Annotated in this window: 56 protein-coding genes, 1 pseudogene and 1 riboswitch (1 of these 58 running past the window's edge); of the genes and pseudogenes, 27 read left to right on the top strand and 30 right to left on the bottom strand. The window is 39.7% G+C overall.

The genetic code is table 11. From position 1 onward, the window contains the following. The 3 genes in view from AC25Y5_RS00285 to AC25Y5_RS00275 are tightly spaced (each overlapping or abutting the next) and all read right to left on the bottom strand, a layout consistent with a single transcriptional unit that may run on beyond the window. On the bottom strand, positions 1 to 235 hold the 5' end (the start) of the coding sequence (locus tag AC25Y5_RS00285; protein WP_488138574.1) for a Ger(x)C family spore germination protein. The gene continues 890 nt to the left of window position 1, outside the view; only the first 235 of its 1,125 coding nucleotides appear in the window; it begins with the start codon at positions 233 to 235; its stop codon lies off the left edge, out of view. Further along, positions 232 to 1,344 (bottom strand): GerAB/ArcD/ProY family transporter, encoded by a 1,113-nt coding sequence (locus AC25Y5_RS00280; RefSeq protein WP_488138573.1) that lies wholly within the window; start codon positions 1,342 to 1,344, stop codon positions 232 to 234. Before AC25Y5_RS00280 ends, AC25Y5_RS00285 begins: the two co-directional genes overlap by 4 nt. Then, the gene (locus AC25Y5_RS00275) at positions 1,345 to 2,901 is read right to left on the bottom strand and encodes a spore germination protein (RefSeq protein WP_488138903.1); all 1,557 of its coding nucleotides are present in this window, start codon (positions 2,899 to 2,901) and stop codon (positions 1,345 to 1,347) included. 171 nt (positions 2,902 to 3,072) lie between these two features. Here AC25Y5_RS00275 and AC25Y5_RS00270 point away from each other — a divergent pair, with 171 nt between their 5' ends. From AC25Y5_RS00270 to AC25Y5_RS00260, 3 genes are all read left to right on the top strand, one after another. Next, positions 3,073 to 3,372, top strand: a complete 300-nt coding sequence (locus AC25Y5_RS00270; RefSeq protein ID WP_488138572.1) for a DUF3219 family protein — start codon at positions 3,073 to 3,075, stop codon at positions 3,370 to 3,372. 123 nt (positions 3,373 to 3,495) lie between these two features. Then, entirely contained in the window at positions 3,496 to 3,978 is a 483-nt protein-coding gene (locus tag AC25Y5_RS00265) for a DUF948 domain-containing protein (RefSeq protein ID WP_488138571.1), read from the top strand. Positions 3,979 to 4,001: 23 nt separating this feature from the next. Continuing rightward, complete coding sequence (locus AC25Y5_RS00260; RefSeq protein WP_488138570.1) at positions 4,002 to 4,451, top strand: DUF948 domain-containing protein; 450 nt, start codon at positions 4,002 to 4,004, stop codon at positions 4,449 to 4,451. A gap of 53 nt (positions 4,452 to 4,504) precedes the next feature. Here the strand turns inward: AC25Y5_RS00260 and AC25Y5_RS00255 are convergent, their stop codons facing one another. The 4 genes from AC25Y5_RS00255 to AC25Y5_RS00240 form a co-directional block, all read right to left on the bottom strand. Next, positions 4,505 to 5,059 (bottom strand): DUF948 domain-containing protein, encoded by a 555-nt coding sequence (locus AC25Y5_RS00255; RefSeq protein WP_488138569.1) that lies wholly within the window; start codon positions 5,057 to 5,059, stop codon positions 4,505 to 4,507. A 14-nt stretch (positions 5,060 to 5,073) separates the two neighbouring features. Continuing rightward, the gene (locus AC25Y5_RS00250; protein WP_488138568.1) at positions 5,074 to 5,505 is read right to left on the bottom strand and encodes a DUF948 domain-containing protein; all 432 of its coding nucleotides are present in this window, start codon (positions 5,503 to 5,505) and stop codon (positions 5,074 to 5,076) included. 137 nt (positions 5,506 to 5,642) lie between these two features. Continuing rightward, a complete protein-coding gene (locus tag AC25Y5_RS00245) occupies positions 5,643 to 6,044 on the bottom strand; it encodes a VOC family protein (RefSeq protein WP_488138567.1) in 402 nt (133 codons plus the stop codon). 17 nt (positions 6,045 to 6,061) lie between these two features. Continuing rightward, positions 6,062 to 6,484, bottom strand: coding sequence for a DUF1801 domain-containing protein (locus AC25Y5_RS00240; RefSeq protein WP_488138566.1), 423 nt, complete (start codon positions 6,482 to 6,484; stop codon positions 6,062 to 6,064). Between the two features lie 157 nt (positions 6,485 to 6,641). Here AC25Y5_RS00240 and AC25Y5_RS00235 point away from each other — a divergent pair, with 157 nt between their 5' ends. Further along, positions 6,642 to 7,037 (top strand): SRPBCC family protein, encoded by a 396-nt coding sequence (locus AC25Y5_RS00235; protein WP_488138565.1) that lies wholly within the window; start codon positions 6,642 to 6,644, stop codon positions 7,035 to 7,037. Between the two features lie 79 nt (positions 7,038 to 7,116). On the opposite strand, the gene AC25Y5_RS00230 is transcribed toward AC25Y5_RS00235, so the two are convergent. Continuing rightward, positions 7,117 to 7,662: a hypothetical protein gene (locus AC25Y5_RS00230; RefSeq protein ID WP_488138564.1), complete on the bottom strand. Its 546-nt coding sequence runs from the start codon at positions 7,660 to 7,662 to the stop codon at positions 7,117 to 7,119. 52 nt (positions 7,663 to 7,714) lie between these two features. Continuing rightward, on the bottom strand, positions 7,715 to 8,470 hold the full coding sequence (locus AC25Y5_RS00225) for an NRDE family protein (protein ID WP_488138563.1): 756 nt from the start codon (positions 8,468 to 8,470) through the stop codon (positions 7,715 to 7,717). A 239-nt stretch (positions 8,471 to 8,709) separates the two neighbouring features. On the opposite strand from AC25Y5_RS00225, the gene AC25Y5_RS00220 reads away from it, so the two are divergent. The 4 genes from AC25Y5_RS00220 (at position 8,710) to AC25Y5_RS00205 (ending at position 12,008) form a co-directional block, all read left to right on the top strand. Next, positions 8,710 to 9,528: an EcsC family protein gene (locus tag AC25Y5_RS00220; protein ID WP_488138562.1), complete on the top strand. Its 819-nt coding sequence runs from the start codon at positions 8,710 to 8,712 to the stop codon at positions 9,526 to 9,528. A 191-nt stretch (positions 9,529 to 9,719) separates the two neighbouring features. Then, positions 9,720 to 10,148 (top strand): Rrf2 family transcriptional regulator, encoded by a 429-nt coding sequence (locus AC25Y5_RS00215; RefSeq protein ID WP_482100026.1) that lies wholly within the window; start codon positions 9,720 to 9,722, stop codon positions 10,146 to 10,148. 130 nt (positions 10,149 to 10,278) lie between these two features. Beyond that, complete coding sequence (locus AC25Y5_RS00210) at positions 10,279 to 10,920, top strand: NAD(P)-dependent oxidoreductase (protein WP_488138561.1); 642 nt, start codon at positions 10,279 to 10,281, stop codon at positions 10,918 to 10,920. 23 nt (positions 10,921 to 10,943) lie between these two features. Further along, positions 10,944 to 12,008, top strand: coding sequence for an LLM class flavin-dependent oxidoreductase (locus AC25Y5_RS00205; protein ID WP_488138560.1), 1,065 nt, complete (start codon positions 10,944 to 10,946; stop codon positions 12,006 to 12,008). 117 nt (positions 12,009 to 12,125) lie between these two features. On the opposite strand, the gene AC25Y5_RS00200 is transcribed toward AC25Y5_RS00205, so the two are convergent. Together AC25Y5_RS00200 and AC25Y5_RS00195 are read right to left on the bottom strand one after the other, a co-directional pair. Then, positions 12,126 to 13,403 carry an acetylornithine deacetylase gene (locus AC25Y5_RS00200; protein WP_488138559.1) on the bottom strand — a complete coding sequence of 426 codons (1,278 nt, stop codon included), beginning with the start codon at positions 13,401 to 13,403 and terminating at the stop codon, positions 12,126 to 12,128. A 207-nt stretch (positions 13,404 to 13,610) separates the two neighbouring features. Then, a riboswitch (TPP riboswitch) is annotated at positions 13,611 to 13,713 on the bottom strand. 43 nt (positions 13,714 to 13,756) lie between these two features. Next, on the bottom strand, positions 13,757 to 14,077 hold the full coding sequence (locus AC25Y5_RS00195) for a hypothetical protein (RefSeq protein ID WP_488138558.1): 321 nt from the start codon (positions 14,075 to 14,077) through the stop codon (positions 13,757 to 13,759). A gap of 264 nt (positions 14,078 to 14,341) precedes the next feature. Between AC25Y5_RS00195 and AC25Y5_RS00190 the strand changes: the two genes are divergently transcribed. Then, positions 14,342 to 15,370, top strand: coding sequence for an NADP-dependent oxidoreductase (locus AC25Y5_RS00190; protein ID WP_488138557.1), 1,029 nt, complete (start codon positions 14,342 to 14,344; stop codon positions 15,368 to 15,370). 462 nt (positions 15,371 to 15,832) lie between these two features. Continuing rightward, a pseudogene (locus AC25Y5_RS00185) lies at positions 15,833 to 15,988 on the top strand (IS3 family transposase); the annotation flags it as partial. A 336-nt stretch (positions 15,989 to 16,324) separates the two neighbouring features. Here AC25Y5_RS00185 and AC25Y5_RS00180 read toward each other — a convergent pair. Beyond that, positions 16,325 to 16,702 (bottom strand): PH domain-containing protein, encoded by a 378-nt coding sequence (locus AC25Y5_RS00180; RefSeq protein WP_488138556.1) that lies wholly within the window; start codon positions 16,700 to 16,702, stop codon positions 16,325 to 16,327. 183 nt (positions 16,703 to 16,885) lie between these two features. On the opposite strand from AC25Y5_RS00180, the gene AC25Y5_RS00175 reads away from it, so the two are divergent. From AC25Y5_RS00175 to AC25Y5_RS00155, 5 genes are all read left to right on the top strand, one after another. After that, complete coding sequence (locus tag AC25Y5_RS00175) at positions 16,886 to 17,395, top strand: ferritin (protein ID WP_488138555.1); 510 nt, start codon at positions 16,886 to 16,888, stop codon at positions 17,393 to 17,395. Positions 17,396 to 17,891: 496 nt separating this feature from the next. Next, positions 17,892 to 18,224 (top strand): DUF485 domain-containing protein, encoded by a 333-nt coding sequence (locus AC25Y5_RS00170; RefSeq protein WP_488138554.1) that lies wholly within the window; start codon positions 17,892 to 17,894, stop codon positions 18,222 to 18,224. A gap of 15 nt (positions 18,225 to 18,239) precedes the next feature. Then, complete coding sequence (locus AC25Y5_RS00165; protein ID WP_488138553.1) at positions 18,240 to 19,790, top strand: solute symporter family protein; 1,551 nt, start codon at positions 18,240 to 18,242, stop codon at positions 19,788 to 19,790. An 81-nt stretch (positions 19,791 to 19,871) separates the two neighbouring features. After that, positions 19,872 to 21,797, top strand: a complete 1,926-nt coding sequence (locus AC25Y5_RS00160) for a DUF294 nucleotidyltransferase-like domain-containing protein (RefSeq protein WP_488138552.1) — start codon at positions 19,872 to 19,874, stop codon at positions 21,795 to 21,797. A gap of 32 nt (positions 21,798 to 21,829) precedes the next feature. Next, positions 21,830 to 22,495: a 3'-5' exonuclease gene (locus AC25Y5_RS00155; protein WP_488138551.1), complete on the top strand. Its 666-nt coding sequence runs from the start codon at positions 21,830 to 21,832 to the stop codon at positions 22,493 to 22,495. A 697-nt stretch (positions 22,496 to 23,192) separates the two neighbouring features. Here AC25Y5_RS00155 and AC25Y5_RS00150 read toward each other — a convergent pair. The 6 genes from AC25Y5_RS00150 to argC all read right to left on the bottom strand — a co-directional run bounded on the left by AC25Y5_RS00150 (position 23,193) and on the right by argC (position 30,112). Continuing rightward, positions 23,193 to 24,737: an S-layer homology domain-containing protein gene (locus AC25Y5_RS00150; RefSeq protein ID WP_488138550.1), complete on the bottom strand. Its 1,545-nt coding sequence runs from the start codon at positions 24,735 to 24,737 to the stop codon at positions 23,193 to 23,195. A gap of 317 nt (positions 24,738 to 25,054) precedes the next feature. After that, the gene (locus AC25Y5_RS00145; RefSeq protein ID WP_488138549.1) at positions 25,055 to 25,702 is read right to left on the bottom strand and encodes a hypothetical protein; all 648 of its coding nucleotides are present in this window, start codon (positions 25,700 to 25,702) and stop codon (positions 25,055 to 25,057) included. Positions 25,703 to 25,942: 240 nt separating this feature from the next. Continuing rightward, positions 25,943 to 27,097, bottom strand: coding sequence for an acetylornithine transaminase (argD, locus tag AC25Y5_RS00140; RefSeq protein WP_488138548.1), 1,155 nt, complete (start codon positions 27,095 to 27,097; stop codon positions 25,943 to 25,945). Continuing rightward, a complete protein-coding gene (argB, locus tag AC25Y5_RS00135; protein WP_488138547.1) occupies positions 27,094 to 27,873 on the bottom strand; it encodes an acetylglutamate kinase in 780 nt (259 codons plus the stop codon). The genes argD and argB overlap by 4 nt, the downstream gene beginning before the upstream one ends. Then, complete coding sequence (argJ, locus tag AC25Y5_RS00130) at positions 27,836 to 29,062, bottom strand: bifunctional glutamate N-acetyltransferase/amino-acid acetyltransferase ArgJ (RefSeq protein ID WP_488138546.1); 1,227 nt, start codon at positions 29,060 to 29,062, stop codon at positions 27,836 to 27,838. Before argJ ends, argB begins: the two co-directional genes overlap by 38 nt. A gap of 15 nt (positions 29,063 to 29,077) precedes the next feature. Further along, a complete protein-coding gene (argC, locus tag AC25Y5_RS00125; protein WP_488138545.1) occupies positions 29,078 to 30,112 on the bottom strand; it encodes an N-acetyl-gamma-glutamyl-phosphate reductase in 1,035 nt (344 codons plus the stop codon). A 214-nt stretch (positions 30,113 to 30,326) separates the two neighbouring features. On the opposite strand from argC, the gene AC25Y5_RS00120 reads away from it, so the two are divergent. Next, a complete protein-coding gene (locus AC25Y5_RS00120; protein WP_488138544.1) occupies positions 30,327 to 31,106 on the top strand; it encodes an enoyl-ACP reductase FabI in 780 nt (259 codons plus the stop codon). Between the two features lie 785 nt (positions 31,107 to 31,891). Here AC25Y5_RS00120 and argH read toward each other — a convergent pair. From argH to AC25Y5_RS00100, 4 genes are all read right to left on the bottom strand, one after another. After that, positions 31,892 to 33,220: an argininosuccinate lyase gene (gene argH / locus AC25Y5_RS00115; protein ID WP_488138543.1), complete on the bottom strand. Its 1,329-nt coding sequence runs from the start codon at positions 33,218 to 33,220 to the stop codon at positions 31,892 to 31,894. 233 nt (positions 33,221 to 33,453) lie between these two features. Continuing rightward, entirely contained in the window at positions 33,454 to 34,557 is a 1,104-nt protein-coding gene (locus AC25Y5_RS00110) for a Ger(x)C family spore germination protein (RefSeq protein ID WP_488138542.1), read from the bottom strand. Further along, entirely contained in the window at positions 34,554 to 35,636 is a 1,083-nt protein-coding gene (locus AC25Y5_RS00105; protein ID WP_488138541.1) for a GerAB/ArcD/ProY family transporter, read from the bottom strand. Before AC25Y5_RS00105 ends, AC25Y5_RS00110 begins: the two co-directional genes overlap by 4 nt. A gap of 3 nt (positions 35,637 to 35,639) precedes the next feature. After that, the gene (locus AC25Y5_RS00100) at positions 35,640 to 37,118 is read right to left on the bottom strand and encodes a spore germination protein (protein ID WP_488138540.1); all 1,479 of its coding nucleotides are present in this window, start codon (positions 37,116 to 37,118) and stop codon (positions 35,640 to 35,642) included. Between the two features lie 186 nt (positions 37,119 to 37,304). On the opposite strand from AC25Y5_RS00100, the gene AC25Y5_RS00095 reads away from it, so the two are divergent. The 3 genes from AC25Y5_RS00095 to AC25Y5_RS00085 are packed head-to-tail and all read left to right on the top strand — an operon-like array spanning position 37,305 to position 40,420. Then, the gene (locus AC25Y5_RS00095; RefSeq protein ID WP_488138539.1) at positions 37,305 to 38,210 is read left to right on the top strand and encodes a DoxX-like family protein; all 906 of its coding nucleotides are present in this window, start codon (positions 37,305 to 37,307) and stop codon (positions 38,208 to 38,210) included. 10 nt (positions 38,211 to 38,220) lie between these two features. Continuing rightward, a complete protein-coding gene (locus AC25Y5_RS00090) occupies positions 38,221 to 38,835 on the top strand; it encodes a DUF4166 domain-containing protein (protein ID WP_488138538.1) in 615 nt (204 codons plus the stop codon). Next, positions 38,822 to 40,420, top strand: coding sequence for a YndJ family protein (locus AC25Y5_RS00085; protein ID WP_488138537.1), 1,599 nt, complete (start codon positions 38,822 to 38,824; stop codon positions 40,418 to 40,420). The genes AC25Y5_RS00090 and AC25Y5_RS00085 overlap by 14 nt, the downstream gene beginning before the upstream one ends. Before the next feature lie 129 nt (positions 40,421 to 40,549). Here the strand turns inward: AC25Y5_RS00085 and AC25Y5_RS00080 are convergent, their stop codons facing one another. Beyond that, positions 40,550 to 41,416 carry an LCP family protein gene (locus tag AC25Y5_RS00080; protein ID WP_488138902.1) on the bottom strand — a complete coding sequence of 289 codons (867 nt, stop codon included), beginning with the start codon at positions 41,414 to 41,416 and terminating at the stop codon, positions 40,550 to 40,552. A gap of 703 nt (positions 41,417 to 42,119) precedes the next feature. Between AC25Y5_RS00080 and AC25Y5_RS00075 the strand changes: the two genes are divergently transcribed. Both AC25Y5_RS00075 and AC25Y5_RS00070 read left to right on the top strand, forming a co-directional pair. Then, a complete protein-coding gene (locus tag AC25Y5_RS00075; RefSeq protein ID WP_488138536.1) occupies positions 42,120 to 42,701 on the top strand; it encodes a branched-chain amino acid aminotransferase in 582 nt (193 codons plus the stop codon). A 14-nt stretch (positions 42,702 to 42,715) separates the two neighbouring features. Further along, positions 42,716 to 43,660 (top strand): TRM11 family SAM-dependent methyltransferase, encoded by a 945-nt coding sequence (locus AC25Y5_RS00070; protein WP_488138535.1) that lies wholly within the window; start codon positions 42,716 to 42,718, stop codon positions 43,658 to 43,660. A 38-nt stretch (positions 43,661 to 43,698) separates the two neighbouring features. Here the strand turns inward: AC25Y5_RS00070 and AC25Y5_RS00065 are convergent, their stop codons facing one another. Further along, positions 43,699 to 45,084: a leucyl aminopeptidase family protein gene (locus AC25Y5_RS00065; protein ID WP_488138534.1), complete on the bottom strand. Its 1,386-nt coding sequence runs from the start codon at positions 45,082 to 45,084 to the stop codon at positions 43,699 to 43,701. A gap of 330 nt (positions 45,085 to 45,414) precedes the next feature. Between AC25Y5_RS00065 and AC25Y5_RS00060 the strand changes: the two genes are divergently transcribed. Beyond that, positions 45,415 to 46,080 (top strand): DNA alkylation repair protein, encoded by a 666-nt coding sequence (locus tag AC25Y5_RS00060; protein ID WP_488138901.1) that lies wholly within the window; start codon positions 45,415 to 45,417, stop codon positions 46,078 to 46,080. Positions 46,081 to 46,529: 449 nt separating this feature from the next. Here AC25Y5_RS00060 and AC25Y5_RS00055 read toward each other — a convergent pair whose 3' ends face one another. Both AC25Y5_RS00055 and AC25Y5_RS00050 read right to left on the bottom strand, forming a co-directional pair. After that, on the bottom strand, positions 46,530 to 47,033 hold the full coding sequence (locus AC25Y5_RS00055; RefSeq protein ID WP_488138533.1) for a DinB family protein: 504 nt from the start codon (positions 47,031 to 47,033) through the stop codon (positions 46,530 to 46,532). A gap of 97 nt (positions 47,034 to 47,130) precedes the next feature. Then, positions 47,131 to 47,370, bottom strand: coding sequence for a hypothetical protein (locus AC25Y5_RS00050; RefSeq protein WP_488138532.1), 240 nt, complete (start codon positions 47,368 to 47,370; stop codon positions 47,131 to 47,133). 108 nt (positions 47,371 to 47,478) lie between these two features. Between AC25Y5_RS00050 and AC25Y5_RS00045 the strand changes: the two genes are divergently transcribed. Further along, entirely contained in the window at positions 47,479 to 48,804 is a 1,326-nt protein-coding gene (locus AC25Y5_RS00045; RefSeq protein WP_488138531.1) for a M28 family peptidase, read from the top strand. Positions 48,805 to 48,864: 60 nt separating this feature from the next. Further along, positions 48,865 to 49,311 (top strand): YaiI/YqxD family protein, encoded by a 447-nt coding sequence (locus tag AC25Y5_RS00040; protein ID WP_482106366.1) that lies wholly within the window; start codon positions 48,865 to 48,867, stop codon positions 49,309 to 49,311. Positions 49,312 to 49,540: 229 nt separating this feature from the next. Here AC25Y5_RS00040 and AC25Y5_RS00035 read toward each other — a convergent pair whose 3' ends face one another. Continuing rightward, complete coding sequence (locus AC25Y5_RS00035; protein ID WP_488138530.1) at positions 49,541 to 50,545, bottom strand: LLM class flavin-dependent oxidoreductase; 1,005 nt, start codon at positions 50,543 to 50,545, stop codon at positions 49,541 to 49,543. 132 nt (positions 50,546 to 50,677) lie between these two features. On the opposite strand from AC25Y5_RS00035, the gene AC25Y5_RS00030 reads away from it, so the two are divergent. Together AC25Y5_RS00030 and AC25Y5_RS00025 are read left to right on the top strand one after the other, a co-directional pair. Beyond that, the gene (locus AC25Y5_RS00030; protein ID WP_488138529.1) at positions 50,678 to 51,757 is read left to right on the top strand and encodes a type III polyketide synthase; all 1,080 of its coding nucleotides are present in this window, start codon (positions 50,678 to 50,680) and stop codon (positions 51,755 to 51,757) included. Between the two features lie 12 nt (positions 51,758 to 51,769). Continuing rightward, a complete protein-coding gene (locus tag AC25Y5_RS00025) occupies positions 51,770 to 52,303 on the top strand; it encodes an isoprenylcysteine carboxyl methyltransferase family protein (protein ID WP_488138900.1) in 534 nt (177 codons plus the stop codon). A 94-nt stretch (positions 52,304 to 52,397) separates the two neighbouring features. On the opposite strand, the gene AC25Y5_RS00020 is transcribed toward AC25Y5_RS00025, so the two are convergent. After that, on the bottom strand, positions 52,398 to 53,693 hold the full coding sequence (locus AC25Y5_RS00020) for a hemolysin family protein (protein WP_488138528.1): 1,296 nt from the start codon (positions 53,691 to 53,693) through the stop codon (positions 52,398 to 52,400). A gap of 951 nt (positions 53,694 to 54,644) precedes the next feature. Here AC25Y5_RS00020 and AC25Y5_RS00015 point away from each other — a divergent pair. Beyond that, a complete protein-coding gene (locus tag AC25Y5_RS00015; RefSeq protein WP_482100067.1) occupies positions 54,645 to 54,851 on the top strand; it encodes a hypothetical protein in 207 nt (68 codons plus the stop codon). Between the two features lie 115 nt (positions 54,852 to 54,966). Here AC25Y5_RS00015 and nhaC read toward each other — a convergent pair whose 3' ends face one another. Beyond that, positions 54,967 to 56,355, bottom strand: coding sequence for a Na+/H+ antiporter NhaC (gene nhaC, locus AC25Y5_RS00010; RefSeq protein WP_488138527.1), 1,389 nt, complete (start codon positions 56,353 to 56,355; stop codon positions 54,967 to 54,969). Positions 56,356 to 56,740: 385 nt separating this feature from the next. Continuing rightward, on the bottom strand, positions 56,741 to 57,469 hold the full coding sequence (locus AC25Y5_RS00005) for a thermonuclease family protein (protein ID WP_488138526.1): 729 nt from the start codon (positions 57,467 to 57,469) through the stop codon (positions 56,741 to 56,743). Positions 57,470 to 57,671: the final 202 nt, after the last annotated feature.

Genomic DNA, 57,671 nt, shown 5'->3' with positions numbered 1-57,671 from the left:
TTTCTACACGTGTCCCTTGACTCGTTTCGTTTTCAGCTGTAATAATGGTCACTTTACTTTGTAATTCCGTACTCACATGGCGAACAACCGCTGTAGTCTCCACTTCTTTCTCTTTACCAAAATCATAGCCAATTAATGTGGTTAAACCAATCCTCTCAAGGAGTTTCGTTTCTGCGCATCCGACCAATCCAGTGCACAGAAATAGCAGTAGTAAAAGAAAACAAAACTTTTTCAATCTGTTTCCTCCTTACGTGGTTTAAATTTATTTTTAGCCGCCGCAAATACATACAAAATAATCGGATAAACAAAAACAATATAAAACGCTATCTGTCCATAGTAGTCATTAAATGTATTTATTTGGGTCCGGCTTTTAAAACTTATACTTACAAGTAAGATGATGAATGAAAATATCCAGACAAACTTATTTGCACTTACCTTTATCAGTCGTCTAGTCCCGCGAAAAGCAGCCCATAAAAACAGACAAAGGTTAGGCAACATAATCAACATCCAAAAACAAACTGCTATATATTCAAATCGTTCAATGAACGGAAATTTAACAACACTGAATAAAGACAACGTCGCCCAAATCGTTTTCGATAATTGCTCACCGCTATAGTAAGTCAGCGAAACCAGCATGACCGCGGAGTAAATCAAGGTCGTCACTAACAAACCAAGATGAATATACTTTTTCGCATTCTTTTTATCCTTAACAAAAGGATAGATCACATATAATATTTCAAATCCTACAATCGTAAAGGTCATGGACTGTACACCTTTTAGTATCCCGCTTATATTGCTCTCCAATATGGGAAGAAGGCTTCTCGGCTCCATAAACTTCGCCGGATAAACCAACATCGGGATTAGCCAAATAGAAAGTACAAAACTAAAAAAAGAAACGCCAACGATTACACGTAGACCACCCGTAAACGAGTAAATCACGACCAACAACAAGGAAGCCGCAAGAAACCAAGTCTGCAAATCGGAAAAAACCCATGTTTGAACGACTTCAATATAGTTCCTAAAAACGGCGAAAAATGCAGCTGTAGAATACGTAATATAAATAATATTAAAAAGGTTCCCTATCCATTTGCCGAATACATCTTGGTGAATACCATACAAATCATTTGAACCGTATAGTTCCAATGTTTTAAGCATAAAAATTGCGATAATATGTGTGGCGAGACCTGCAAGTAGTACAGCTATCCATGCATCTTGTTTTGCATCCTGATAGATGATCCGCTGAAATCCATGTATCCCGACCCCGATTTGCGCGGTATGAATGATGAAAAAAAGTAGAAAAGCATTAAATGTATCAGCTTGACCAATTTGCATCGAATTTTTCACTTATTTCACCTTCTGTTCATTTTTCTCAGGATTTATGGGTTCCGGTACATATTTGTCTTCATCCTCCGGTCTTGTATTTGAAAGTCTCTTAAATATAAATGGCAAAGGCAATCTGACAAGGCTATCCCGCCAATCAATCAGTCTAGGTGGGTAAAAAGGGGCTGTATACGGCGAACCCAAACTTGATTGACGCAACAGGTGTATTAGGATAAAACAAAGCCCCAGCATAATGCCGTAAAAGCCCCAAAGTCCTGCTAATACTATTAATGGAAACCGAATGACCCTGATGACATTCCCCATCATATAACTTGGTGTCGTGAAGGATGCCAACGCCCCCAAGGCGACAATAATAATTAAAATATTACTTGTGACTCCTGCTTGCACAGCTGCTGTCCCGATGACGATACCACCAACAATACCGATGGTTTGACCAACTTTCGTCGGTAATCTGGCTCCTGCTTCTCTAAGCAGTTCAATAATAAATTCTAAAAGTAGGGCTTCCAATAATGGAGGAAAAGGAACCAACGCCCTTGATTCACTCAGCGGGACTAAGAGCGCTTGGGGAATGACTTCGTAATGAAATGTTAATGTCGCTACATATAAAGGAGATAAAAAAACAGAAAGGACGATTGCACTAAATCTTAGTAAACGGGCAAATGTAGCAATCGGCCATCGTAGATTCTGATCTTCCTGACTTTGGAAAAACTCAAGAAATGAGTGTGGGCAAACGATTGCATGGGAACTACCATCCACGATGATCCCCAATTTCCCATTCAAAAGTTCAGCACTAAGCTTGTCCGGTCTTTCTGTTAGTAGCATTTTGGGAAAAATCGATAGCGAATTGTCGTCTATCAATTGTTCAAGAATCGAGCTATCCATTACAGCATCAACCTTAAGGTCGGTGATCCTTTGTCGTAGCGTATTTACCATTTCATCGGAAGCAACGCCTTTAATGTATAACATTGCGATCGCTGTCTTCGATTGTTTTCCAATTTCTAATTTTTCATTGCACAGGTTTGGATTTTTTATATACCTCCGAATCAAGGAAACATTCGTTGACAGTCTTTCATTAAAACCGACCTGGGAACCGATAACTTGGGATTCATTTTCCGGCGTTGATAAAGCCCGCGCTTCATTTGTGGGGATATTGGCCAATACGACTTGTGAGTATCCCTCCACATGAATAAGTACAGTCCCATCCATCATCGCAATAACGGCTTTCTCGAGTTCATCCGCCAATTTCACCTGAGGTATTGTAAGGATGGATGTAATGATTTCAGGTGTGACAAGTGTATACTTCAATAGATCTTGAAGAATATGATTATTTAACGTCGGGATATCCACTAGATTATCTATATAGATGATCGTGAGATTCGAAGGTAACGATTTAGTGATTAAGTCAGATGTATTGTGAGTGGCTTCTTTTATCGACTGGATGAAAATATCACCTGAGGTTGAAATCATTGTTTGTTTTTCTTCTGTGCTTTCTTCACTCACAACCGTTGCCTGTTTTTTTCCGGAAGATTGTTTAGACTTTTTGTTAAACAGTAGTCTCACCTCGTTTGTATCTTTGTTCCTAGAATTGGCTTTAAAGGGAGGATCTATACCCCCGAATACAGTCAGCGATAAAGTGCCGGACAAGTCTTCGAACAAGGCATTTCACCTATAGTACAGAACTAATGAGTGTATAATAAAGCGTAGATTTAAATCCGCAGCGAGGTGAAAAGCATGATTGATAATGTAGTCTTGAATGAAGTGTCTATTGCTATAACTAATTACCATGAGGAACTTACTTTTGATACAACTGTTAATAAAGAACTGAGGAAAATCGGGTTTGATTTTAAAGTTACAAGTACCGACTATCATAAGATCACCACATTGCTGTACGAGATGGAGTTCCAAGTGAAAGTGCCAGGAAAAGATCTTGTATTTCCAGCAATGATTCATTCCTATTCGACTTCAATTACGAATTTATATAAGGAAAATGAAGTGGGCGATTTTAAGTTGGTTTTACTAGAGAAAGTTTGATATCACTCATCGAACACATACACTAGTTGGTTTTCCATCTGTTGTATGTGTTTAGTTATGCCTGTATAGTGGTACAAAATAGATAAAGACAATTTACTAGTTTGGATTGGGGATGAAATGTGAATGGAAATACTTTTATACGCAAGCGCTATTATTGCGGCCTTATCCTTGCTGCTCATTGCAGTTTTTGTTGTCATTACTTTGAAAAGCGCAAAACAGACGATAGGAGAAGTTTCAGAGACTCTGAAACGGGTCGAGACGAAACTTGGCGGAATTACCGAAAAGTCTGAGCAGTTGATGGAAAAGACGAATCGAATTGCTGAAGACGCGGAAAACAAACTACAAACCTTGAACAGCTTGTCACTTTCCGCGAAAAACCTCGGAGAGTCCACTGAGCATATGAACAAATCGATTCGTGCCATTTCAGATGAAGTCGCAGCACCTCCTGAAAAGTATCAAGACTTCATGGAAAAAGCGTCTATACTGACTGAAACTGCAGCACGTGTCTATTACCGCTTCCAGCGTGAAAAACAGAATACCGAATCGGGTGAGGTTGAGGCTAGACCAAAACGTTTGCCGATGCCGCAACAAAAGAATAAGTCATAAACTTAAAAACGGGGTGAGTGAATATGGATTGGTTAGGTATTGGTGTACTCATTATCGGAATCGCATTTGCTGTACTGGTCATTTTTCTCTTGAAACCGATTAATAAGTTGTCGGATGTGCTTGCAAGTCTCCAACAGACGACAGATCGTTTGCCCGAGGTGCTCGACGATGTGACACATCAAGCTTCGGATATCCTTCAAACAAGTAATGCGACACTCAGTAATGTCAACGAACAAGTGAATGAAATAAGCCCACTTTTCCATATCGTTGGTGATGCAGGGGAAGCGTCAAGAAAACTCACAACAGCCGCCCTTGCTAAAACAAACTTATTAAAACAACAGACCGGCGGTGCAAAAGAGTTTGTTAGACGCGAAAAGTATGAAGGTATCTATGGGCTTCTATCATTTTTATTTTTTCTATCACAGAGGCGAAAAGAGATTAAAGAAACAATGCCCATTACAAAATCAAGGTAAACAATAAAAAATCGTGTGGAAGGAATTCTTTCCTTCCACACGATTTTTATTTTTTATGTTGCATCTTCACTGATGAATTTTCCACTTCTTGCAGCTTCTCTCGCTTCGGCCTTCATTCTATCAATATCAAAAGTACGTTTCTCACCTTCCGTATACAAATTCCTTGCATGCCTCGCACCTGTTCCTTTTTTAGCATCCTTGCTTTTTCGCATGGCATAAAATCCAAGAGCAGCCGTACCGTATAATCCACCTAATCGCTTATCCTGTTGACCAAGGTCAGCTCCGCCCATCTTATCTTTTGCAGAAGCCGTCAAATCGACAAGTGATGATGACAGTATTCTTGTAGACTCACCTACATCTCCAACGATATGGAACAATGGCGTCAGCGTTCCCAGTTTTTCATTGACATCGGCAAGTGTATTGTTACTATTATGGATCAAATTCCCCGTCTCATGTAAAATACTATCCAATTGATTCGGAAGTTGTTCAATTGTTTTATCAACTCCACTTAGTATAGATGAAAAATTATTCAATACGCGTGCTACAAAAATTGCCAACACCAATAATGCGATACCTATCAGCAATACGCCGATTCCTGTTAAATCCATGTTCATCCCTCATTTCAAAATTGTTTTGATGAAGCACTCTTTCCGCGCTTCCAGGAGTTGAATAGGCCTGATGCAAATTCAGAAAACTGAATGATTCGTACGAAAGGTTTCGTGCCTGGTAAGGATGTGTCTTCGGAATAACGTTTTGTTCTTCCAGCTAATTCATCACTCATGAGCGACGTTGAATCGCCTACATGTTTGGCTGTGTAGAAAATACTATTTAATGCTAGTGATTTTGCTTCGATGTCTGTTGCTGTTAGATTTGTTTCTGTAATCGTTTGTTCCAATTCACTGATTGTCTTGTCTAGTTTTGATTCCATATTACTGATTGTTTGTCCGACGGAACCAATGACGCCCGATACGCTCATAAGCAATTTAGCAATGAATACTGCAACGATTGCAAATGCGACCGCCATGAGAAATACGCCAATATGTATGAAAGTCATTTACCAACAACTCCTCCCTACTCGTCTTATACCACTAAAACATAGTCTGTGAAACATGAATACGCCCAACTAAAAATTCTTTGTTGCGATCCATTAGATTATTCTTTTACAATGAAGAAATGTCTTAATTATAAATACTACTCATTTGAATTAAAACAAACTATCTCCCAAGTATGTCCATCCAGGTCTTGAAAATGTCCAGTATAGCCCCAATCAAATTTCGTTGGCTGATTAGGTAGAAGTGTTCCACCTGCTGTTATAGCCCTTTTTAAGATTGAATCTACTTCTTCTTCACTATTAGCTGCAATGCTAAGGATAAATTCCGAAGACTTTTTGTAAGTGTTCGTTTGATTTGCTAACACCTCTAGCTTTGAACGCGAATAAAGTACCAATGATAAATTGTCTTGCATTTCAAACAGAATATGGTCTTCTCCATCATCTATCCCTTGCGTCGGCAAACCCAATACATCCTTATAAAAGGATACAGACTTCACTAAATCATCCACGGCAAGTGTAATTATATTAATTTTCGGTCTCATCTAATCCCCTCCTACATTTACTGATTTGGATAGGTTTCTTTGGTAATCCGTAGTGATTCTTTGATTAACATCTTTAATATATCAACTTTAATATCAGCTACTTTATTGATGTAGACACATGATTTTCCTGTTGTATGTTTACCAAAATCCTTCAATAAATCTACTCGTTTTGGGAATTCTGGTTCAAAGTACAAACTAATTTTGGCTTTTCGAGGAGAAAAACCGGCTAACGGCGCATCTCCTTCATGACCAGATTCATATTTATAGTGATAGGAACCAAATCCAATAATACTAGGGCCATACATCTTTGGTTTGAAACCTGTTGTTTCAGTAAATATATCTAACAATCTATATGCATCTTCACGTTTTTTAAGGTTTTCGATATTTTCTATGAACTCAATAACACTATTGTCATTTTCTTTTGTTTTTAGTTCGTACATAATGCTAATCACTCCTGTTCTAAATGAAATTTCAATTAGCTCGACAAATCTTGTTCAGTTCCATATGTTCAGATTAAATACGAATGCATCGTAACACGTTTGTTTTTTCTTCTTTAAGTTCCTATACTTAAAGAGCACGTATAGGAGGTTGTTAACATTGAGTAATGGCTGTTCATCAATAGTTGTTAAGAAGAATATAAATACAGTTTGGAATGCGATTGCTAACGACAAGGAATTTTCAATCTGGTACGCTCCAGGATCCAATTGGGTTATTCCAATTTTGACAGCTGGAGAACAAGCGGTTTTCACATTAATGCCGAGCTTATATAACGACCTTAAAGAAGGGGAAAGCATGCCCATGACCTTCACAATAAAAGAAGTCATCCCAAATCAAAAATTTTCTTATTACTGGGATTCAAATCAAATACTGTTTACCATTGAGTTAATCACTGAACTGGACGGAACGCGTGTACAATTCAATCAAGAAGGATTCAATGACTCATTGGAAAACCTAAATGCATATTTAGAAGGTAGAGAACTTCCCTATTCTTGATTTGCAATATGCCGCCCGCCATGTGTTTAGGTACTAGTTCTAGTGTGAACTCAGCTAACAGTTCCTCACACTAGACTCTTCATTTCCACACAGTCATATATTTCTTACGGTATTTGATATCTTCTTCTGTTTCTATCAAATCCATTGCTATTTTTTTAATTTCTTCATCTTTTAATTCATCATATAAATTTTTCAACCCTTGAATGATATCAAACCGAATCAAGGTGTAATGTTTTTCATCCGCACCGTTTTGAAAGCGATCGACTAAATGATGCATCAACAGCTCTTTTTGTTCCATTCCAGCCAAGCCCACTTTCCATATCGATTGCAGGCTATGTCGAGCTGTAACAAATTTTGGATCCTGTGTCACTTCCCACAGTGCTGGAAAGTCGCTTAGTATGCGTTTTTCAGGATCACTTTTCGCTAGACCCGCTAGGAACTGTGCTGCCCTAGATCTTCGATGATTATCGGAATCCGTCAACCAATCCCTTAATTGATCCCAAACCTCATAAGCCCACTCCACTTCTTCTTTAATAACTGCAATAATTGTAGTAAATGCTTCATATTGTACCTCTTTATCCTTTGCTTCCAGGTTTGCAAAGTAGGTTCGGATTGCACTGTCCACTTTCTACAACTCCCTCTATATAAAATAAGTAGTAAGGGTAACACTATATAAATCATAATTCGAATTCTTTAACCCCATTTAAAGCCCCATTGACATATGTTCGCTCGATGAAAGTAATACTATGATCATGACCTATGAGTAAGACTGAGGAAGAACGGGTTCCATAGTTTAGTGTTTTGATGAACAGTGGTGACAGTTGCCGTTCAAGGTCCAAGCCTACCCCGGTATTCGGCAGTAGTGCATCTGGCGCGACGTCAGCATCAGATATGATATCGAAAAGAACATCTGTGTTAACGATTTCATGTGCCAATACATAATCCCGAAGCTTAGTCCTCCCTTTCACCACTTTCGGCCACGCCGTATTCAGAAACTGATTGCTCAAACCATGTGTTCCTTCAGATATTTTCGTGGTTTCTGCTTGCTTATTGGAAAAGTAGTATAAAGAATCAAAATCGCCGACGAGAATATTAAATCCTGCATAATCGTCTTTCTTCCTCTTCAATGTTTCAAGGTATTCTTCAGGCGACACTGTTTCTGCTAAGAAGTTAGCGACGATATCGCCTCGAGATTGTTTGTCAATACTGACTTCCAGTGGGTCTCGGTAATTCGTCAATGCAGCAAATCGCCCTGATTTCGTTACACCAAGCCAAGTTCCCCCGTGCAACAAATCACGTCCTGCCAATATATCAGGTTTGTCTGTCCAGAAATCTGCCGAGGCAGTCGGACGCTCATAAAACTCATCCCGGTTCGCGGCGACAATCAATTTGTAAGTCGGATGTTCATTGTAATGAAAATTAATCAGACACACTTTTTCTACACCCCTTTCCTTCCATTATACGCGTAACCAAGTACATACAGTAATTCGCAACACCTATTTGTAAGACTATTCCTTTAGTTGACCAGATGACAATTAAAAATGGGTGTATTTCGTTTGAATCTATAACGGAATACATCCAGCCATACCTAATAATAAGCAGAAAAGTTATTAATGGAACTTTTCACATGGAATAACGTACAATTAATATCAAAGAAAGAGGCGAAACGAAAGTGGCAGATTCTAAGGAATGGTTAACAGAAGAATTAAATAAGGTTGAGGTTTGGGAAAAAGATCAGAGCGATTTATGGTTTTGGGAAAAGCTTGGGCGTTTGCCATTTAAAATCATCGATAAATTCACTCCTGCTTTTATTCAAAAGAAAATCGGCTTACTATTAGATGAAATTGGTCAATATGTACAAACGGGCGGTAGTTATTTAAGTTCGGCCGCTAAAATTCCTGCTTATTATCCTGGCTTAGTTGTCAATACATTGGAAGATGTAGAAAAGCTTGATATTTCAACAATGGACACAGCTGTAGAAAAAATCACTGGCAACAGAAAAAAGATTGCGACGGTTCAAGGTGCTAGTACTGGTATTGGTGGTATTTTCACGTTAACAATCGACATTCCTCTACTTCTTAGTTTACAGCTAAAAACATTACAGGATATTGCGATTTGTTATGGTTATGATCCAAAAGTAAAAGAGGAACGTTTATTTATCATAAAATGCATGCAATTTGTATCTGCTGACATTGTAGGTAAACAAACCATTCTTACACAATTGTCTCAATTTGATAATCCCGATGACTCCACAAAACGCGAAGTCCTTTCTGAACTGCAAGGCTGGCGCGAGGTCGTTTTTTCTTTCCGGGATCAATTCGGTTGGAAAAAGCTGTTTCAAATGGTACCTATCGCAGGGCTGGTGTTCGGTGCGTTCATCAATCGTTCTGCAGTGAGTGATATTGCTGAAGCTGGTAAAATGCTTTACCGAAAGAGAAGAATTATTGAAAGACTTAGGAATGATGTTAGTTCTAAAAGCCAAACTACCTAACTCTTCAATATGTACAAATGCATCATTCGCATTAAATTTGTGACCCGCTGATATCATTCAACCATACTTTTTTACGGCAATAAAACAGGGATTTCAACTTGATTCACACGATTCCCCCTTCACTTAAATTATAAAGATTGACAATCATTATCTGATGTAACTATAATGATTACATCGGGAGGTTACTTGCAATGAAAATCAGTAGTCGTTTTACAGTTGCAGTTCATATTCTATCCCTCGTAGCAATCGAAAGAAACGAGCTTTGCACTTCTGAATGGATTGCGGAAAGTGTGAATACAAATCCTGTAGTCATACGAAGAGTAATTGGTAAACTAAGAAACGCAGGACTTATTCAAGTTCGGCGAGGTCTTGGAGGAGCTACACTTCAAAAATCTTTAAAAGATATTACCCTGCTCGATGTGTACAGGGCAGTTGAAGTCGTAGAAGAAGGCGAGCTTTTTCAATTTCATGAAAAACCAAATCCAAATTGCCCTGTTGGTGCCAATATTGAGGCTGTTCTTGAACTGATTTTACTACGGGCTCAAGATGCGATGGAATCTGTTTTACATGAAATTTCGATGGAAGAGTTAATATCGGTATTAACACAAAAAATTGGATAGTTTATTCGATTTTTTGGTTACCGTTGTAACTGTAACCATTACAGTTACATTCTAAATTAATATCATGAATAGCTACAAATCATTAGGAGCATATTAGTAAATATGTGCCAAAAAAACTGGAGGAATTATTATGAACATTGGAATTATCGGAGCAACAGGAAAAGCAGGAAGTCTTATTGTAAAAGAAGCGATTGACCGAGGACACGAAGTTACAGCTATCGTTAGAAACGCAGCAAAAATGTCTGGGGAAAAAACGAACATTCTCGAAAAAGATATATTTGACCTGCAAGCTGAAGACATTCAGCAATTTGATGTTGTCGTAAATGCATTCGGCGCTCCTGCAGGAAAAGAACACCTCCATGTAGATGCTGGAAAAGCATTAATAGAAGTGTTTAAAGCCGCTCCCAAAACAAGATTAATTGTTATAGGTGGTGCAGGTAGCTTGTTTGTAGATGAAGCTAAAACCATCCGCCTAATTGACACACCCGAATTCCCTAAAGAATACTTTGCAACTGCTTCCAATCAAGGACAGAACTTACTAGATCTGCAAAAGACGAGTGGAGTTAAATGGACATTCATTAGCCCAGCAGCATTCTTCAATCCTGAAGGAAAAAGAACGGGTTCGTATCAAAAAGGAAAAGACAATTTAATGGTAAATTCAAAAGGTGATAGCTACGTAAGTTATGCAGATTACGCAGTCGCAGTTCTTGATGAAATCGAGAATCCTCAACATATAAATGAACGTTTTACTCTTGTTTCTGAAGCAGAATAACTAGGTTTTGGGAGATGAGTACTATGCCAAAAGAAACCAAGAAATCTGGAATTGAGATTGGAATATATACCTTCGGGGATCTTGGTCCAGATCCTCAAACTGGAAACACAATAAGTATTCAACAGCGCCTTCATGAAGTAATGGCGATTGGAAAGTTGACTGAAGAAGTCGGACTTGATATTTTTGGTGTCGGTGAGCATCATCGCTTGGATTATGCAATATCGGCTCCGCCAGTTGTTCTTGCAGCAGTGGCACAAAACACAAAGCGTATTAAATTGACGAGTGCAACGACTGTTTTGAGTACGGTCGACCCCGTTCGTCTATTCGAGGATTTTGCAACACTGGATTTGATTTCGAATGGCCGTGCTGAGATTATTACAGGTCGTGGTGCATTCGTAGAATCCTTTCCGTTATTCGGCCATGAATTAAACAATTATGACGAGCTCTTCGATGAAAATATTCGACTTCTCCAACAATTGAATGCGAATGAAATCGTCAGTTGGAATGGGTCATTCCGTTCGCCTCTAACTAATTCTATGATTGCCCCCCGGCCTGTTCAAGATAAACTGCCGATTTGGGTTGGTGTCGGTGGCACACCTGAAAGTGCAATACGAGCAGGCAAACTTGGAACTGGTTTAGCATTAGCCATACTTGGCGGCGACCCAATTCGTTTTAAGCCACTTGTTGATTTGTATCGTCAAGCAGGCAAAGATGCAGGGCATCTTGAAGAGGATCTAAAAATAGCTGTAACAGGACACACGTATATAGCAAAGACTTCACAACAAGCAAAAGACGATTTCTATCCCTACTATGCAAATTACTGGGGGTACGTGAACAAACAACGTGGAATGAGTACGAGAATTTCTCGTTCTGATTTCGACCATATGGCCAGTCCCGAAACCGGACTATTTGTTGGCAGCCCTCAGCAAATAGTCGAGAAGATTCTTCATCAACACGAATTATTTGGACACCAACGCTTCATTGCACAAATGGATATCGGAGGCTTGCCGTTTTCTTCAGTCGCAGCAAGTATTGAAATGTTAGCAACAGAAGTAGCTCCCATCGTTCGACGGGAAACCACTAGGTAAGGTTATCCTTTGATCATCTACCTCTTGAAACATACCAATCATTTGATGACGCATAAGAAATGACTTCACTTATTAAGCAACATATAATAGCATAATAGTATTAGATGAATGGGGAGACTACTTGCTCTCCATTCTTTTCAAATTGCACCACTTATTTATAAATATCATAAGCGTTTTTGTAAAAGCCATTAGTTCTTCAATGTTTATTTTTTCATCAACTGTATGGGCCTCTTCCAACTTCCCAGGACCATAAATAACTGTGGGAATCCCTGCTTCGCCTATCCATCCTGCATCTGTTACTGTTCTTGACATGCCGATGATTACGGGACTTTTTTCGGTGTGTTCATGACAGTATGCTAGAAGTTGAACGGCCGCATGCCCCTCATTCATTTCAAGTGCAGGGAATATTTCCCCGCGTTCTTCAATCATCGATTTTCCACCCCAGCGATAGTGAATGGGATTTTCTCTTAACCATGGATCAGCTTTTGCTACATGGTTCAAATGTTCCTCGATTTCATTTATCACAGATTGATAGGTTTCATTCGGATAAAAATGAACGGTGATCCAAAGCCGGCATTCATCCGCTACAAAAGCCGCGTGTCTTCCGCCTTCTATAACTGCAGGATTGATGGTGTTGCTACCAGGTACAAAACCTGGATATTGTTTTGTCACGGCCCAGTGACGCTCTAAGTCTTGTAGTCCGGCAATTACTTTCATCATCTTCTCAATAGCACTGGCCCCATTAACGTTTCCGCCCGCATTAAGCATACTCATCCTCATTGCATCATGGTAAACTTCCTTACTTTTAATCGTTATCCAGCCGGTTATTACTCCACCCTGGCCATGAATTTGACTATCGCTACTATCGACGACGATTGCAAAGTCTGCTGTATAGCCTTTTTCCATACACGAAAGTGTTCCAGCTTCTCCTGCTTCCTCCCCAATGACAGTCTGAATCTGCAAATCACCTTTAAGTTCCACACCTAGTTCGTTTAATAATTTTACGGCTAGTAAAGTCGCTGCCACTGCACCTTTCATATCGGACGTTCCTCGTCCATATGCATTTCCATCTTTAGTTGTCAGTTCAAAGACAGGCACAGTCCATTCTGTTTCATCCCCAACTTCCGCAACATCAATATGACCATTAATGAGTAAGCTGTTAAACAGAGCTCCATCTGTCCCTTTTTTTATGCCTACCACGTTTGGATCACCAGGGAACACATCCCAACTGGCTGTATCGAATTTTTCTTGTTTTAAAAACTCTTGAATATACTGCTGCACCTCGGCTGTATTTCTTGCAGGCGGGCTGACAGTCGGAAACTGAACTAGATCTGCAAGTAATTGCAATAGCTCCTCTTGACGTTCATCAACCAAGTTGCTAATACTATTTTCCATTTCAATCATCCATTCTTTATTTAATTTTTAGTAAAGTAAATCCGTACTGGATAGATTGCAATATTGAATTCGGTGCATTAACAGAGCTAATGCGCCGAAGCGTGTATGATGGGAAACCCCTAGTTCATTGAATTTGCGATGGAACAGAAAACAGCCGCCTTCCATAATCGGAAAGCGGCTGTTCTCTACGTAGTTACATTCATTTGATGTAGAGTTCAGTTGCTTCCCTACGCTAGAATGAACTAGATCAGGTTCGAAGGGTTTACATGCATGATGCGTCTCAGCCAAATTGGCTCCCCTAGCAGTCTTCTATTCAATTCGTGTTTTCTTTATGATTAAGCCAAGAACGAGGTTCATAATGCATCCGTTCGTTCTTCCCCTTCAGGAAGATATTGCGTTAATCCAATATTACGCAATACGTTCTTTATTTTCATTGTGTACCCTAACTGTTCATTAGATAAAAACGATGCTTTGGAAGCAATCTCCACAAGTTGCATAACTTCATTTTTCGCCCAATGACTATTTGGAATATCCGTAAATTTTGCGGCAGTCGTGACTTCTTTTTGTTTAACAGCTTGAACTTCCGCCTCGTTAGTTGCTAATACAACAGTAGCTGACGTTGGTAAAGCCACTATTAAGGTCAAAGCCAAAAAAAGTATGTGCTTTTTCTTCATGTTTATTTAAAGTCCTCCACTAGTTCATATTAATAACATAATAGTTATAGTTAACTATAATTATAACACTTTTGGATACTATTTTGGGGTTCCTCCACAGGTGTCTGCTGAGATTAAGACACCGGTGCCAACACCAAAGCAATTCGGGAAAATAGCAAATCAATGAAAATGAGACGCCAGGCTATAATCATTGACCTTGGTAACTCCTGAGTGTTAGGGTTTCTATTGCCAACAAATTCGGCAAACTACAAAGGAGGAATTGCAATGACACAATTGATACAACAGGAAATTCATCTAGCAAATCGGCCCACTGGAATGCCTACCAAAGAAGACTTTACCTTTGTAAAAAGTTCAGTTCCCTCACCAAAAGTAAATGAAATTTTAGTACGGACGCTTTATTTGTCTGTAGATCCATACATGCGTGGAAGAATGCAAGATGCCAAGTCATATATTGCTCCATTTGAATTGAATAAGGTCATTTCTGGGGGTGTCGTGGGTGAGGTGGTTGAATCCCTGTCGGACGCCTTCAAACAAGGTGATGTAATTACTGGAAATCTCAGTTGGGCTGAATATACCGTAGCCACTGCAAATGAAATTCGCAAAATAGACCCTAAGTTGGCGCCTATTTCAACACATTTAGGTATTCTCGGTTTGACAGGCTTAACTGCATATTTTGGATTGCTTGATATCGGAAAACCTAAAGAAGGTGAAACGGTCGTCGTTTCTGGTGCTGCCGGGGCTGTTGGTTCAGCAGTTGGACAAATCGCGAAAATCAACGGGGCAAAAGTAGTAGGTATTGCTGGTTCAGATGAAAAGATTGACTACTTATTGAATGTACTCGGCTTTGATGCAGCTGTGAATTATAAGAAAGAAAGTTTTTGGACAGACCTTAAAAATGCCGTTCCTGACGGAGTAGATGTCTATTTCGATAATGTCGGCGGGGACGTTTCAGACGCTGTTTTTACTATGCTAAATCGAAATGCCCGTATTCCATTATGCGGATCAATCTCTTCCTACAACGCAGAAGGAAAAGATGCTGGACCACGTATTCAATCGGCTATGATTAAGACGAGCGCTATGATGCAAGGCTTCACCCTAGGCGATTTTTCTACTGATTTTGAAAGAGGGTTTACTGACTTAGCTAAATGGCTACTGCAAGGTAAACTGAAATATGAAGAAACAATTGTTGAAGGATTTGAAAATACACCAGAGGCATTCCTTGGTTTATTTAAAGGAACGAATCTAGGTAAGCAACTTGTAAAAGTGGCTGATCCTAAATACGCGAAACTTTAATAGTTCATCTGAAATTGCTTGACCTGCAACACTTATATGCTATAAAAAAACTCCTCAAGCAACTACAATGTACCCTATAAGATAGACACTTTAAAAAAGTCTCTCTTATGAGGGTACTTTTATTTATAATGGAAATAACAACGATTATATGTTGACATAAAGAATCCCACCAACAACGCTTGGCGCTTGGGGATGCCTCCCGCAATAAGCCAGACAGAAGACCACTGTCAGTCTTATTGCTTCGGCTACCCCAGTAAGGCGCCTTCGCTGGAGATTACAAGGAAAACATAAGTCCAACAGCAGAACCTATGTCAAAGATATTATTTACTGATCAAGAACAAAGAATACTGAAGAAACATCCTTATGTAAAAGCTGTTAGTGAAAAGGGAATTACATATACAGATGAATTTAAGGCAATAGCTATTAGGGAAAATGAAGAAGAACGCTAGAAAGCTAGCTGAAGGTGCTTTCATCCACTCGGATCAAGGAGTTCACTATACCAGTCCCCAATTTCAAAAGCTTGTGAAGAAAATGGGTTTAGGTCAGTCAATGTCACGTCGTGGGAACTGTTGGGATAACGCTCCCCAAGAATCTTTCTTTGGTCACTTTAAAGATGATGACGCCTGCACAATACAGACATCATCTTCTTCTAGTTTCCTAAATATGTTGAATGTATGATTGTTACTCACTTCAGCTGATTGAAGTGGAGAGCGGCGACTCCAGCGGGAACAGCACGAGCCGAAGACCCCGCAGGAACGCAGTGACGAGGAGGCTGAGGCCGTGCCCGCGGAAAGCGTCCGCTCGGAACGGAAATCAGCGGTTAGTTAAATTCTTCGGTTCAACTTATATAAGGTTTTTTTAAAATGTCCTTTACAAAGGGTACAGTTTAAACTACATGAGGAGTTTTTTTATCAAGCACAAAATCAGGAACTAGGCACCTTAAATTGACCTAGTTCATTTCAAAACATATTCTGCTAGCACGCTTTGTACTTTATAAACATTCAAGGATTTATTGAATTTCTTTTGAATTGGTGCAGAACTTCCCGATAGCCAGATTTTCAGTTCCGCTTCAAGATCAAACGTTCCTGCAGTTTCAATTGAGAAATGTAAAACACTTTTATATGGAATAGAATGATATTCACTTTTCTTTCCTGTGACGCCCTGTTTGTCCACGAGAATTAGACGCTTATCCGTAAATATCAACAGATCTCTAATCAATTCATATGCATGCTCCACTTTTTCAGTTGGTGTAAGTAAATCCTTCATTTCCTTCTCTACTTTGCTTACATCAATTTCAGATGCATTCCCTATTATTCCATCAAAAATACTCATTTTTATTTCTCCTGTTTATCCTTAATCAGTATAATTCCGCATTTAATTTGTTCGTACACCTTCCCTCCACCAAAATCCCTACTACAACAAAACTCCGTTTTTTCAATCAAAATACGTGATTGAAAGGATAGATTAGGCTATGCTATAAGAAGGTATTTCCTAACATTAAAAGGAGTGATGGATATGATCAGTCAACGACTAGCAGAAGCACTCAATCAGCAAATGAACAATGAATTCGACGCCGCACAATCTTATATGGCAATGGCAGCTTATTGTGAACACACTAATTATAGTGGCTTTGCCAATTATTATCTTCAACAAGCCGAAGAAGAACGTTTTCACGGTATGAAGATTTACAACTATATGAATGACCGCGGGTTACATGCAAAATTCTCCGCAACGTCAGAGCCAAAAATTGAATTTGAATCAGTATTAGATACTTTCGAATCAGGTTTACAACAAGAAAAAGGGGTTACAAAGAACATTTATGAATTAACGGACCTAGCTTGGGAAGAAAAAGAACATGCTACGATTTCATTTTTGAGATGGTTCTTGGACGAGCAAGTTGAAGAGGAAGCAGCCTTCGATACACATATCGAGTACCTGAAACGCATCGGAGAAGATAAAAACGCGTTGTATATTTATGAAAAAGAACTTGGGCAACGTAAATTCACTGCAGAAACTGGAGAATAAGTTAGTCCTTTTTTAAAAATACCCATCATCTTCCTTGACGAAGATAATGGGTGTTTTTTTTAGATTTTCTTGATAAGCCTACGTTTCTTAACCCTCACCGTTCTCCTATCAATATGTTGAAAGGTCGCATAGTAGTCCTTTGACTCCCTGTATTTTACCTTCGCTAAGATTTTCTAGGTTAGCAACCAAATAGAAAGCAAATCAAGTTCGATCGGATTCATTATTCCAACAATTATATCGACAAATTTCTCTTCTTTCGGTAAGTTTTAATTTTTTTAATCGCAGAGATGTATCAGAAAATTCATTATTTAGAAAAAATAACTTGTACGTTGACAGAATATTTGGTAATGTGGACTTAGCCTCCTGTTAAACTATTCACATTTTACTAGTTTAACAACAACTTTTACATAATTTGAAAACGCTCTCATGTAAAAGGAGTTTACATTTCCAATGGCCGACAAGTTTTAAATACTTTTTAAAAAAAGGGGATGAAATCGTGAGTAAAAGTTCAAAAGATAACCCAGCGAGTGTGAAGTTGGATTATGAAAAAATTATCAATACACCTGAATTCAAAAATTTAGTAAAGCGAAAAAGAATATTTTCTACACCGTATATTATTTTCTTTTTTATTGCCTATTTTACACTGCCTCTTCTCACAGGATATACAAATATTCTTGAGAATCGTGCCATTGGTTGGATGACTTGGACATGGGTGTACTCACTAAGCATGTTCATCATGGTATGGGTATTTACATCAATCTACATGAATAAAGCGAAAAGTTTCGACTTGGACGTTGAAGATATTATAAAGAAAAATGTTGTGAATTAAAGGGGGTACTTACAAGTGGATGATATTATATCAATCGCAATTTTCGTTGCAGTAATTGGGCTTACACTGGGGATTACATACTGGGCGGCCAAACAAACGACAACTGCAAGTGATTTTTACACAGCTGGGGGATCATTAACCGGTTGGCAAAACGGAATGGCGATTGCTGGAGACTACCTGTCTGCTGCATCATTCCTAGGAATTGCAGGAGCAATCTCTTTAAATGGATTTGATGGTTTTTACTATAGTATTGGTTGGTTGACAGCTTATCTAGTAGTTTTGTTTCTAATTGCAGAGCCACTGCGTAATCTAGGGAAGTTTACTATGGCAGATATGATTGGTGCACGTTTTGGGGCAAGAAAAGTTCGTGGCGCCGCAGCATTAAATACAATTACGATTGTTTTATTTTATATGCTGGCTCAGCTTGTAGGTGCTGGTGCCCTGATAAAATTACTTCTAGGAATCGACTATTGGATTGCAGTTCTAATCGTTGGTGTAATGATGACAATCTATGTCCTATTCGGCGGTATGACTGCAACAAGTTGGGTTCAAATTATTAAAGCCATTTTACTTATGATAGGTACCATTGTTATTTCGTTCCTTGTCCTATTAAAATTCAACTTCAACTTTATCGGTATGTTTGACGCCATGAGAACAGCTACGCCACATGGTGAAGCCTTCTTACATTCCGGGATAATCTATAAAGACCCGATTGGTCTAATATCCGTCCTAATTGCACTGGTTTTAGGTACGGCTGGTTTGCCCCATATCTTAATGCGCTTCTTTACGGTAAAAGATGCGAAAACAGCTCGTTCTTCTGTAATTTATGCGGTTTGGATCATAGGTATATTCTATGTTCTAACAATTTTCCTCGGTTTCGGTGCAGCTAAGTTTGTTGGCGTAGATGCAATCATTGCCGAAAATGCTGCCGGAAACATGGCCGCACCAATGTTAGCGGGTGTTTTAGGGGGATCAGCACTTGAGTCATTCGTTGCAGCAGTTGCCTTCGCGACGATTCTAGCAGTTGTTGCCGGTCTTGTATTGTCAGGCGCATCAGCGATTGCACATGATATTTACGGAGAAATTATTAAAAAAGGTAAAGTTACAGAGAAACAACAAGTTAGAGCCGCAAGATACGCTGCAATTGCTGTTTCTGTTTTCTCTATCATTTTAGCGCTTGGTGCGGAAAAATTGAATGTCGCGTTCCTTGTTTCACTCGCATTCTGTATTGCCGCCTCTGCAAACGTTCCGACAATTCTATTCACTATCTATTGGAAAAGGTTTAATACGACAGGTGCAGTCGCTTCCATGTTAACCGGTTTGATTGTTGCACTTGTTCTGGTTGCAGTAAGTCCAAGTGTTATTAACCCTGTTGAAGGAGCCGCGTTCTTTGTTGGACAACCACTCTTCCCTTATGCGAACCCTGCAATTATTTCTGTTCCAGCAGGATTCTTAGCAGCAATTATTGGTACGCTCGTTTCATCTAAAAAACACGAAGCTGATGAAGTTTCTTATGCTGAAGTGAAGTTCAGAGCGGAAACAGGTTATAGAGAACTTGAGCGTTAATCAAGTAATAAAAAAATTCCTCCCTCTCTATTTTTAATTAGATGAGGGAGATTTTTCTATCAAAAGACGAAGGTGATGACAATGAATGATAAGCAGCGAACAAAAGCAATCTATGAGTTAGTACATGAGCAGCTATTATTTAAAGGATTATCCGACACGGCATTTAACGAACTAATGTCTGAATGCAAACTCACCTATTACCAAAAGGCTGGAAAGACGGACTACTTCAGAACCCCCCACGAAGGATTATTCCTTATCATAAAAGGCTCTGCAGAAATATTCATAATTGGTGATGATGAGACATCCTATGCTATTGAAGAAGTTCAGGAAGGTGAGATAATCGGTTTTTCAAACATCGCTTATTACCTAGGTGAGTCAAGTCGACCACTCGATTGGCATCATCTTGAAATGGTAGTACTGGAAGATTCCTATTGCTTACAGGTTCCTATTTCTGTCGTGAAGAAGAGAATAGATGATACAGACGTCCGTGATGCTATTTTGAAAAGTATGTCTATACGACTGGCAAATGTCTATGCTTCCTTAGGTGAGCAAATGAAGTTGTCAGATGAGTGGGGAGAAAGCGAGCCATACGTACGTCGTGTTGAGGACTTTATGAATTCTCCTGCCATTACCATTACTGAAGACACGGCATTAAGACAAATAGCGCGTAGTATGATTGATAACTCAATCAGTTCGATTCTAGTAGTTGATCAAAAAGAGCAATTAACAGGAATCATAACAGAAAAAGACCTAGTACAAAGAGTCCTTGCTCAAGGTTATAATAGTGAACCGAAAGCCATAGATATCATGACGAAAAAACCTCATACGATTTCCCGTCATGATTACTACTACGAGGTCCTGTCAGCATTCTATAAGTACGGGGTAAAGCACTTACCTGTCGTCGAAGGTAATCGACTGGTTGGCGTTGTTACACTATCAAATTTGATCACAAAACGGGATCGCGGATCGATGGGTATCTTAAAAACGATTGAAGCTTCTTCTATAGAAAGTTTGCCTGCTATTAAAAATGCAATTTATGATGTACTATCGAGTTTAATTAACGATGAAATTTCTACCATCCACTTGTTGGAGATAATTACAAAGTTATATGACCGACTCGCACGACACTGTGTGAAACTCGCTGTGCGGTGGATGGAGATACAAGGTAAAGGCACTCCACCCGTTCCATATGCGTGGTACCAGATGGGCAGTGGTGCCAGAGGAGAACAATTCATGTTGACGGATCAAGATCATTTCCTTGTTTATGCTAATCCAGATGAGAAGAACAAACAACAAGTAGATAATTATTTTTTACAGCTTGGAGATGCGATAGTTTGGCATATGGAGAATGCCGGTTATTCCAGATGTGATGGAAAAATGATGTCTAGTGAGTCACTATGGCGCGGTTCCATTTCCGATTGGCAGAAGAGACTTCGGAGTTGGGCGTTGAAGGCAACCGATGATGATATTTTACTAGGCTATAATTTTTTATCTTTTCGTTTTCTGATGGGAGATGCATCGTTAAATAATCGCTTTTCCCAGATGGTACAAATACAATTGAAATCCTCACAAACTTTCCTTTATTATATGGCGCAACAGGAACAGAATAGGCCCATACCACTAGTTAATCATTCCTTTCTTGCTTTATTTAAAGCAAGGGGTAACCGTGATGTTTTCGATATCAAAAAACATGCTTTATTTCCCATGCACCATTGCCTACAAATATTGGGTGTACAAAAAAACATCATTAACGGCACGCCATTGCAATTAGTCGACGACCTGGTGAAAGAAGGAGAACTGTCCGCTGGTTTTGCAGATGATATTCGTCATGCATATGAAATTGCCCTAAAAACAAGGATTCGACTATCATGGAAAAAGCATCTACGTGGTGAATCTATTACAACTGAAATTCACTTTGCGTCGATTCGCAAATGGGAACGGGATGAATTAACGACTATGTTAACAACAGTCCACGCCTTGCAATCACATTTACTTGCAAAGTTATGAACGATTTTTAGCGATTGATTGGAGGGTAATCTATGTTTTGGAAAAAACAGCAATCAAACTATAAACTGGATCAGCCATTTTTGCTAGATACAAAGCTTAGAAATATGCCGTTTACCGTCTTCGATACTGAAACGACAGGATTTGCAATTTCTGCAGATGATCGTCTTATTGAAATAGGTGCTGTTCATATTGAAAATAGTGTAGTCACTGACAGTGTATTTCAGACATTTGTAAAACCATCACGTCTTATACCCGAACATATTACGAAGTTGACATCTATTGAACAACATCATGTAGACAATGCACCTACCCCACTTGAAGCAATCGAAAGCTACTTTCAATTCTTTAAAGATACGAATAGTGGCGGATGGATTGGTCACCATTTAAGCTTTGATACCCTGGTTTTAAAAAGAGAATTACAGCGAGTCAAATGTACATATGAAGTGCCTTCTTCCTTTGATACATTTGATTTAATCAATTACTTAAATCCATCATGGGATCAGTTTGATTTGGAAAAATACGCGCGGATATTTGGTACACGAATATTTGAGCGACACCGTGCACTAGGGGATGCCTTGACAACCGCTCATTTATTTATCGAATTATTGAAGCGTCTTGAAGATAAGGGAGTTATTACGCTAGCGGACTTACTTCGAGTAAAGAATAATAAAAAACAGCAGAATGTTGCCTTGTTTTAGCTTAATACATCTTCTGTTGAAAATAACTGAGAAATAACTTGATCATACAAGGGACACTTCGTGTAAAGTTGTCTTTGGATTGCTAAGAATTGAACGACCTCTATATCATTATCGAGATGTCTTGAGTAAGTAGTGATGCGACTTGTTGTATTCTCGGTAATCGTATGGTGGTTGTTCATCCGACGCTCTCCAATCACTCACCTATAAGAAGTGCCGAAGCTTCTCAGGACGAAAGAATTGCTGACTTTTCACCTTGAGAGAAGCGGCCAAAGATACAATTTTGGCCGCTCAAGTCTCCTACTATAGTTTCTCTATTTTTGTTTTAGGAAATGTCACTTTCTTATTAGAGCATCACTTAATCTTTGCTGAAATAAGCAGAGAATACAATATACAAGGTGCTAGAGTGACCGAAATTGCATCTTCGGGCACTTACAATCACTATAGAAAGTCATCTATTCTATACTTTCAGAGCAACTGCATTTTTCACTTGAATATTGTAGGAACGCGATAGGCAATTAATCACAACAGGATGACCGAAAATAAAGGCTAGAAGTGACGGAGTCACTTCTAGCCTTTATTACTTCTCGGTAAAAGGGTCGTAATTAATTCGCCGCAAGCGGGCCGAAAATAGTCCAGTGAAAAGCACCCCGAAGGATGCTTTATCGTTATTTCCCCCTCACGTCTTCAGAAACTCACATTACTTTAAATACCTTCTGGACCCTGAAAAGTTAACTTTATATGGGTGTGCATTGATAGAAACAATCTCTACTTTTCTGCTCGAATTCGGGGCATGAATCATTTGGTTATTCCCGATATACATTCCTACGTGGTACACCTTCCCTTTTCCTTGATTGTAAGCGAAGAATAACAAGTCTCCGGGTTGCATATTTTTCTTGGCAACAGGAGTACCGTTCACCGCCTGGACAAACGAATCGCGCGGAATCATTATGCCATGATTTTTATACACGGAATGAATGAGACCTGAACAGTCAAAACCAAAGCCTGATATACCCGACCAGATGTATGGAAGTCCAAGGAACATTTTGGCGCTATCAACAATGTCTTTTTGAGTCGGTTTTTGTATTGATCCGAAATTTTTAACGATTTTCACGTCTTGCTTACGTAAATATTTCACCCCACTTGCCGGTGTTTGAACGTGAATCCAGTCTCCTTCTTCTTTTATGACAGGTAGAATTGTCGTATAGCTAATATCCATAAATTTGCTTGCTTTTTTGGGTTCATTATAGAGAGTGGCAATATTCGTATCTACGATTGCTATTTGACAATCCGTGTAATTCGAAGCTGTTTCCATTATGTGCGTTTTCGGGACCCATCCTGGATATCCTGCTTTGTTCCTGGGCGAATATTGATCCTTTACAGCAATTTCATGCCAATTTCCACTACTTTTCAAAATAACGACTTCCTGTCCGTATAAAGCTTGCGTATCCGTCTTTCCTACGAGCCATAACTTTTGGCTTACGGACATGCTTTTAGCCCATTTTTGAATATCGGTCGGACTGGAAATAGAAGGCCGATCCACTACACGGTTTTTGTTGGGGGATTTCCACAAGTTTGTCACTTGAACGTTGACAACAGCAGTTTTTTTACTATCTACCTTGGAACAAACAGGTTTCTTTTTGAATTCTGGATTTAGTATACGTGCAAGGAAAACAGCGAAATTGGCTTTCGTTATGAAGGCTGTCGGCTTATAAGTATTGTTTGGATAGCCTACTGTGATTTCATTGGCATATAGCGTTTTAATAGAATTTGATGCCCAGTTTGATGCATTGACATCTTTAAAAGAATGTTTAGTAGTACCTTGCAATTTAAATGCATTGACTAGGATTGCCGCCATCTGTCCCCTTGTTAACTTGTTGTTCGGCATGAACTCTCCGCTTGCATTGCCTTTCATAATACCTTCATCTGCCATTGTTGCAACGATGGCATAACCCTCATCTTCAATAGTAACGTCGGAGAAATTCGGATCCGGCCGATTCAAAGTATCGAGACCGAGTGCCTTAATAATCATAGCCGAAGCTTCTAGGCGTGTAATTTCTTCATTCACACCAAAGTTCTCCGATGGATTTGCAAAAATAATACCTCGCTTCGCCAAAAAGTCCAATTCCGCTTTCGATGCATGCTTGTCTGTAACGTCTTTGAATAAAGGTGCAGCAAAAACTGTATCTATTGCGGTAAACATAAGGAGGATTGCGGTAAAAATCACCATAAACTTTTTCGACATTTAGACTCTCCTTTTCTACTAACAGACTTTATACTTCAATAATACAATAGAAAGAAAATTCCGTATAGTCTTTCCTAGTAAAAGTACAAAGAAAAAGTATGAAACGTCTGCCTTGTTAAAGGGCAGCCCACCGTTTCATACCTTTTTTTATAACACGCTTTTTGGTTGTTAGTTTCGAATTAATAATTCAATAAAGTCTTCTGAAACGTATGTTTTCATACCTTTATATTCAGGTGCAACTTCGAATATTCTAATAATTATTTATTTTTTCTTATTTTTTTTCATCAGAACCGCCTACTTCATCAATAAACTTATTATTACTGAATTTGTATAAATTCCATTTCAGTGAAGTCAATGTAAATCTGATAGCCATCTTGCCATTGTTCTTTTAACCATATGATGCTCTCATGCATTTCTTCGCTATGCTTTTGTGCCCAATTCTCCAGCTCATCCACTCCATTAAAAGCAGCTAAACACCATTTCGGATCGGGTAGTAAATTCAACCATTCAACTTCTTCTTTATCTAAAATTTCAGTTGGTGACATTTCCATGGTTACCGGCAACAAGGTATTCCACTTACTTCCTAAGCCCACCTCTTCCATGAATCTTTTCATTTCTAACGCAAAGTGATAGGGCAATTGATAAGTGTCAAGATCATCCCAACTGGACACTTGAAGTTTATAATAGACAATTGGCTCTTTTTTCATTAACTTATCAACTAAGTTCTGTTTAACCGGACTTTCAACAAATGTGACATTTCGAATTGCCTCCATTTTTATGGGGGTTTTCATTTGCTCATCGTTATAGTTCAATATTGTTTTATGTACTTTTTCAATATCTTCTTCCATTTGTTTTAATAATGTAGATAATGACTTTTCTTCTTCCAGTGTTAATCCTATGGTTACTTGTTTTTCACGGAAGTTTCGAATACCCATGAATAGATTGATTCTCTCACTATCTGTCATTTTCTTACCTCCTGTATATTATCTAATGAAGTCTCTTACTATACAGTGTTTTCACAAAATAAGTTTCAATATTTATCCAATATGATTCCGAGGGTTTAGATTAATGACAATAAACTGTATGAAAGGCCTATTAAATAAAATAAAACCAAAAGAACCCGCTAGTAAGTAGCAGGTCCTTTTGGTTACCTTCAGACTAGGTTCATTGAATAGTGCTTCACTGAACACTTTAATTCAAGTACGCTAGTAGTTAGTTGTCGCTTTTTCACTTAGCAAAATGGTAGTAATAATATCCACTGCTTTATCCATCTCTTCGTATGTAACTGTTAAAGGCGGTAAAAGTCGAATAACGTTACTTCCTGCTTGGACGAGCAGTAACCCTGCCTCTTCTGCCTGTTGAATATATGAAGACACGTCTCCACGGCATTGAATCCCCAATAACAATCCAGCACCACGAATTGAAAATTGATCCTCCGGTAATAGCGTCTGCACCTTTTCAACAAGGTAGTTTGATTTGTCTTTAACTTCTTGCAAGAACTCTTTCTCGAAAACAATATCTACGACTGTTTGCGCAACCGCAACGGCAAGTGGGTTACCGCCATATGTTGTGCCATGGGTACCAGGTCCAAATGAATCGAAGAGCTCGCTTGCCCCAAGCATAGCCCCAATCGGGAATCCTCCTCCCAATCCTTTGGCAAGAGTCATAATATCGGGTCTTAGAACCGTCTGTTCACTGGCATAACGGGTTCCCGATCGACCGATTCCTGTTTGCACTTCATCGACAATCAATAAAATTCCGTTTGTTTTACAAATTTCCGTTATTTTTTGTGCAAATTCAGGTTCGATTGGATGAACGCCGCCCTCACCTTGAATAACTTCTAACATGATTGCAGCTACATCTCCGTCAACCGCTGCTTCCAATTGCGCTACGTCATTGTAAGGAATGATCCGGAATGTCTCTAGCAGCGGGCCAAATCCTTCGCGAACTTTAGGTTGCCCAGTTGCGGACATTGCGCCAAATGTACGTCCGTGAAAGGATTGTTCAAAAGTAATAATGATATTCTTCTGTGTATGCTTACGTGCCAATTTAATGGCTGCTTCGTTTGCTTCGGCGCCGCTGTTACAGAAAAACGCGTGGCTAAAAGGAGTTTCTTCCACAAGTTTAGCCGCTAGTTTTTCCTGTTCAGGACTTTCAAATAAGTTTGATGTGTGCCATAGTTTCTCACTTTGCAGTTTCATTGCTTCGACAAGTTTTTCATTTGCATGGCCTAAACTGACGACTGCGATTCCACTTGTAAAATCGAGATAATCTTTCCCTTTGTCATCAGTGACGATTGTCCCTTTTCCTTTTACAAGATGAACAGAACGTCGCGCGTAATTATTAAATAACGTACTCAAATGAATGCCCCCTCGTATTTAATGTCAGTTCCTTCTAGTTGCTGACCGACAATTTGTACGGACGGAATGCCTGCATGTAAACAATCAAGTGCAGCTTCCACTTTCGGTAACATGCCTCCGTAAATCTCTCCTGTTTCAATCCACTGCATTATTTCTATTTGTGATGCTTTTTCTTGAACAATTCCTTTTATTTGAATACCTGGAGTATCCGTGACGAGGAGAAGACTGTCAGCCTTCATCGCAAATGCTATTTTACTAGCGACCGTATCCGCATTGATATTGAGCGGAGCACCGTCCTCTGAAGCACCGATACATGAAATAACCGGTACAAGCCCTGCTGCTAGAATATTTTCCAGAAGTTCTGTTCGGACATGCTGAATTTCCCCTACATATCCATACACCTCTTCATCAAACACTGTACATGTAAGTAGTTTTCCGTCATATCCACTCATACCTATCGCATCAATGCCGCCTTTGTTTAATTGATGGACAAGGGCTGGATTAACTTGACCCACCAACGTCATTTGAATAATTCCTACCGCTTCTTTCGATGTCACTCGAATACCGTTTAACACCGAGGATAATACGTTATTTTTGGCCAATTCATTATTAATGAAAGGACCCCCTCCATGAACCAGTATCAGTTCATGTCCTGTTTCCTGCAGTTGTTTAAAGTTTTTGAAAAAGGCTTCGTTCAATCCTTCAAGCATACTGCCACCTAGTTTAATAACAATTCGTTTACGATCGGTATGTTGCGTTAATTTGGACATAGTCATATGTTAAATCGCACCCCCATGCCAACCCATGACCGTTGCCTTGGTGAAGGTCGACTGTAATTTTCACTTCCGGCTGTTTCAAATAGCCTGATAGTTGTGCTTCAGAAAAAGGCACAGGTTCTCCGTTTTCTACTACGATTGTTGATCCAATCTTAATCTTAATGGCATTTGGATCTAGTGTTGCACCACTATACCCGACAGCCGCGATAATTCTTCCCCAGTTCGCATCACAACCAAAAATGGCTGTTTTTACAAGTGGTGACCCAACGACTGTTTTGGCAATTTTTCTTGCTTCAGCATCCGAAACTGCACCCGATACCTCGACTTCGATGAGCTTTGTCGCCCCTTCTCCATCCTTAGCTATCATTTTTGCAAGTTCTTGGGATACTGCGTGCAATGCATTAACGAACAGTTCCCAGTCGGGATGTAATGGTGTCAGCGCACTATTGCCGGCTAACCCATTCGCCATAACTAGTACCATATCATTTGTAGAGGTGTCGCCATCCACCGTAATTGAGTTGAACGTTACGTCTGTTACAGTTTTAAGAGCTGCTTGCAGATGAACCGATTCAATGTTGGCATCAGTTGTAATGAAACCAAGCATCGTAGCCATATTCGGGTCAATCATTCCCGATCCTTTTGCTGTCCCCGCAAGAGTAATCTTCTTGCCGTCGATTACTGTGCTGTATGCAGTATTTTTTGTAACTGTATCTGTCGTTAAAATCGCTTGAGAAAATAGAATAGATCCTTCTAATGCAGAACTTGGCTGAAGTTTTGGAATCCCTTTAACAATGGGTTCCATTTTCATTATTTCACCGATAACTCCAGTAGATGCTACTCCGACTAACCCAGGAGCGATTCCAAGTTTTTCTGCTGTCTTTTGTTGCATTAGACGTGCATCTAGCAACCCTTGTTTTCCTGTGCAGGCATTAGCGTTTCCTGAATTCACGATGATTGCCTGCATTTTCCCCGTTTGTTTTATCGCTTCTTTCGTAACAAGCAATGGTGCTGCCTGAATTGCATTTGTTGTAAAAACACCCGCAACACTTGCCGGGACTTCACTGACTAGTAAAGCCAAATCATTATTCTTGTGTTTTATGCCGCAATGGAGCCCAGTCGCTTTAAAACCGATTGGGGAAGCGATATTATTTCCTGATAGACGCTTTAACGCTCTTGCTGTTGTCGTCATAATATTCCCCCTAGGTTAAATGAATGCCGGGACAAGTGATAGACCGGTTATTTCTTTGAGACCAAATTGTACGTTCATATTTTGAATGGCTTGCCCTGCTGCCCCTTTTACTAAGTTGTCAATGACGGATACGATGGTTGCCCTGTTCGTCCGCGGATCAACTTTCACGAGGAGATCACAATAGTTCGATCCGTATACTTGATTGGTACCGAACTTTCCATTTTCTTGCATAACTCGGACAAAAGGATGTTCAGCGTAGGTTGTCGTTAAGCAATCCACGAGTTGTTGCTCCGTAATACCTTCCATGACGGGTGCATAAATCGTCGCAAGAATTCCCCTTGTCATCGGAACAAGATGTGTACTAAAAGTGATAGGCGCTGTTTCTTGCGCAAACATCGAAAATGCCTGCTCTATTTCTGGTATATGCTGATGCTGATTCAATTTATAAATGGCTGTATTTTCATTCGTTTCACTGAAATGGGTCATTTTATTGGGTGTATTGCCTGCCCCAGACACACCACTTTTTGCATCAATGATTAATTGAGTTGCATCAATCAAGTTATCTTTGAGTAAAGGCAAGAGCGCCAACAGAACCGCCGTAGGATAACAACCAGGATTAGCTATTAGTTGCGCTTGTCTGATTGCATCAGTATTCCATTCGGTCAGACCATATACACTATGCTCGACCGCGGATGCCGGTGCAGGTTCTTTTTGGTACCATTGCTCATATTGAGCTAAATCTTTTAAACGGAAGTCTCCAGACAAATCGATCAGGCGAGGTCCTTTCCCTAGTAACGGAGGAAGAAGCTTACTTGCGACTCCTGCTGGTGCACTCGAGAACACGACATCGAAATCCATTAACTTTTCGTACTCTATTTTTTGAAGTGACTGATCGGATATATTCATTAGATGCGGAAAATTATGCGAAAAGACAATTCCTTCTTTAGATGATGTGAATAATTCAATTTTTTCGACTTCAGGATGGTTGTGCAGTAGCCGGATGAGCTCTAGTCCACCATACCCTGAAGCGCCAATGATTCCTACCTTCATGACAATCACTCCTGTTTGTAAGTTAAGCTTATTATATGTATGCATAATTATAAAGTCAACTGTATTTTTATTTATTTCGTAAGTTACATTATTGAATGCGTTTTCATTTATTATTTTTGTTATTCACACGAATGAAACAGATATGCTATAATTCATTTAGCATCTGGTACTAATAATAGGCATTGAATTACACTTGCCTAATCAGGAGGTTACTATGGAAGATTTATTGAAACTAAAAGGAAAAAATATTGTGGTAATGGGTGTGGCGAATGAACGGAGCCTTGCTTGGGGAGTAGCCAAAACACTTTTCACAGTCGGTGCAAACGTGATTTTCACATACAGGAAAGAGCGTTCACTCGCTAAACTTGAAAAGCTGTTAGGTACGGCGGGTTACGAGGCAAAACTGATTGTGCAGTGTGATGTAAATGAGGATGAAAGTATCCATGAAGCGTTCGGTACAATCGGTGCAGAAGTCGGTACAATTCACGGAGTGGTCCACTCACTTGCTTTTGCCCATGCTGAGGATTTGAAAAACGACTTTGTAGAAACGACAAGAAGCGGATTTGCATTTGCACAAGATACAAGCGCTTATTCACTCATTGCAACGGCAAAAGAAGCTCGTCCATTTATGACGGAAGGCGGCTCTATCGTTACGATGAGTTACCTGGGGGCACAGCGTGTGCTTGACGGATATAATGTAATGGGAGTTGCGAAAGCCTCGCTTGAAGCATCTGTTAAGTATTTGGCGTTTGACCTTGGAAAAGATAATATCCGTGTCAATGCAATTTCAGCTGGTGCAATTCGGACACTATCCGCAAAAGGCATCGCTTCTTTCAATAAAATTTTGACTCAAATTGAAGAGAATGCTCCTTTGAAACGTAACGTAACACAAGAAGAAGTAGCGGAGATGACAATGGTCACGTTAAGCAACATATCCCGCGGCGTAACTGGTGAAATTATTTATGTAGATGCCGGCTACAATATAATGGGGTAATAGCGCTAAGTACCCACTTAGACGCGATTCCTGGTCATGAAACTTATGCTATAACTTGTCTGTGGATTAACCAATTCCGGCATAAAACACGGGCGAGTAGGACTTAAAAACTGCCATTTTGACTAGACTATTTTCGGCACGCTTTCGGTGAATTAATCACGACAGTTTTACCGTGGGGCATGTGTGGGTAGAAGTGACTCTGTCACTTCTACCCACACTCTTTTCGGACATACTGTTATGATTAATTACCTGTCGCGTTCCTACAATATTCAAGTGAAAAATGCGGTTGCTTGGGAAAAAAAGAATAGATGACTTCCAATAGAGAGTGTAAGTGCCCGAAGATGCAATTTCGGGCACTCTTGCACGTTGTATATTGTATTCTTTGTTATGCTCTAATAGATTCTTCTAATAATAGAGATACCTTATTAGAAGGCTTGAGCGGTCAAAATTGTATCTTTGACCGCCTCTCTCCATATAAGAAGCGATCTATTCTTTCGTCCCGAAAAGCTTCGGAACTACTTTTACTAGTGTCTTTGGAGAGCGACGGATGAACAATCACCATAAGATTACCGAAAAAAATAAGTAAGGATGCGACGAAGTCGCATCCCTACTTATAAACACATCAATAATTGTATAGAAATTGTTCAATTCAAGCGATCCAATTGCGACTATCCAAGTAGTGCTCAGCGTGTAATTAAGTAATTTACTGGCTATTCTTGGTTACTCAACAGCTGTGATACTTTATATTACAAAAAGGGACTGTCTGGATAAGACAGTCCCTTCTTTCATTTCCCCACTTGTTTCATCAAGTGCTTATTCCCTTTTGTAATGATGTTTTCGTAATCAATGTAATCATAGATATCATCCGTAATCTGTTCGCTGAACTTCGCCAACTCTTCCACTGTCAAATCCTCAATTGCTCTCTTTTGTTGTTCACAGTAAATAATCAATTTCCCGACAATTTCATGCGCGTCTCGGAATGCTGTCCCTTTACTCACTAAGTAATCGGCAACTTCTGTCGCATTTAGAAAACCAGCTTTAATCGCTGCTTTCATGTTATCCGCATTTACTTGAAGTGTGTCAATCATTTTCGACATAATTTCTATACAATCCAACACAGTATCAAGTGCATCAAAAAACTGCTCTTTGTCTTCCTGCATGTCCTTGTTATATGTCAAAGGTAGCCCTTTCAGCGTCGTTAGTAGTGAAAACAATGAGCCATAAACGCGTCCTGTTTTTCCGCGAATCAATTCTGCTGCATCGGGGTTTTTCTTTTGTGGCATGATGCTACTTCCCGTTGAATACGCATCTGCCATGTCGATGAATTTGAATTCCTGACTACTCCACAATATAAGTTCTTCGCTCAATCGGCTTAAATGCATCATCAGTATAGAGAAATTCGACATTAGTTCAAGTAAGTAATCACGATCACTGACACCATCAAGGAAATTATCCACAGGTTTTGCAAAACCTAATAAAGCCGTTGTCACTTCACGATCAATGTTATGCGTTGTACCAGCGAGTGCCCCGCAACCTAATGGGTTTTCATCCAAAATTTCAATTGCGTTTCCAACACGTTTTTTATCCCTTTTGAACATTTGCGCGTACGCACCTAGGTGATGGCCGAATGTCACGACTTGCGCACGTTGTAAATGCGTATAGCCAGGCATGATTACATTGTTTGCTGCACCTTTTTCATACAACGAATCGATGAGCATTTGAAGGTTGTCCATCACTTCCGACGCCTTGCCTTTTGCGTATAAGCGCATGTCTACAGCAACTTGGTCATTTCGGCTGCGTGCTGTATGCAGCTTCTTTCCAGTCTCCCCAATACGTTCTGTTAAATGCATTTCTACGAATGAATGTATATCCTCGTAATTGCCTTCAATTTTAATAGTACCTGTTTCGATATCCTTCAATATCGATTGGAGACCGTTTACGAGCAGCTCCCCTTCTTCCGGTGTTAGTAAATCACAATGCACTAACATTGTGACATGTGCCAAGCTACCAGCAATGTCCTCTTTATATAATCTGTGATCTACAGGTAACGATGTATTGAACTTCTCCATTATTTCATCTGCACGACTTGTAAAACGTCCGCCCCAAAGTTTCATTTATTTTGCCACTCCTTTTTTATACTTACTAGCATTCATTTTCGATAAAACAAACCCATATTTATTATCACACTCTTTTATGCACTAATATGTATAATTATGAATTATATTTCATAATTACTTATTTAGCAAGAAGTATTATGTCACAGCTATTAGTTCGAGTTTTCTCCACAATCCACAATTTTAACAAGCGTAACCCATCGTTACGCTCGTTAAATCATTCATTTAATAACTTATTTTAAAACCCCAGTATTAAGAAGTTCGAAATTCACACTTACTTTGTACTCTACTGATGCAATTACCTTTTCAGTCAGCTTTTCACTCCACTTTCCTTTGTGATACATTCTGAAATATTCACTAAATCCGACAGGGTCAACTTCTAATTTCCGAAGTTTTTCCAAAAGATCTTCTACTTCCTTTTCAACATGTTTACTAATTTCCTTCTGCAGCATTTCAAGCTCCCTTTTTCTGCTTAATTCTTTGTCCCCCTCATATTCCATCAGAGAACCCTGTAATTTAATTCGTATGGAAACTTGAGGAGAATTCATTTTTTTATTACTGTTAATCTTTACTTTACTTTCGATCAATTGTATATGCAGTTCTTCCTTATCCGAGCCCTTTTCAAGGGTAATATCAAGCGGGGCTAGTTTGTCCTTCCCTTTCATTGCTTGGATTAATGAAGATTGTTTACGTGGGATTGTTTCAAGCATTTTTCCGCCATCAAACAAAGCAATACTTTCAATTTTGAGCGAACCCTCTTTTTTCTCCAAATAAGGCATAGATGAATGAGATACCTTATCCGTTGCTGAATTAATAAAGTCATGAAGTGTTGTAAAGGGACTAAATGCTGTATGCATTTTGGGTTGTAACAAGTCATATAAATACATATTTATACTTGGGATGTCAGGATAACTGCCTTTCAATATTTCTTCCGCGCTATCTTTCACGATAGCAAGACGAATATTATTTCCAACGGTTGGATCTCGGTAAAAGTGTTTAGTTGTCCTATTTACATCGCCTTTCCTCGCATACTCCTCACTAAATAATATTGTTCGAAGCTGATTTAAAGAAATCATTTTGCCCGCCTGCGAGGAGATCTCGGTGAACCCTTTCTGGATTAAGGGTGTATTTACCGAATAGTTTTGAATAACTTCTTGTGAATTGCCTGTCGCTTGTGGAATTGAGACCGTCATCCTTACTTCATCTTCACTAATGTAATCGAAGGCAATACTGCTAACCATCGATAAATCTTCAACTGAATTTGAACGCTCTTTTTGCGTACAGGCGGCCATACACAATAATAAAGTTGGGAATAAGAAGAATATAAAACATTTCATGTAACAACCTCTTTTCTTGTTTTCAGTAAATGAATGATGCACAAGAAGATCGGCCAAATCAAAAACCCATAGTTAATGTAATAAATAACTTCATATAGTCTATTTTGGAATTCCTTTGGTAATGGAATGCTTACTATAATAAATACAACAATAGCTATAATGTATAAATGACTCTTTTTTTCTTTTGCTCGTATTGAATCCAATCCCTTCTTTGCAACCCATAAAAATGCAGCCACGGTCGTCAGGATTAGGAAAACCCACAGTGATATGGCAAAAACATCAACTCGCTCAAGAAAAGGGAGAGTGACCGCGTTAAACAAATATAAAACTGGATACATCACATGTTCAAGTTGCCATTCGGAATAATACATGACACTCGTAAAGACGGTCAAAAGGTATAAGGATACGGTCATCCATATACCCAAAGAAGCTTGTTTAAATGCTTTTTTCTGATGGATAATATAAGGGAAATAAAAAAGGATTAGTTCAAAACCGGACATTGCTATAAATCCATTTTTTGTTGCTGTGAAAAACTCCTGTTTAGTAAAGTTAAAAAGAGGCAGAACATGTTTAATATCTCCTTCACCAATTGCCCATTTCAAAAAAAAGAAAATCCACACCACCAGGAAAAAACTAATGATACAAAATCGGGCGATTGACTTAATGCCGCCGCTGACAATGTAAACGAGCAAAAGCATGAAAATGAGCAATGGCCCAATTATTGTCCGTTCCGGCAGCGCAATAACTTGTATAAGGTCTAAATACCCCTCAAGAAAAGAGGCCAATAGCAACGCTGAATATATAATCAGAATTCCATTTAGACTTTTCCCTAGCCATCTGCCAAGGAGCAACTCGTGAATTGCGAACAAATTATGATGACTATATTTAACGGCAAGCCAAATCATCGGAATGAGTAAAAGGTTTGTGATAACTCCGAACATGATTGGGAACCACCACTGGCTAAAGCCTGTCGGACTTAGTAAGTTTGGCAATGTTAATAAAGTGTTGCCACTCATCACAAGATGGACGAGAAAGACGACATGATATCCATTCAATACCTTTGGCTGATTTTGATCCATAACCTATTCTCCCCCTTCTTCAGGGAGCTCTTTTTTTCTATCTGTACTCGTGATACCCTTTTTATGCTTTTGGAAAGAGGATGGCGCCAAAACAACGCTGTCCAGAAGGTCTGTCCATTTTCTAGGAATCACCGGCGACATATAAGGAGTTCCCAAAGACGTTAAATTCACTAAATGATAAATGAGCCAGGCAAAAGCAATCATTTGTCCGTATAAACCGAAGAAACCTGCTGATAAGATAAAAATGTATCGAACAAAGCGACTTGCATTACTCATTTTGAAACTTGGTGGTAAAAATGAGAGTAATGCCGAAATGGCTACTAACACAATCAAAATATTGCTGACAAGACCTGCTTCTACGGCTGCTGACCCAATAACGATACCACCGACAATACCAATCGTTTGGCCGATTTTGGTCGGCATCCGGGATCCTGCTTCTCTTAATACTTCAATAACCAGTTCCATGAAAAGAACTTCAATGACTGGTGGGAAAGGAACCCTACTTCTGGATTCTTGTATACTTTTCAACACTTCGTAAGGTAGCATTTCAGAATGGAAAGATAGAGCTGAAATGTAGAAAGGCGTTAGCATTATCGTTAAGAAGAAACCGAAAAATCGGATACAACGAAGTAAGGTGGCTGTAGTCCAACGATTATAATAATCTTCCGGAGACATGAAAAATCCAAGAAAAGAGCTCGGACAGATCATTGCGCCAATACTGTTATTCATCATAATAATGACCCTTCCGTCAATTAAAGAGCTTGTTACCAAATCGGGTCTCTCGGTTACTTGATATTGAGGAAATGGAGAGAATCGATGGTCTTCCATCAGCTGGGCTAAAATGGAGATATCATCAAAACCTCTGTAGTCAAGCGCTTCAATTTTGCTAATCACCTGAGTCAAGTTTTTCTCGTTTACAATTTTGTCGATATACATAACGGAAACTTTAGTATGTGTTTCCGTTCCTATCCTAAAGTCGCGATTTTTTAATTCAGTATTCTGTATTCGTCTTTTAATGAGGGATAAGTTTGTTTGTAGAGATTCGGTAAATGAATCCCGCGGACCGCTGACCGTTGATTCGGTATCTGAATTAGCGATTGAACTAGTGGGTGGGCTAAATGTATTCATTTTCAAAAATACGTTCTTTTTATGGAAGTACAGTACTGTATTCCCTTCTGTAATCATGGCCAACATTCCGGGAAGATTGTCATTTTCAATTACTTCAGCTGTTTTTTGCAGTTCATCTTTCATTAGAGGAACAATCACTGTTTCATGGAATCCGAGAGGATCGACGAGTGAACTGAAGTAAGTGATTGTCACCGTTTCTTCAGGCGTTTGAATTTCTTTGCAAACAACATCCGTGATCCCCTCCAACTTCTTCTGTATCACATCAATCGTGACGATTTCAGGTTTCTCCTGGGGAGATGCAGGAATGATTTCTTCGTTCTTGCCGGCCTTCCCAACACCTTTCCAAAAACGCATCCACCCTCCCCCTTTTTTCCGTGTATAGTTAGATTAACTATCTCCTAATTCATGTAGGTTTATTCATTAGAAGCTGTTCGTTGGATAAGTAGAATGTGACCAAAGTAACATCAGCAATACATATTCGTTATAAATAGTAGAGAGACTGTTTACGTGAGTGCTAGACGAAAAAATAGAGAGGTGAATATGGTGAAAAGAAAGCCAATTTACGTTGAAATACCGATTCAGGCGGATATTGAAAATGTATGGGACGCCTCGCAAAAACCGGACATGCACGAACAATGGGATCTTCGCTTCTCTTCCATTACCTATTTACCTAAAGAAGAAGGCAAGCCCCAAGAGTTCGTTTATGCTCGGACAGTCGGACCTTTCATAAGCGTTAAAGGATGGGGAAAAAGTGTTGGATCATTTCATAAAGAAGACGGTACGCGATCCTCATCCCTTCAGTTCGGAACGGAACAATGGATATCCCCTATCCGAGAAGGGCGTGGCTATTGGAAATACGAACCACAGAAAGACGGAGTGAAATTTTTGACGCAGTATGATTACGACGTCAATTTTGGTCGTGCCGGAAAAATTGTCGATAAACTCGTATTTCGCCCTGTTATTGGTTGGGCGACTGCACTTAGTTTCGATGTGTTGAAGCGGTGGCTTGAGAGTGGCGAAGCCCCCCGCTCCCAGTATTTGCGATTTTTCAGTACCTATTTTATGACGTTATTGTTTGCTTTCATTTGGATTTATCAAGGTCTTGTTCCGAAGATTATCGGGATGCACATAGAAGAGAGAGCGATGGTCGGAAGCGTTTTAGCTTTATCAGAGAAAGGAATTACGACATCAATACTTTTAATTGGAATTGCAGAACTGCTGCTCGGGATTAGTTGGCTATTTTATCGTAATAAGAGGCATTTATTCACATTGCAGCTACTGTTATTCCCGTTGCTTACAATAGCGGCGATCATTGCTGTACCGGCAACAGCAATCCATCCTTTCAATCCTGTGACATTCAATATGTCACTGATAGTTCTTTCACAGATTGGCTTGCTCATGAGTAAAGATGTGCCTTCGGCAAGAAGCTGTAAACGAAAAAGGTGAGGTGGACTTTATGTCGATTTTCAGACAAGTATTGGGTGATAATTTCAACCGGCTGCATCCCATGCTGCAAAAAAGGTATGACCTGTCGACAGGTGCTGCATTTAGAGCATCCGGCGTCATGAATGAAATTGGCGGCGGACCTAGGTGGTTGTATCCAGTTCTAAGGGCAGGTGTTAGATGGAAACTGCTTTTTCCGGAAAGAGGCATAAACATTCCATTTACAATAACGAATAAGGCGTTTGTTGCGGAGAATGGTGAAAGCCAGGTGCACTGGGAACGTGTTTTTCATTTCGATAAAAAAAGACGTTATTTTAACGCGCTTATGAGTTTCGATGCAAAACGGCTTGTCATTCGGGATTATTTGGGTGAGCCGCACCTCATTTATGCCGATTTAGATTTCCAAGTAGCAACTAATGGAAGTTTGACGATTACATCATTACGCCAGCGGCTTGTTCTTGGAAAGTTTGAAATTCCATTACCACGGGTTTTTCAGGGGCTTGCAACCGTAACAGAAAGATTTGACGATGAACAAGGACTTTACCAAATTCATGTTTCGGTAAGAAATCCTCTGATTGGAATCGTATTTTCGTATAAAGGGGCGTTTTCTGCTGATGTCAATGCGTAAGTTTGCAAGTATACATAGTGTGTTATTTGTCGTCGTCGTTTTTTTCAGTGAGGAACCATGGCCTTTTCTAATGCTAACGATTGCACAGCTCGTCTACGTCCCGTTTGCCTTACGTCTCATTACAAGTAAGAAAGATTGGTTTTCTAAACGCTATTACTTTTTTGCGATTCCCGCTTATTTAGCGGTGGCGTTGTTGCAAATAATATCAGATTCGAAGTGGAATGGTCTGTTAGCGGCGGTATATTTAGTGTTTACGATTCGTATCGCTTTGTATGGTTTGTCGCGGTTTATCAAAAGGGGATTCACGCATTTGGAAGAGTTCGCGATTGATGCTGGTCTTGTTTACATCTCACTTGGCGGTGCTTGGTTCTTTGCTTATGTGACCGGTATTGACACTGGGTTCAGTCCCCTTATTACTTGGTTGACCGCCATACATTTTCACTACTCCGCATTCTTATTGCCGATTTTCATCGGTTTACTGGGCAGACTTTATAAACCCCGAATCTACCGGATTGTCTGTTTAACTCTGTTAGTTTCACCGCTGATTGTTGCAATTGGCATTACATTTTCTAGGTGGATTGAGCTACTATCTGTCGGATTATACATAATTAGTATAGGCGGATTCATTATAATTGCTTGCAAAACAAATTTCGCAAACAAAATACAAAAGTGGCTCGTTCGTATATCGTTTGGCGCGCTCGGAGTAACAATCATCTTTTCATTGTTATATGCCCTTGGCAATGGATTTGGGCTGACATCCGTGAACATTGAATTCATGCTTCGTTTTCATGGCGTATTGAACTGTGTGGTATTTGCGTTATTTGGTATTTTCGGTTGGTCTTTACACGTTCCCGGTACAAATTTTCGTCCCCCCACTTTCCCCGTCAGTCGTATTCGAGGGAATCGGGTTATAGGTGAACACGTTCTCGAAGGCAGATTGCGTGAAAAACATCAAGGACTTGTCGACGACATGAAGGTCTACGAGCCTTTTATTCAATGCGAAACGATATCCCCTCGCATCATTGATTTCTATGAAAACACCAATGACTACCAGTTATTCGCGACGATTAACTGGCATTCATGGTTTAAACCGTTTGCCATTCTTTACGCGTTTATGAGCAGAAAAACCCAACAAATCAATTTGCCTCTTCATGGCAGACAAGTTGAAATGACCGGGAATGTAATTGCGCTTATGGATGAAGTGGACGGCAGAGATAATGTAAGGGCGTGGGTCCGTAAAATCGGCAATGACACTACATTCGTTGCGCTTTATTCACAGCATATTACTGCTAGTCGAATGTATATGAACATCGCCTTGCCACTGCCATTTTCAACGATGACCGGCGTTTTGGAACTGCATCAGAGTGGGAATGATTTGCGGCTGACCAGCAAGCCTCATGGTTGTGAATCGGATGCGGGGATCTATCTCTCTTTTCTCACAAGTCAACCGTTCAAGCTTCCCATCGAGGAGGATTTTACCGTTAGTGAAAGGAAAGACGTTACATTGAGCGCCCGACATGAAATGCGTATATTTTCAATCCCATTTTTATCGATTACGTATTTAATAAATCCTACCGAGAAGTAATAAAACGTTGATGATTTGAAAAAACGTCTAAGGACTAAAGCAAAAAAACGCGCACGTGTTAATAACACATGCGCGTTTTCCGATTTAACTAATCTCTATTCAACTTCCTCCTCGTGCTCCAGAAAAAGTTTATTGATTGTACTCATTTTTGTTATCTTCAGGTTCACTTTCATCTAGCGTTGTTTCATCCGAATTGCCTTCCGCTGATAAGAACTCCTGTAGTGCCTGTTTGTTTTTTTCAAAGTCAATACTTAGAACATCTCCCACGTTAACACGTTCATTTTCAAACGAATTTGCAACAGGAATTCTTAATGATTTCATCCCTTTAGATTTACCTACAAGTAAGCCTTTCCCAATCGTTAGGAGCGTTCTTTTATCAACGTTTGTTTCAACGTAAGGATTTACAACTCCTAGTAACTTAGGTATGTTCATTAAACTATGAACACTCACTGCTTGTTCTTTCAATTTAGACAATGCCTCCTGCTGTCGTTCCACTCGCCCAAAGTCACTATTGATATCGTGACGGAAACGGACGTATCCCAACAGCTGCTCACCATTTAAAACTTGTTTTCCAGGCTGTAGTGTCATTCCGATACCATGAGACATTGCATAGGGTATATCCACTTCTATCCCATCAGGAGCGATAACGTCTACAATTTTTGGGAATCCTGAAAAGTCAACGATAGCATAGTATTGAACATCTACATCAAAATTCTGTTTAATCGTTTTTCTAACAAGTTCCGGACCTCCAATTGAAAACGCAGAATTTATTCTCTGTTTTCCGTGGCCTGGAATATCCACATAGGTATCTCTCATAATAGAAACGATTTTCACTTCATTCGTTGTTTGATTGTAATGAGCAATCATTAAAGAATCTGATCGTGCATCCTTCTCATCGCCTCGAGCATCACTTCCCATTAACAGGACATTAATCTCTCCAAATTGCGAATCCGCGCCTTCGAATTCATCAAAATTTGTTTCATCATCATTTAGCATGCCACTGTTTGCTAATGACAAACCGCTAGCGTATTGATAAACCCCATAACCAATTCCAAGTAATACTATCAATCCAGCTACTAAAAAGAACTTTTTGAGCCCTTTACGTTTCTTTTTCCTTCTATCGCTTCTTTTCATATAGAGATCCACCTGCCATTTACCTGTTTGTTCGTTATTTGATATAGTATCTATCGTTAATTGTACAGCAATTGCGTCGTCCAAGTAACCGATCGAAAGTATTTACTATTGAAAGTCATATATATGCTGACATTTTTAAGGAGATTCTTGCATTTTCAAACGTAGTGTTTCCAGATTTCTCAGTAGCAGTTAGTGAACCATTTTCATTAACCGCGAAACCAGAAGCTTCAACTAAATGAGTCAAAGGAACTTTCAGACTGTCAGCAAATTGTTCTAAACTTGTCTGCTGTCATGGGTGATGCTCCTATCTGTAATACTTGGTATGTATTAGTACAGTTCGCACATGATGAATTGTATAGATGCATTGACACTTTGTCAACGCTAATAATCTTAACCATGTTAATTCAGTTTTCTTCAACTTATTAGTTATTTCTTATAAGCCTCTTGTGTATTAATCACACATAAAGCCAGTTACAAATTCGAAGCCGAACAGTCCAATTTAGGATATACTACTATATAAGAGGATACCATTTTAATTTCTCTTCAATGAAGGAGATGACTGATTGTGTTAAAAAAACAGATGGAAAAGTATATTACAGAAAATACGTTGACTAGTAAAATTGAGTTGTTTGAAATTGATAAACAGTATGTAGAGAAGCATCAATTGATACCTAGTGATGTAACAGTTGTTGAGAAAGAATTTAAATTCAGTGCTATCGAACGATGTGTTAAAGAAACGGAAAATTTAATTCGTGAAGAAGATCAGTCCTTTTTAAATGAGCGTATTTTATACTTAAAAAGTCATCTGAATGAATTCGTTTACTTAGAATCAAATGCTTTTGAAGTCATTCGAGTCGATGCGGTCGTACTTGAATTTGATGAAGTTTTTGAAACGTATACCGCTTTATTTGGACTGAAATTGCAAAAGAAATACGGCGATGACATGAAAGCGTATCTCGACACACACTTAAATGGAGATGGCACGAAATACAGTGTGATGTTTTCGAGTGAAGATGGACTTTGGGATATGAACTTTGCACTGGACTACGTAGATGGTTTTAATGAAGAATTGTCATTTATAGAGATTCTACAACTAATGTACAATTTTATATTTAAATTAGTTGAGGCTATGGATGATACGCAGTGAAGGATGGGAAATGAGTGAGCGATTCAAACTTTCTATACACATATACGCAACACACTGATGAGCATGACCTTTGTATGCTCGAAATGAGATCTTTTTTCGGTTTTGATGTACCTTCCACTGCATTGATAAGTTCGATTGAGATAAATCCTAGCCGAAGTGCATTCATGAAAGAAAGATTGGAAATTATTTATGTTGGTGACAGTCTTGAAGAAGTTTCTCGACAAGTCAAGCAGTATGATTTAGGCGAATCTACATTTAGAGTTGTCTGCTTAAATACGACCACCCTTGATACAACTGCTAAAATTGGACATCCCGAACGTCGGAAAATCGAACGTGAAATCGGACTGAGTATCAATGGTACCCCTGATTTAATGCATTCTCCCGAAAAGACATTTGGCATCGTCCTATTGAATGGCAAGTGGTATTTTGGGAAGCATGTCGAAAGTGAATCTGTCTGGTTTCTTCATCAGAAAAAACCGCATATGTATTCAACTGCGCTAAGTACACGTGTTGCCAGGGCAGTTGCCAATATTGCAGTGCCTCACCCTGAAGGGATTCGGGCAATCGATCCTTGTTGTGGGATTGGAACAGTTTTAGTTGAAGCACTATCAATGGGCATTAACATCGTCGGCCGAGACATTAACCCGCGCGTCGTTTTAGGTTCTAGAAAAAACATCATTCATTTTGGACTCGAGGGCAATGTAGAAATCGGGCCAATTGCAGAAGTCGTTGACAACTATGACGTCGCAATTATTGATATGCCTTATAATCTCTTTACGCATATTACACCAGAAGAACAGCTGGATATCTTGATAGAAGCACGCCGATTCACTAAAAAAGTCGTTGTTGTGACGATTGAAACGATTGATCATATGATTGAAGAAGCCGGATTCGTTATCGTCGATCGTTGTGTTGCTAAAAAGGGACATTTCATCAGACAAGTATTAGTTTGCGAATAATGAAAAAGAAAGTGCCCAGTATAACTGAGCACTTTCTTTCAATTTGAGATATGCGTTGTAAAGTCTGCCAATAACCGCGCACCATACCCTGTTGCAGATTTAGCGTAATAGCCTGATGCGCTACTTTTACTCATCATCCCCGCCATATCGACATGTAGCCATTTGCTTTCTTCCGGCACGAAACGGCGCAGGAATAATCCTGCTGTAATCGAGCCAGCCCCGCCAAGTGAACTGATGTTATTCATATCCGCATAATCACTGTCGAGCGACTTATCGTATGCATCGACTAATGGCATTGGCCAAATGAAATCGCCGTTTTGATCGCCGATTTTTTTCATTTGTGCAGACAGGTCTTCATCACCGAATACGCCTCCTAGTTCAGTTCCGAGTGCATTGACGATTGCACCAGTCAGCGTAGCGATATCCACGATGTATTCCGCTTTCCATTCACCTGCACGAATGAGCGCGTCTGCTAAAATGAGGCGACCTTCTGCATCCGTGTTACCTACCTGCACTGTCAAACCATTTTTGTAAGTGATAACTTCACCTGGCAAAACAGATGTGTTATCCGGCATGTTTTCCACGATTGGAATCAATGCTACGACATTCACTTTTGCATTCGACTTTGCCAACAATGTAAGGGCACCAGAAACAGCAGCTGCCCCACCCATGTCCATACGCATGTCGCTTAAATCTTTGCCGCTCTTCAAGCTGATGCCGCCTGTATCGAACGTCACGCCTTTACCCACAAGTGCAACAAGCGGTTTCGAAGCGTCGCCTTTGTAGATGAGTTCAACAAATGAAGGTTTGTAAATACTACCCCGAGCAACTGTCAGAACCCCGTTCATTCCCATTTCCTCAAGGTTCTTTTTGTCTAACACATTGACTTCGACATTTGTGCCTTCAAAATTTTGCTTCAGTACTTCAGGAAACGTTTCAGGATTCAAAACGTTCGATACTTCATTCATTAAATCACGTGAAAATGCAGTTGCTGCCGCACGAATTTTTCCCACTTCAACGAAAGGCTTCGCTTCGTCGTCTGTAACATGGAGTTCAGTTTGGAATGGCGTGACTGCTGATTTATAGGTTACGAACTGATAAGATCCCAATTCCCATCCTTCTGAGAAAGCTGTCAGAATGGATTCTTTATCAAACATAGTAAATGAATTTGAAAGTTCCACGCCGTCCACTATTGCTTTATCCACTTTTTGAGCACTTACATCGCGTGCGATATTACCCGCTGTAGCACGGACTTTTTCGAGTGTCATCTCATTTTCTTTGCACTTTTTCACAATGATATAATGCGTTTCTCCAATTAATACAGAACAATGTCCTGCTTTTTGATTGGCAACAAATTGGTTGACTGTGGCATTATCTGAAACAATTGGATTGCTCGAAAAAATAACTTTTACTTCAATAGTCATTCATTTTCCCCCTGGGTAAATTATTTCGACTTCTAAAATAGTTTACCATAAATTATTCCATTTCGTAGAATTATCTTTCATCTAAAAGAAGGGGGGTTAGTTTTGCGAATGAACCATAATTAAAGATAGGAGAAACCATTTCAGCCCATTTTTTCCATTACGCCAATCGTGCATTGAATAACGCGATTGTTCCTCAACCTACGTTGTAACTCTCGTTTTTCATTTGCATGGCTCCAAACGATTTTAAATGTATTTCTGTCTAAAGGCTCCATGTATGTGAGTATGTTACACTTTAATTAAAACTTCTGGGAGGTAGCTGGATTGAAAAAAGTGTGGGATCATAAAGGAATTATCGAGAAATTTGAAGCGAATCGAAACACGAAACAGTCAGGACCGATGGTGGCTTATTTGAAAAATCATTTTCCTTTCCTTGGTATTAAAAGTCCACTTCGCAAAGTATTATTAAAGGAACAGTTTTCGGAATTCTCCTTACCTGAACGTGAGCAACTTTTTGTTGAAGCATGGAAACTGTATAATCTTCCAGAACGTGAGTATCAGTACGCAGCTATCGCGCTTATTGATAAGTTAAAAAAACAGTTATCAATAGATGACTTCCCTGTTTTAAAGGAGCTAATTGAGTCTAAATCGTGGTGGGATAGCGTAGATTCGATTGCCCCTTCTCTCGTTGGTCATGTAGTGAAAATCAATCGTGAATATGGAGAAAAAGTGATGCTAGATTGGTCTCTTTCAGACAATATGTGGACTAACCGTTCTGCGATTCTCCATCAACTAAAATTCAAACAAGAAACAGACGCAGATTTGCTTTTTAGAATCATTCAACAGCATTCTTCTTCAAATGAATTCTTCATTCAAAAATCGATTGGCTGGGCATTAAGAGAATATGCCAAAACGAATCCAGATTATGTGAAGTCATTTGTTGAAAAACATCCTCTAAAACCGCTTAGTAAGCGAGAAGCGCTGAAACATTTTAAATGATTATGAGGTTTTGGGCCGTTGCTGAGTGAGTTTTGAGCGGTCCAGGAAATGATTCGAGCGGTTCGCGGCGAGGTTTGAGCGGTCGAGCAACAGATTCGAGCGGTTCGCGGCAGGTTTTGGGCGGTTGAGGAACAGATTCGGGCGGTCGGCGGCGAGCTTTGAGCGGTCGAGGAACAGATTCGAGCGGTTCGCGGCGGGCTTTGGGCGGTCGGGGAATAGATTCGTGCGGTTCGCGGCGGGCTTTGAGCGGTCGAGTTACAGATTCGAGCGGTAATACTCGTTGCCCCCAATCCGGCTAAAGTAACCAACGTATATGTTAGGAGAATAGATGGTCTTTTATTTATCTCTTTATAGTTCAATATAAAAACCTTGTTCAGATACTTATCCCCCCAATAATTAAAAGAAAAGCTACTCAATCATCAACTGATTTTGAGCAGCTTTTCATATATTTAGACTTTAGGAGCTTCTTCACCAAACTCTGCCCACTCTTCGCGAGACGGTCCATATACACCCGGTACACGTAAACCTGCTTGTCTCATAAGAACAGTCATTTGACCACGGTGATGCGTTTGATGTGCTATTAATATACTTAGTATAGTGCCAATCGTCCACTGCTCTCCATACATATCTTTCTTTTCATGCAAAATATCGTCATTCCATTGTTCTTTTATTGCCGCAACCATCGTATCGTTTGAAGAACGGTAGGCATCTGCAATATCAGTAGCTTTTCCTGGAACAGGAGCGTCATGGGGAGTGGCATCGAATTCAAGACCTGTACGCGATACCATCTCGTCAAGTGTTGTAACGAGATGCCAAGCAATTCTACCGAGCGTGCGATCTTCAGGTGATACTTCTCGTCGAAGTGATTCATCTGTCAATGTGTCTAGAATCTTTTGTGTAGAACCATTTTCATGACCCCAGTTAACAAGAAATTCTTCAATTGTTTTAAACATCTACAGCGCCTCCAAGTTATATACTAATTATCTTAAGGACCATTCGACATGTGATAGTCGTTTTCCTTTGTTTTCATTAACAATGAAGCTGTCTCTTTTAGCTATTAATAGATGCCGACGTCTTATCATCATTCATATTTTTATAATTTTGTTCGCCTACCCGCCTGACGATTTCTTCTTCAGTTAGAGGGGTACTAGCTAAAGTGGCATTGTTGTCTTTGTCTTTATCATTATCCAACTCAACATGCTCATATCTTGCGTTTTTAGCGTCTGTATGACGCCCATATCCTTCCGATTCTTCACGTGTCATTCGTGCATCTTCTGGTTTTTTAAACATTCAGTCCACTCCCTTCGACTACATCTATTTAGTAACTATTCCCTCTACTGGTTATATTGAAACTGAATGGTCATGCTATAATTTCCTTAATCAGATTGGAGGAGTCCTATGATTTTTAAAAAAAGGCTATTCTCTTTACTACTCGTATGTATTGTCCTGTTAACAGCCTGTTCATCTAAAACACAGGTCGTGGAAAGTCCAGAGTTCAGTCAAATGCATATTGACTTTAGCAATGATGTAAACGTTAATAACATTTACGCTTCCCTAAAAGAATTATCGTTAGAACCCCGTGTTGCAGGCACGAAATCTGAACTGCAAGCGGCTACTTTTATAACAGCCCAACTTAAAATGGCTGGTTATGAAGTTGAAGTTCAACCTTTTGAGTTTGAGAGATATATCATGCCTAAATTTCACAACATTGTCGTTGAAGGGTTTGATGGCACGCTCTCACCTTCTCCGTTTCAATACTCAGTTGACGGTCACGCCAAAGGACAATTGATTGACGTAGGCTATGGTTTAAAAGCCGACTATAAAAAAGTGGACGTAAAAGGAAAAATTGTACTTGTTGCGGTTAAGGATACACCTTTCTACGAACTCGTTTTACTAGCAGCAGATTCGGGTGCAGAGGGAATCATTCTTTATTTTCCTGATGAATCGGAGATTGATAAATGGTCACTCGGCGATGAACATTATGACGACTTCATTCCTGCGCTTGCTCTAAATTATGAAGAAGGCACAAAACTTGTAAACTTAGTTAAAACTAGCAGCCCTATCAATGCGGAAGTTAAAATTGGTGGTGCCTCTATTCAAATAGAAGCATCGCAAAATTTGATAGCTACTAAACAACCTGTTTCCGAAGTGAATGATGAAATTGTATTAATTGGTGCCCACTATGATTCTGTCGCAAATGCACCCGGTGCGAGCGACAATGCTAGCGGCACAGCAGTTGTCTTAGAACTTGCACGGTTGTTCAAAGCCGTTCCAACAAATAAGGAAATCCGTTTCTTACTTTTTGGCGCTGAAGAAGAAGGATTGTATGGGTCTAAAAAGTATGTGAATGCGATGTCTCCTAGTGAAATTAAGCGCTCTGTCGCAATGTTCAATCTTGATATGGTTGGAAGTGCTTATGCTGGAGATCTATCCATTCAGACGATGGATGGATCTGATAATACCGTTACAAAAGCCGCAAGTAAAGCGAATGAACAACTCTATGGAGATCCCATCGAAACTGATTTCGGGGACAGAAGTGATCATGTTCCATTTCATGATGCGGGAATCGATGCCGCCCTGTTCATTTATAACCCAGTTGAAGAATGGTATCATACTCCTGAAGACACAATTGAAAAGTTAAGTAAGGAGCGCCTACAGAACGTTGCGAAAATCGTCGGTTCTTCCGTTTTTGAAATGACTTTGCTAGACGTAAATAGAGAATGACAGGTTGGGGGTTCTTTTCTAATAGAATTAATCATAAGAAAGTATAAAGGGGGACGTCCCATGACGACAATTCTTATCGACGCGGATGCATGTCCGGTTGTAAAAGAAACGATTCAAATAGCAGGGACCTTCGGATTCCGTTGCATCCTTATTTGCGATACGACACATGAAATGCATCGCGAAGGGGCCGAGACGATAATAGTCTCTAAGGGAGCAGATGCAGTCGATTTTGTTCTTGTAAATCGTGTGCAAAAAGATGATATTGTCGTTACACAAGATTACGGTTTAGCTGCTATGGTCCTAGCAAAAAAAGGGCATCCAATCGATCAAAATGGACGCCTTTATACGGAGGACAATATCGATCAGCTGTTGTACGCCCGCCATACTGCACAAAAAGTCCGAATGGCTGGCGGACGCTTACGTGGTCCAAAGAAACGCTCAAAAGAGAGTGATTTGAAGTTCGAAGAGAGTCTTAAAAAGTTATGTACACAACTTGTAAACAAATAGAGTATACAAACGCTATCTAAGTATTTTATCAGATGAAAAAAACGTATGTAACACAAAAAGCATCGCAATTTTGCGGTGCTTTTTAATGATGTTGTATAAAAATAATTTTGACTTGTGAATAACATAATATTTAATCCCAAAAATTACAAAGCACCGCCTAAGCAATGCTTTTTCCTAAGTTAGTCATCTTTCGTACAAGTTATGCGTACGCTAATGTATGTACATTCGTTCAGATAAGCATCTCATTGGCAATCAATTCATAAGACCTTAGCTTATCCTGAAAGTCATATGCAATCATCACAAGCATCACTTCATCCGCATTGTACTCTTCTGCAATTTTTTCTATTTCTTTTCTCACCAGTTTAGGTGTACCTACAATCATCCGTTTACGGTTTTCTTTAACACGTTGCTGTTCAAAATGACTGTATGGATATTCAAGCGCCTTTTCGGGCGAAGGTGTTCCTTTGGAGGGCATGCCCTGTTCTAGCATAATCATGGATAAATCAAGTGATGAGATGATCCGCTCCGCTTCTTCTTCTGTTTCTGCACAGGCGAAAAAGACAGCAACTGCCTGCTCTGGTTTTTCAAAATATGCGGAAGGCTGGAACCTTTTGCGATAATGATTCGCGTACGAGGGACCACCTTCTCCGTTAATGAACTGTGCAAACATATAGGGTAGACCTTTTTCAGCGGCAAGAAAGGCAGAGCTTTGACTGGATCCTAACATCCAAACTGGCGGCACCTCTTCCGTGATAGGCGTGGCTTTCAAGCCATAGTAGGCGTGATCGGCTGGGATAGCATCGTTCAAATACATGAGTAAATCATCCACTTGTTCCGGGAATTTAGAAACATCTCGATAGTTTCCATTATGCAAAGCATATGTCGCTCGCGGCATTCCACCTGGAGCGCGTCCAACACCCGCATCGATTCGACCAGGAAATAGCGCTTCAAGAAGTTTGAAATTCTCTGCAACTTTGTAAGCGGAATAATGGGGTAGCATAACACCTCCCGTTCCGAGTCGGATTGTAGAGGTTACGGATGCAAGGTGAGAGATTAGTATTTCTGGTGACGACCCGGCAAGTGTTGTCGCGTCATGGTGTTCGGAAACCCAAAAACGAGTATAACCCCATTCTTCGGCTTTTTGTGCAAGTATTGCTGTCTGTTTTAATGATTCCATAGCGTTGCTACCTTCAGATATCGGTGATTGATCCAAAATACTTAGTTTGATGGTCATTGTATTCCCTCCAATCATTATGTCACCATTTTACACGAAGTATAGTGACTAGATGGTAGGGACGCTCAAGTAAGACGTTTGACAAAGTCAAATTCAGGTAATATGTATTAGATAATGAGTGGGAGGTAACCTATGCCGAAAATTATTTCAGTTAGTACTTTCAAACCCCCGCATGAAGTAATACAAGAACAGGCAGTTGAACTGACCCGTTCTCTTTTTAGTGAGAAATACAAGGATATAGAAAGACTATTAAATGTATTTCAAAATGGAGATATCGAGACTCGCAATGTATGCATGCCCATTGAATGGTATGGCAAAGAGCATGACTTTGAAGAGCGCAATAACTTATATATTCAACATGCGGTCGACTTCGGTGTACAAGCCGTACTATCGTGCCTTCAAGGAAACGGCAAGCTCGACAGTCCTATTGAACCGTCTGTGATTGACGCCATTTATTTCATTTCAAGCAGCGGAATTTCAACTCCAAGTATTGAAGCACGCATCATGAATAAGATCCCTTTCCGTGATAATGCAAAACGTATTCCTATCTGGGGACTGGGTTGCGCTGGTGGCGCGGTGGGGATTAGCAGAGCTTATGAATATTGCCTTGCATACCCTGAGGCGAATGTCCTCGTACTCTCTGTTGAATTATGTAGTTTGACATTCCAAAAAGACGATTATTCAAAAAGCAATTTGGTAGGCGTGTCATTATTTTCCGATGGGGTTGCTTGTGCGTTGGTTTCTGGAGAGAAATCGTCGGTAAAGGTTACTAAAGCAATGCCTAAAGTGATTGCCACTACGTCAAAACTGATGCCCAATTCTGAGGAGGTCATGGGCTGGGATGTGAAAAATACTGGGCTCTATGTTGTTTTCTCAAAAAGCATTCCTGCTATCATCACAAATTGGCTCGGCCCTTTCGTTCATGAATTTCTCAGTGAACAAGGACTTACTAAAGACAATATTACGCATTTCGTTGCACATCCTGGTGGTAAAAAAATACTCGAAGCTTATGAAACCGCACTTGGGTTTGATAAAACTAAAACGAATATCTCGCGCGACGTACTGCGTCAAAATGGCAATATGTCCTCACCAACTATTCTCTACGTTCTAGAAAAATTCATGGAAAACGAACCTGTCGTTGGTGATTATGGTTTGATGGCTGCTCTTGGGCCAGGATTTTGCGGTGAACTGTTACTACTGAAATGGGAATGAGGGTTGATGCTAATGTTATTTCCGATTGTCATTTCAATTGTCATCTTACAGCGTCTCATCGAACTTTTTATCGCGAAGCGCAATGAAAAATGGATGCGCAGTCAGGGGGCATTTGAAGCGGGTGCTGCCCACTATCCCGTAATGGTATCTATGCATATCGTTTTTTTTATTTCACTACTGGCAGAGGTCTTTTTGTTCGAAAAAGCGTTGTCTCCACTATGGATTGTTTTTCTCGTCATTTTTCTAATCGCACAAGCGGCAAGAATCTGGTGTCTTACTTCACTCGGGAAGTTTTGGAATACGAAAATCATCATCCTACCAGGTGCTACTGTTGTACAAAAAGGGCCTTATAAGTGGGTACGTCATCCGAATTATATAATTGTCGCTATCGAACTTCTCGTCCTTCCACTACTGTTCAGCGCATATTTAACAGCAATAGTATTTTCTCTGTTGAATGTATGGATGTTGTCAGTACGAATTCCTGCGGAAGAGAAAGCATTGAAGGAAGCGACAAATTATAAAGAGACCTTTTCACTGCACGATTAAACCATTCTTCTAAACAACAAAAATGCTGATGAGAATTCATCAGCGTTTTTGTATTCCTGTTCATTTATATGGTCATTTACAAATAGATATTTTATCAACTTTTCTGAATTTCTATATAGTGTATTTGGTGCCCTTCTAGTTCATTGAGAATAAAAATGAAGCCATCTTGCTCAATTCGTTCTCCCTCTTTAAGATCGGAACTCTGTGTTAAGAACCATCCGCCAATCATATCTACCGTATCCATTTCTAGTGATATCCCAAGTAAATCATTGATTTCTTCTATCAACACTTTACCGCTGACGATATAATGGTTCTCTGAAATCCTTGTGATTTCCGCGATTTCATCTGCATCATATTCATCGTGTATATCCCCGACGATTTCTTCAAGGATGTCTTCGATTGTTACCATTCCAGCCGTGCCGCCATATTCATCGATTACAAGCGATAATTGAGACCGTTCGTTTTGCATTTTTTTCAGAACTTCATCGATTGGCAATGTTTCGATTGCCATTGGTATTGGATGTAACAAGTCTTTAATGGAGAATGTCTGTAATGACGAGCGATCGCCGAGGGTGAAGTATAGTAAATCCTTACTGTTGATGAAACCTATGATATTGTCTATATCCCCCTCGTAAATGGGATATCGTGTATATCTTTCCTCTTGGATTGTATAGGCCACTTCATCGAAAGAAACATCTGAGGAGAACGTTACCATTTCAGTCCGTGGCACCATAATCTCTTTTGCAATTCGGTTGTCGAACTCAAACATTTTGTTGACATAGTTCAGTTCGGACTGGTTAATTTCTCCGCTTTTAAAACTGTCTGACAAAATGAGCCGTAACTCTTCTTCCGTATGAGCAACTTCGTGTTCCGATGCTGACTTAAAGCCGAATAGACCGATAAGCAAACGAGCTGATCCATTCAACACAAAAATAAACGGAAACATTAACTTATAGAACCACATGATTGGTTTAGAAAAAAGCAATGTCAATGCTTCTGCTCTTTGGATCGCTATAGTCTTCGGAGCAAGTTCCCCCACTACAACATGTAGGAAAGTGATGAAGACAAAGGCAATGACAAAGGAAAGAATCTGAGAGACAGATGGATCTACTGCGAACCTTTCGAACAAAGGATGTAGCATTGTCTCCACCGTCGGTTCACCAAGCCATCCGAGCCCTAGAGCCGTAATTGTAATTCCTAATTGGCAGGCAGAAAGATATTCGTCTAAATGAGTCGTTACATGTTTTGCAGATAGAGCCCCTTTTTCACCTTCTAAAACGAGTTGGTCAATTTTTGAACTTCTAACTTTCACTAATGCAAATTCTGTTGCTACAAAGAATGCTGTTAAAGCGATAAGTAATGCGACTAATACTAAGTTTATTATTTCCATTATGATAACCTTACGTGATGCAAGGCTTCCACCTCCATATATGATTGTTTGCTACTATCGAGTATTGAATTATACATGTAATTGGTATATAGCTTGAATTACCGGAAAAGTATTATGAGTAATACTTTGATTATTTGAAGCATTTTCCCGATTAACTCATTTTACTAAATCCAAAACTTCTTGAAGATTAGTTAATATTTGGAGTGCTTTCTCCAACATCTGATTGTTCGAATTAGGAATTAGCAGTTTTTGTCAGGGAGAACCCTTATCCTTTCATATGTACGATTTTCTGTAATAGCTCGACATCAGAAAGTTCAAATAACGATTACCTGTGTCGGAACGTGACGGTTTTAAAGGATTCAAGTTTGTATAATCATCAATTCCCCATTTGGATACAGCTGCACTACCGGCTAATTCCGCAATTTTTAGTTTATCCTTCCCAATAGGCTCGCCTCCAAACTCTCACGTGATGCTTATAGTTTACCATTTTCATGTAATAATATATGTATCCTGTACAAACAATTTTATAATGTTCGTTAAATATACAAAGTTCTTAATTGATATACCCTAAAATTCACCTAAATATGCCTTAAAATATGGCTGGCTAATTGAATGGATGTATTTGAGCATGATTCTTATGGAAGATTCATCATTTCTCACGATTAATGGTTAAAATCATACGACTTCATGACACAACTTAGAAATAGATTTAGCCTTAGCTTTACATTGTCGAATAAATTTAGGAAATCTAGGCAAAGATTTTATAAAGTAGTAAAATATATGGGCGTAATAACTGCAACTTGCTATACCGCGCTTTTTTATTTACGTTAGTCACGCTACTTTTACAGTAATGAAGCGGCCCCAACATAGGATGAAAGGCGTGAAATAAATGAGTAGAAAAACGACTATACATCAGCATTTCGTATCAAAAAAGAAAAATAGGTTCTACAAATGAACAATGATTTAGCCATCACATATTTATACTCGATACTTTTCTTTTTTGGAACAAGTCTATTGGTATGTACTGCGCTCTATAGCGTATACGGCACATTTAAAATGTCCTTTGTGTTTGTTTCTATATCAGGTGGAGGAATTCCAGGATTCATTGCGGGTGCGGCTTTAGATTGCAGAATTGCAGAGAAACGAAGTCTAGAATAATTTGTGCAAAAAGAATACGCTATTGCGTGTATTTCCCTTCGATTATAATTCCACACCAAAAAGAGCACTACCTAATGAGGTATGCTCTCTCCCGCTACATAATTCTACTCACTCATCACTTTTCTACAGCCCGATAGGTCAACGTTTTCCCAGTAAATCCGAAGAAAACCGTTAATATAGGTGATAACAGGCAAAAGAATGCAAATGGCAAGTACTCCATCGTAGAGACGCCTAGTACTCCCGTGATGAAAATTCCGCAGACACTCCAAGGCACTAATGGATTCACGACTGTCCCCGCGTCCTCCATCACTCGGCTTAAATTCTTGCCCGTGAGGCCCACCTTTTCAAATTGTGATTGAAATGCTTGGCCTGTTAGTAATATCGATAAATACTGTTCACCGATCAACACATTGATACCAATTGCAGTTAACGCAGAAGCCGCAATCACCGAAGACGCTTTCTTCAATAGACTTTCAATTTTGGAAAGCATTGATTGGACAATCCCAAGCGTGAACAACAACCCGCCCATACTAAGCGCTAATAATACTAACCCCACAGTAAACATCATGCTTTCCATGCCGCCACGAGTGAGCAGCGCGTCTATGTCCTCAATCCCTGTCGTTGAAACAAAGCCGCTGAATAAGATCTTGAACACTTGTGCCGCGCTATAGCTTTGATGGAAAAATGAAATTGCGACCGCACTGGCGGCACTTACTGCCAATGTCAGTAGCGCAGGAACTTTCATGATTGTAAAAATAACTAGAACGACTAGTGGAACCACCGTATACCAATGAATCATCCCTGTCTCTAAAAGCCCTGCCTGGAAAAAGGAGATTTTATCGACTTCAGTCACCGTGGTACTCGGGGAAAGTATACCGAAGATAACTAACGATATAACAAAAGCGGGTATTGTTGTCCAGCCCATATTTCGTATATGTTCGAACAAGTCGACGCCCACAATCGAAGAAGCTAGATTTGTCGTATCTGAAAGGGGCGACATTTTATCTCCGAAAAATGCTCCAGAAACAATTGCTCCTGCTGTTATCGCCATTGATAAGTCAAGCACTGTAGCCATACCAATAAATGCAACACCGACCGTTGCAACCGTAGTCAAAGAACTGCCGATTGACAGACCAATGATTGAAGTGACTATAAAAACAATTGCAAAGAAAAAGGATGGTGTGATCAAATTAAACCCTGCATAGATTAGCGTTGGAATCGTTCCACTCATCATCCAACTACTGATCAATATTCCGATGAAGAAAAACAGGAAGACCGCACTCATTCCGGCTCCAGCCCCTTCTACTAAACCGCCTTCAAGTTTACGGTAAGGCACTTTTTTGATCAGACCATAGCAGACCAATAACATTATGGAAAATAGAATTGGCATATGCGGAACTGCTTCAAATTTAACGATACTGACACTAATCATCAACACAATTGCTGCTACAAGTGTTGCCGCCTCTGCAAAAGTCGGTGAAATAATTGCTTTTATTTTAAACATGATGAAATCCTCCTCGATTGTTGAAAACTGAAAAGTACTTTTGGATACAAAAAAAGCCCCTTTAATCCCTTGGAAAGGGACGAAGGAGCTCTCCGCGTTACCACCCTAATTGACGAACCAGTCCTGAACCGGCCATCCACTTCATTAGTCGTTGAGAAAATCGGATGGCGTACTTCATACAAATTGCTGCCTGAATTCACACCTACCATTCAGTCTCTAGCTGCTGCTCACAATTTGATTACTGGACCATCTCTCATATTTATTTAATTATTACGTTTAGTTATTTCGAATGTAATTGATTTGAATCTTATCATGTTACTGGAGCAAGTCAAGTAGATTACGAAAACACGAAATTGAGTGTTTTATCTAACTCTTAATCGAAATGTCAACGTTCACATGCAAAATCATCTTTATCGCCGTCCATTTTTTCGGAATATGCCGGATGTCCTTTTTTCACGCCATTCGGATAGCTCTTGCGCAGTTCTGTACAATTTTTGAATGATTCTTCAGCACCTGTCACTGGTTTCTTCACGGCTTCTTTGTCAACAGACGTTTCACTGTCAAATCCGCGTTCTGTCGCATAGTCCTCAAGTGTCCAAATGCCAATTCCCGCTTTCTTCGCTTTTGCCTGCGCTTTTTCATAGGCGTCGAGATGCCGTGTGTTCGGCGGGTATACATACGCAACGCGGGCAAGACCTTCTTCAAGTAGTTTTTCTTGGACGCTGACACCATCAATGTAAATATAGGCAAGCAGTCTGTCATACTTGTCTGTTTTTCCGCCAATGTCAAATTCAATTTCAAGTTTCCCACTGTTCATCAGCTCCTGATTGCGCTCTTTTGCTTTATCGCCAAATGGCTGCTTTCCAAGTCGCGGATGATTCGTTTCCGGGGTATCTATGAGTAAATAACGGACATTTTGTTCTTTGCCTTCATACATAATTTTAATCGTATCCCCGTCGATTGTCTTTACAAGTTCAACTGGGATTAAATCGGAGCGGCTTGGTTCTGCTTCCTGTTCCGGAAAGAAAATATTGTACACGATTAACGCGAGAAGGACGACACCAATACTGACGATGCCCGCTGGTTTTTTCAGTAGAGTGCTAGCTTGCTTCATGTAATTTTCATCCTTTTACTATATAAATTCTCTTATTTTATCCCGCTTTGGCGTTTAGGGGTGCTTTATAAGGCGCCTACGCTGTATTCTTTTGTTTAACTTAAACAGTCCACTATTAGTAACATTCTTATGTTACCAGTTTTGTAGCCATATTAAAACGGTTCTAAGTCAAATGTTGGGGTGATGTGATTTGCACGTCACC

This window comes from Sporosarcina sp. Y1011, from assembly GCF_057669885.1.
Note: the sequence above shows the minus strand (reverse complement) of the source record. Positions and strands in the feature narration are given on the sequence as shown.

Excerpts from the sequence above, each read along its gene's own strand:
- AC25Y5_RS00270 (WP_488138572.1), top strand. The coding sequence starts at position 3,073 with ATGATTGATAATGTAGTCTTGAATGAAGTGTCTATTGCTATAACTAAT.
- AC25Y5_RS00265 (WP_488138571.1), top strand. The coding sequence starts at position 3,496 with ATGGAAATACTTTTATACGCAAGCGCTATTATTGCGGCCTTATCCTTG.
- AC25Y5_RS00260 (WP_488138570.1), top strand. The coding sequence starts at position 4,002 with ATGGATTGGTTAGGTATTGGTGTACTCATTATCGGAATCGCATTTGCT.
- AC25Y5_RS00255 (WP_488138569.1), bottom strand. The coding sequence starts at position 5,059 with ATGGATTTAACAGGAATCGGCGTATTGCTGATAGGTATCGCATTATTG.
- AC25Y5_RS00250 (WP_488138568.1), bottom strand. The coding sequence starts at position 5,505 with ATGACTTTCATACATATTGGCGTATTTCTCATGGCGGTCGCATTTGCA.
- AC25Y5_RS00245 (WP_488138567.1), bottom strand. The coding sequence starts at position 6,044 with ATGAGACCGAAAATTAATATAATTACACTTGCCGTGGATGATTTAGTG.
- AC25Y5_RS00240 (WP_488138566.1), bottom strand. The coding sequence starts at position 6,484 with ATGTACGAACTAAAAACAAAAGAAAATGACAATAGTGTTATTGAGTTC.
- AC25Y5_RS00215 (WP_482100026.1), top strand. The coding sequence starts at position 9,720 with ATGAAAATCAGTAGTCGTTTTACAGTTGCAGTTCATATTCTATCCCTC.
- AC25Y5_RS00210 (WP_488138561.1), top strand. The coding sequence starts at position 10,279 with ATGAACATTGGAATTATCGGAGCAACAGGAAAAGCAGGAAGTCTTATT.
- AC25Y5_RS00205 (WP_488138560.1), top strand. The coding sequence starts at position 10,944 with ATGCCAAAAGAAACCAAGAAATCTGGAATTGAGATTGGAATATATACC.
- AC25Y5_RS00200 (WP_488138559.1), bottom strand. The coding sequence starts at position 13,403 with ATGGAAAATAGTATTAGCAACTTGGTTGATGAACGTCAAGAGGAGCTA.
- AC25Y5_RS00195 (WP_488138558.1), bottom strand. The coding sequence starts at position 14,077 with ATGAAGAAAAAGCACATACTTTTTTTGGCTTTGACCTTAATAGTGGCT.
- AC25Y5_RS00190 (WP_488138557.1), top strand. The coding sequence starts at position 14,342 with ATGACACAATTGATACAACAGGAAATTCATCTAGCAAATCGGCCCACT.
- AC25Y5_RS00180 (WP_488138556.1), bottom strand. The coding sequence starts at position 16,702 with ATGAGTATTTTTGATGGAATAATAGGGAATGCATCTGAAATTGATGTA.
- AC25Y5_RS00175 (WP_488138555.1), top strand. The coding sequence starts at position 16,886 with ATGATCAGTCAACGACTAGCAGAAGCACTCAATCAGCAAATGAACAAT.
- AC25Y5_RS00160 (WP_488138552.1), top strand. The coding sequence starts at position 19,872 with ATGAATGATAAGCAGCGAACAAAAGCAATCTATGAGTTAGTACATGAG.
- AC25Y5_RS00155 (WP_488138551.1), top strand. The coding sequence starts at position 21,830 with ATGTTTTGGAAAAAACAGCAATCAAACTATAAACTGGATCAGCCATTT.
- AC25Y5_RS00150 (WP_488138550.1), bottom strand. The coding sequence starts at position 24,737 with ATGTCGAAAAAGTTTATGGTGATTTTTACCGCAATCCTCCTTATGTTT.
- AC25Y5_RS00145 (WP_488138549.1), bottom strand. The coding sequence starts at position 25,702 with ATGACAGATAGTGAGAGAATCAATCTATTCATGGGTATTCGAAACTTC.
- argB (WP_488138547.1), bottom strand. The coding sequence starts at position 27,873 with ATGACTATGTCCAAATTAACGCAACATACCGATCGTAAACGAATTGTT.
- argJ (WP_488138546.1), bottom strand. The coding sequence starts at position 29,062 with ATGACGACAACAGCAAGAGCGTTAAAGCGTCTATCAGGAAATAATATC.
- argC (WP_488138545.1), bottom strand. The coding sequence starts at position 30,112 with ATGAAGGTAGGAATCATTGGCGCTTCAGGGTATGGTGGACTAGAGCTC.
- AC25Y5_RS00120 (WP_488138544.1), top strand. The coding sequence starts at position 30,327 with ATGGAAGATTTATTGAAACTAAAAGGAAAAAATATTGTGGTAATGGGT.
- argH (WP_488138543.1), bottom strand. The coding sequence starts at position 33,220 with ATGAAACTTTGGGGCGGACGTTTTACAAGTCGTGCAGATGAAATAATG.
- AC25Y5_RS00110 (WP_488138542.1), bottom strand. The coding sequence starts at position 34,557 with ATGAAATGTTTTATATTCTTCTTATTCCCAACTTTATTATTGTGTATG.
- AC25Y5_RS00105 (WP_488138541.1), bottom strand. The coding sequence starts at position 35,636 with ATGGATCAAAATCAGCCAAAGGTATTGAATGGATATCATGTCGTCTTT.
- AC25Y5_RS00100 (WP_488138540.1), bottom strand. The coding sequence starts at position 37,118 with ATGCGTTTTTGGAAAGGTGTTGGGAAGGCCGGCAAGAACGAAGAAATC.
- AC25Y5_RS00095 (WP_488138539.1), top strand. The coding sequence starts at position 37,305 with ATGGTGAAAAGAAAGCCAATTTACGTTGAAATACCGATTCAGGCGGAT.
- AC25Y5_RS00090 (WP_488138538.1), top strand. The coding sequence starts at position 38,221 with ATGTCGATTTTCAGACAAGTATTGGGTGATAATTTCAACCGGCTGCAT.
- AC25Y5_RS00085 (WP_488138537.1), top strand. The coding sequence starts at position 38,822 with ATGTCAATGCGTAAGTTTGCAAGTATACATAGTGTGTTATTTGTCGTC.
- AC25Y5_RS00080 (WP_488138902.1), bottom strand. The coding sequence starts at position 41,416 with ATGCTAAATGATGATGAAACAAATTTTGATGAATTCGAAGGCGCGGAT.
- AC25Y5_RS00065 (WP_488138534.1), bottom strand. The coding sequence starts at position 45,084 with ATGACTATTGAAGTAAAAGTTATTTTTTCGAGCAATCCAATTGTTTCA.
- AC25Y5_RS00055 (WP_488138533.1), bottom strand. The coding sequence starts at position 47,033 with ATGTTTAAAACAATTGAAGAATTTCTTGTTAACTGGGGTCATGAAAAT.
- AC25Y5_RS00050 (WP_488138532.1), bottom strand. The coding sequence starts at position 47,370 with ATGTTTAAAAAACCAGAAGATGCACGAATGACACGTGAAGAATCGGAA.
- AC25Y5_RS00045 (WP_488138531.1), top strand. The coding sequence starts at position 47,479 with ATGATTTTTAAAAAAAGGCTATTCTCTTTACTACTCGTATGTATTGTC.
- AC25Y5_RS00040 (WP_482106366.1), top strand. The coding sequence starts at position 48,865 with ATGACGACAATTCTTATCGACGCGGATGCATGTCCGGTTGTAAAAGAA.
- AC25Y5_RS00035 (WP_488138530.1), bottom strand. The coding sequence starts at position 50,545 with ATGACCATCAAACTAAGTATTTTGGATCAATCACCGATATCTGAAGGT.
- AC25Y5_RS00030 (WP_488138529.1), top strand. The coding sequence starts at position 50,678 with ATGCCGAAAATTATTTCAGTTAGTACTTTCAAACCCCCGCATGAAGTA.
- AC25Y5_RS00025 (WP_488138900.1), top strand. The coding sequence starts at position 51,770 with ATGTTATTTCCGATTGTCATTTCAATTGTCATCTTACAGCGTCTCATC.
- AC25Y5_RS00020 (WP_488138528.1), bottom strand. The coding sequence starts at position 53,693 with ATGGAAATAATAAACTTAGTATTAGTCGCATTACTTATCGCTTTAACA.
- AC25Y5_RS00015 (WP_482100067.1), top strand. The coding sequence starts at position 54,645 with ATGAACAATGATTTAGCCATCACATATTTATACTCGATACTTTTCTTT.
- nhaC (WP_488138527.1), bottom strand. The coding sequence starts at position 56,355 with ATGTTTAAAATAAAAGCAATTATTTCACCGACTTTTGCAGAGGCGGCA.
- AC25Y5_RS00005 (WP_488138526.1), bottom strand. The coding sequence starts at position 57,469 with ATGAAGCAAGCTAGCACTCTACTGAAAAAACCAGCGGGCATCGTCAGT.